A 55,380-nucleotide genomic window follows, 5' to 3' on the forward strand; every position below is an offset into this window, starting at 1 on the left:
GCACGTGGCGCCGTCCACCGCGATGCGGATGGTGGACCGGCTGATCGCGGCGGGACTCGCGGACCGCAGTGCGAACCCCGCCAACCGCCGCGAGACGCTCCTGCAACTGACCGACGAGGGGCGCCGCACCGTCGAGAACGTGACCGCGCGACGCCGCCAGGACATCGCGGGGATCGTGGAGCGCCTCGACCCGGAGCAGCGCGCTTCGCTGATCGGCGCGCTGGACGCGTTCAACGAGGCCGGCGGCGAGCCCTCGGCGCCCGGCGACCCGGACCCGACCTTGCACCCGCTGGGCTGGGCCGATCTGCCGACGGGCTCCGCGGGCTGAACCTACGCGGGCTGGACCTGTGCCGGCTGCCCTTGTGCGGAGGCGACCTGTGCGGACGCGGCCTGTTCGGGCGCCGGCCGGTGCAGCGCCCGCAGCGCCCCTTGGTGGCTGAGCCAGCCCACCGGCTCGTCCTTCTCCGTGTGCATCACCGGGAGTCCGGTCCCGGGCGCCGCGAGGAGTGTGTGCAGCGCCGTCGAGAGCGGCTGATCCGTGGTGACGCGGGGTGTGCGCAGGGCGAGTTCCCCCACGGTGGTCGGCGCCCCGTCCTGCTGCTCCGCCAGTGTCTCGGCCACCGCCTGTGCCGTGACGACGCCGGCGTAGCTGCCGGAGTCGTCGCGCACGGGCAGTGCGCCGTGGCCCGAGCGGCTCAACAGCTGTGCCGCGGAGCCCAGTTGGAGTGACGAGTGCAGGGGAGCGGGGAGCGGTTCCAGGACGGCGGCGACCCGCTGGTCGCCGAGCGGGGCTCCCGGCGCGGGGCCGTCCAGGTCGATGCCGCGACGGCGCAGCTTGAGCGTGTAGATGGTGTCGCGTGTGAGCAGGCGGCTGGTGGCGGTCGCGAGGACGATCGCCAGCATCAGCGGCAGGATGATCGAGTACTCGCCGGTCAGCTCGAAGAGGATCACCACGGCGGTGATCGGTGCGCGGGACGAGCCCGCGAAGGCGGCGCCCATGCCCACCAGCGCGTACGCGCCGACGGCCCCAGCGGTTCCCGGCATCAGGCCATGCGCGACCGCGCCGAACGCGGCGCCCAGCATCGCCCCGATGAACAGGCTCGGCGCGAACACCCCGCCCGAGCCGCCGATGCCGATGGTCAGGCTCGTGGCGATCATCTTGCCGACGAGCAGAAGCAGCAGGAAGCCGATCGCGTACCCGCCCTCCGTGGCCTTCTCCAGGACCGGGTAGCCGACCCCGTACATCTCGGGAAGTGCGAGCAGGACCAGGCCGAGCGCGAGTCCGCCGACCGCGGGGCGCAGCCACTCGGGGCCGCGCCACAGCCAGTCGCAGGCGTCCTCGATCGCGTACAGGACGCGCGAGAAGCCGACGCCGACAGCGCCCGCCACGATGCCGAGGACGGCGAACAGGGCGTACTGGCCGAGGTGTTGGACCGGGAAGTCGGGCAGGCTCAGGAACGCCACGTCGCCGAACGCGGCCCGGCCGATCACGCTCGCGGTGACGCTGGCCAGGACGGTCGCGCCGAACGCCTCGACGGTGAAGGTCCGCAGGATCAGCTCCATCGCGAAGAACACACCGGCCAGCGGGGCGTTGAACGTCGCCGCGATGCCGCCCGCCGCTCCGCACGCGACGAGCAGCTTCAGCCGCTCCTCGGAGAGTCCCGTGACGCGGCCGAGCGTGGAGCCGAGGGCCGAGCCGATCTGCACGATCGGTCCCTCGCGCCCCACCGAGCCGCCCGAGCCGATGGTCAGCGCCGAGGCCAGCGTCTTCACCACGGCCACCTTCGGGCTGATCCGGCCGCCGCGCTTGGCGACCGCGAGCATCACCTCCGGCACGCCGTGCCCGCGCGCCTCCTTGGCGAAGCGGTTGACCAGCGGGCCGTAGAGGAGGCCGCCGACGACGGGCGTGACGAGGACGAAGAAGGGGCCGAGCCAAGGTGCGTGCGGGTTGGCGCTGCCGGGGGCCGCCGCGTAGTCGCCGTGCCCGGAGAACAGCCGCGTGAACGTCTGGATGCACCAGCGGAAGACGATCGAGCCGAGTCCCGCTCCCGCGCCGACGAGCACCGCGAGGAGCATCGTCGAACCCCGGCCGCCGAGCATCAAGCGCCTGGCCCGCAGGCCGCCTCCTGTGCCGCTCACTCTGTTTCCCACCTCACGTTTGCATAATGCAAAATACCGACCTTTGCATTATGCAAAACATGTCAAGGGGGTCTGCCACGGGGTCTTACGGAGTCGTGACGCATCGGCCCGTTGCCGTGGTGAGCGGGGTCGGGGGATCTAGCGTGGCGGCATGCGAGTTCTGGTCACCGGCGGTGCCGGGTTCATCGGGTCCCATGTCGTCGAGGCGCTGGCCGCGCGCGGGCACGAGCCCGTCGTGTTCGACGTACGGGAGGACCCCGGCGCCGACGTGCGCGACCCCGACGCGGTCGCCCGCGCCCTGGCAGGTGTCGATGCCGTGTGCCACCAAGCGGCGAAGGTGGGTCTTGGCGACGGGGTCGCCGACGCCGCCGACTATGTCTCGCGCAATGACCTCGGCACGGCGGTGCTGCTCGCCGCCATGGCCGAGGCCGGTGTGCCGCGGCTCGTGCTCGCCGGGTCGATGGTCGTCTACGGGGAGGGTCGCTACGCCTGCGCGCGGCACGGGGCCGTACGGCCAGGGCCGCGGGACGCCGCCGACCTGGACGCGGGGCGGTTCGAGCCCAGGTGCCCCGACTGCGGCGCCGAGTTGGCGCCCGGCCTCGTGGGCGAGGATGCCCCCGTCGACCCGCGCAACGTGTACGCCGCGACCAAGCTCGCGCAGGAACACCTGGCCGCCGCCTGGGCGCGGTCGAGCGGCGGGACGGCACTCTCGCTGCGCTACCACAACGTGTACGGGCCCCGGATGCCCCGCGACACCCCGTACGCCGGTGTCGCCTCCTTCTTCCGTTCCGCGCTCGCCCGCGGCGAGGCCCCCCGCGTCTTCGAGGACGGCCGCCAGCGCCGCGACTTCGTGCACGTACGGGACGTGGCCGAGGCCAACGCGGTGGCCCTGGAGGCCGACGCCGAGCCGGGCGCGCTGCGCGCCTACAACACGGGCAGCGGCACGCCGCACACCGTCGGCGAGATGGCGTCGGCGCTCGCGGCGGCGTACGGCGGGCCCGAACCCGTCGTGACGACGGAGTACCGGCTCGGCGACGTCCGGCACATCACCGCGGACTCGGCGCGGCTCCGCACCGAGCTCGGATGGAAGCCGGAGGTGCGATTCGCGGACGGGGTACGGGAGTTCGCGCGGGCCGCGATGGCCGGGTGACCTGCGGTCAGCGGGCCAGCAGGTGCTCGCGGCCGAACATCGTGGCCGCGGCGCGCGCCGACGGGGTGCCGGCGTCGAGATTCGCGCCCGCTTCGACGAGCACCGCTACTACCTCCTCCTCGCCCTTGAACAGGGCGCCCGCGACCGGTGATTGGTCGCGTGCGTTGCGCAGATCCGGGTCGGCGCCGAGCTGGAGCAGTGCGCGGACCGTGTCGGCGTGACCGTGGTAGGCGGCCAGCATCAGCGGGCTGTTGGACTGCGCGTCGGTGACGTCCACGGGCAGCCCGTGCCGCACGAACTCGACGAGCTCGGCGGAGCGGCCCTCGCGCGCCAGATCCATGGCGAGGGCGAGGACCCGCTCCGTCTGCTCGGGCGTCAGCGCGCTGCCGCTCGGAGAGCTGCCGCTCATGCTCAGAGCTCGCCCGCGGCCAGGGCCTCGATCGCCTTGCGGACGCCCTCGCCGTAGGCCGGGTCGGCCTGCGTGCAGTTGGCGATGTGCCGTTCGACGGTCGCCTGCGACGCGCCGTCGATCGCGCGCGCCGTGTTCGCGAACAGGACCTGCTGCTGCTCGGCGCTCATCAGCCGGAACAGGTTGCCGGGCTGCTCGAAGTAGTTGTCGTCGTCCTCGCGGAAATCGAACCGGTCGGCGACGGCGCCCACGGCCTGGCTCGGCTCGCGGTAGGCGGGCTGCTCCCGCCAGCGGCCGTACGAGTTGGGCTCGATGCCGGGCGTGGCCCCCTGGTTGCCGTCGACGCGCATGGCGCCGTCGCGGTGGTAGGAGTTCACCGGGTTCTTCGGCGCGTTGACCGGGATCTGGTGGTGGTTCACACCGAGCCGGTAGCGCTGCGCGTCGCCATAGGAGAAGAGGCGGCCCTGCAGCATCTTGTCGGGCGAGTAGCTGATGCCCGGGACCACGTTGGCCGGGGTGAAGGCGGCCTGCTCCACGTCCGCGAAGTAGTTGTCGGGGTTGTGGTTGAGCTCCCACTCGCCGACCTCGATCAGCGGGTAGTCCTTCTTCGACCAGACCTTGGTGAGGTCGAAGGGGTGGAAGCGGTAGTTCTCCGCGTCGGCCTCCGGCATGACCTGGATGAACAGCTTCCACTTCGGGAAGTCGCCGTTCTCGATCGAGTCGAAGAGGTCGCGCTGGTGGGACTCGCGGTCCTTGCCGACCAGGGCCTCGGCCTCGGCGTCGGTGAGGTTCTTGATGCCCTGCTGGGTGCGGTGGTGGAACTTCACCCAGAACCGCTCGCCCTCGGCGTTGATGAGGCTGTATGTGTGCGAGCCGAAGCCGTGCATGTGCCGGTACGAGGCGGGGATGCCGCGCTCCGACATCACGATGGTGACCTGGTGCAGCGCCTCGGGGAGGTTGGTCCAGAAGTCCCAGTTGTTCTCGGGGTCGCGCAGGTTCGTGCGCGGGTCGCGCTTCACCGCGTGGTTCAGGTCCGGGAACTTCAGCGGGTCACGGAAGAAGAACACCGGGGTGTTGTTGCCGACCAGGTCCCAGTTGCCCTCGTCCGTGTAGAACTTCAGGGCGAAACCGCGGATGTCGCGCTCGGCGTCGGCCGCGCCGCGCTCGCCGGCGACGGTGGAGAACCGGGCGAACATGTCGGTCTGCTTGCCGACCTCGGAGAAGATCTTCGCGGTCGTGTACCGCGTGATGTCGTGGGTGACCGTGAAGGTGCCGAACGCGCCGGAGCCCTTGGCGTGCATACGGCGCTCGGGGATGACCTCGCGGTCGAAGTGGGCGAGCTTCTCCAGGAACCACACGTCCTGCAGGAGCATCGGGCCGCGGGGCCCGGAGGTCACGGAGTTCTGGTTGTCCGGAACCGGCGCTCCGGCGACCGTGGTCAGCGGCTTCTGGTTGTTCTCGGGCAAGGCTGGCTCCTTCTGCGCGCCACCCGGGCCTGCTCGTGGGAGCGACCCAGAGGAATGCGGATCGGACGGGATCGTAGTCCAGATCCTAACTTGGAATCAGTCCAAGTCAAGCAGAGGTCCAGGTTTCGGTGCTGGGTAGCGTCACCTCGAAACGGCAGCCGCCGGGGATGTTGCGGACCGTGGCCCGGCCTTCGTGCGCCTCCACGATGCCGCGCACGATCGCGAGGCCCAGGCCCGCGCCCGCCGGGGGCGTACGGGCGTGGGTGCCGCGCCAGCCGGTGTCGAAGACGCGCGGCAGGTCCTCCTCGGGGATACCGCCGCAGGCGTCCGAGACCGACACCACCACGCCCTCCGGCGAACGGTGCGCGGCGACGGCGACCGTGCCGTCCGCCGGGGTGCGCCGGATCGCGTTGACGAGGAGATTGCCCAGGACCCGGCTCATCTCCTTTCCGTCGACCTCCACCGGCACCGGCTCCACCTGCTCGCCGACGAGCAGCACCCCGTGCTCACGGGCGAGCGGGTCCGCGCCCGCCAGCGCGTCGCTGACCAGGTCGTACAGGGACATCCTGGCGGGGGCGAGCGGCAGCGCGCCCGCGTGGATGCGGGACAGCTCGAAGAGGTCGCCCACCATGTCGTTGAGCCGCTCGACGTCCGTGCGCATCTGGCGCAGATAGCGGTCCGGGTCGGCGGCGACGCCGTCCTCAAGGGCCTCCGCCATGGCGCGCAGCCCCGCGAGCGGGGTGCGCAGATCATGCGAGATCCAGGCGACCAGCTCGCGCCGCGAGGTCTCCAGGGCGCGCTCGCGCTCCCGGGAGGCGGCGAGCTTGGCGCTGGTCGCCGCCAGCTCCCGGCTGAGCTCCTCCAGTTCGGCGGTGGCCGGCGCGTCGGGCGCGGCGAAGTCGCCGCCGTCGCCGAACGAGCGCGCGGCGACGGCCAGTTCACGGCTGCGGGCCACGACCCAGCGGCCGAGGACGAGCGCCGTGGCGAGCGACACGGCCGCCGCCATCGCGACCACCAGCGTCACCACGGTCAGATCGTGCGCCGACAGGAACATCGCCCACGCCACGGCGAGTGTGCCCGCCAGCATCGCCACCACGCCGACGGTGGAGACCACGGCGAGCGACGCGGTGAGCGAGCGCCGCCGCAGCAGCCGCAGCGCACCCGCCCCGGCCAGGCCCGTGGCGGCGGCGCCCGCGAAGGCGTACAGGGCGATGAGGAGGGTGTCGTGCATGGTCACTCACACCACCTGGCCGGCCGGCTCGAAGCGGTAGCCCACGCCCCACACCGTCTGGATCAGGCGCGGGCGCGCCGGATCGTCCTCGACCTTGCCGCGCAGCCGGCGGATGTGGACCGTGACCGTCGACAGGTCGCCGAACTCCCAGCCCCACACCTCGCGCATCAGGTCCTCCCGGCTGTACGCGCGCCCCGGATGGCGCAGGAAGAAGGCCAGGAGGTCGAACTCGCGCAGTGTCAGGGCGAGTTCGGCGCCCTCCCGCGTGACCCGGCGCGCCGCCGGGTCGACCGTGAGGCCCGCCGCGACCAGCGGGCGCTGCCGGTCGGTGGCGGGGCGGGCGCGGCGCAGCACCGACTCCACGCGCAGCACCAGCTCGCGCGGGCTGAACGGCTTCGTCACGTAGTCGTCCGCGCCGACCTCCAGGCCGAGGATCCGGTCGTCCTCGTCGCCGCGCGCGGTCAGCATGATGACCGGGACGGGGCCGCGTTCACGCATTCGGCGGCACACCTCCAGGCCGTCCATGCCGGGCAGCATCAGGTCGAGCACCACCAGGTCGGGCCGGTGCGCGGCGGCGCGCGCGAGGGCCGTGGGGCCGTCGTCCGCGCGGTCCACCCGGTAGCCGGCGCGGTCCAGGTATCCCGCCACCACCTCGGCGACGGTGGGGTCGTCGTCGACGACGAGGACGCGGCCCGCGCCGTCGTCGGGTGCCGGCCCCGTGGGCTCGTATGGCTGCTGCATGTCACCAGCCTCGCACCGCGCCGGGCTTCCGAGGCGTCCCGGCCGGGCCCGAGGAGCCGACGTCCGTGTTTCGTAAGGATCTAGCACCCGAAATGTCGGAATCGGGCTCGTAGGGTGAGACCCGTGACAAGCCCACCCACCACCGTCGACGTGGTCCTTCCCTGCCTCAACGAGGCCGAGGCCCTGCCCTGGGTCCTCGACCGGATCCCGCCGCACTGGCGCGCCCTCGTCGTCGACAACGGCTCCACTGACGGCTCCGCCGGGATCGCCCGCTCCCTGGGCGCCCAGGTCGTGCGCGAAGAGCGGCGCGGATTCGGCGCCGCCTGCCACGCGGGCCTTACGGCGTCCGACGCCGACATCGTGTGCTTCTGCGACTGCGACGCCTCCCTCGACCCCGGCCTGCTCGTCCCCTTCGTACGCGAAGTGGCCGACGGCGAGGCCGACCTGGTGCTCGGACGGCGTCGCCCGACGGCGCGCGGTGCCTGGCCCGCACACGCCCGCGCGGGCAACCTCGCGCTCGCCCGCATGCTGCGCCGCAGGACCGGCCTGCGCCTGCACGACCTCGGGCCGCTGCGCGCCGCACGCCGCGAGGCGCTGCTCGGACTCGGCCTCACCGACCGGCGCAGCGGCTACCCGCTGCAGATGGTGGTGCGCGCCGCCGACGCCGGCTGGCGAATCTCCGAGCACGACGTGCCGTACCTGCCGCGCACCGGCGCCTCCAAGGTGACCGGCACCTGGCGCGGCACCTGGCACGCGGTGCGCGACATGAGCCGGGTGCTGGGCGAGACGCCCGAACGGGAAGACCGGGAAGGGAGCGTCAGGTGAGCGCCCCTCACGACCTCCTGGTCATCGCCAAGGAGCCGCGCCCCGGCCGGGTCAAGACCCGCCTCACCCCGCCGTTCACCCCCGAGGAGGCGGCGGACCTCGCCGAGGCCGCGCTCGCCGACACCCTGGACGCGGTCGCCCAGGCACCGGCCGCCCGCCGCGTCCTCGTCCTCGACGGGGAACCCGGGCCCTGGCTGCCGCCCGGCTTCGAGGTCGTGCCGCAGTGCGCGGGCGGCCTCGATGAACGCCTCGCGGCCGCCTTCGCCGGGTGCGCCGGGCCCGCGCTGCTCATCGGCATGGACACTCCGCAGGTCGACCCCGACCTGCTCACCGTCGACTTCGCCGACTGCGACGCCTGGTTCGGCCCGGCGCTCGACGGCGGCTTCTGGGCCCTCGGCCTGGCCGACCCCGACCCGGGTCTGCTGCGCGGTGTGCCGATGTCCACGGCGTACACCGGTGCCGCACAGCGCGCCCGGCTCGTCGAGGCGGGCCTCAGGGTGCGCGACCTGCCGCCGCTGCGCGACGTGGACACCGCGGACGACGCCGCGGCCGTGGCCGCGCAGGCGCCGCACGGCCGGTTCGCCGCGCGCCTGGCGCGATGTACGACGGGGGTGCACCAGTGAGAGCGCGCATAGGATCCGCCGTGAGCGCGCCCGCCGCCCCCTGGGCGGGCGCCGATCCGTACTCCGCCGCCCTGCGCTCCGGGCGCGGACCCCTCTTCCTGCGCCGCACCGACGGCTGGCTGCTGCCACTGGAGGTCGAACGCTGGTGCGCGCGGGCCGACGCCGTCGACCGGCAGGTGCTCGACCGCTGCGAGGGCGCCGTGCTCGACGTCGGCTGCGGGCCCGGACGGCTCGTCGCGGAACTCGCCGCGCGGGGCCGTACGGCCCTCGGCGTCGACGTCAGCGACGCCGCCGTCGCCCACAGCCGGGGCCTCGGCGGCCAGGCGCTGTGCCGCTCGGTGTTCGACCCGCTGCCCGGCGAGGGCCGTTGGAACACCGTGCTCCTGATGGACGGCAATGTCGGCATCGGCGGCGAACCGCACACCCTGCTCACCCGCGTCGCCCAACTCCTCGCCTCCGGCGGCCTGTTGGTGGCCGAGACGGCACCCGTCGACGTGGACGAGCGCGCCAGCGTGCAGGTCACCGACTCACCGGGACAGGCGCAGCAGCCGGGACAGTCCGGGGGCCACCCCTTCCCCTGGGCCCGGCTCGGTACCCCGGCCCTGCTCCGGTACGCGGCCGGGGCCGGTCTGCGCCCCGTCGATCAGTGGTCCGTGGGCGGCCGCTGCTTCGCCGCGCTGCGTACCCGCACCGCGAACAGCAGCGCGGACCCCGTGAACAGTGCGGCCGTGACCAGCAACCAGTGACCGAGGTACACATCGGCGGAGCGGCCGGTCGCCGACCGGTACCGCTCGTCGACCGCCCCGCTGACCAGCGGGAACCAGATGAGCAGCAGCAGCCCCGACAGGGCGGCGGGAACCCGCACGTACCCCACGCGCTCCCGCCGCCCGGCCGCCGCGAACCCGCGAACGAGCAGCCGGTCCACCCCCGCGTACAGCGGCACCAGCACGAGATCGTGCACCAGGGCGGCCCCCACGAACCACAACGCGACCCCGAACCAGTCGTCGGCCAGCAGCCGCACGCCCGCATATCCGGCGAGCGCGAACGAGCAGAGCAGCAACAGGAGTTGAAGCGGGCTGCCCAACGGGACGCGTCTGCCCGAAGGGATGCGACGCAAGAGTGACATCACGGTCACACCTTTCCGAAGGTGAGCCGGGCGACCCACTTGGTGTTGAGTACGCCCGGCGCGGCAGGCACGATCACGCGCGCCGGGTGGCCGTGGTCGGGGGAGAGTGCCTCCCCGTTGACGTACAGGGCGAGCAGCGAGCGAGGATCGGCGACCTGGTTGGCGCGCAGCGCGGCGTGCCGGAAGGCGCCGCGCCGTTGCAGGGACTCGACGAGCACATCCGGCGGCTCGGACTCGTGGCCCACGAGCGCCGCCAGGTCGCGCAGTCGCACGCCCCGCCACCACTGGTCGGACGTCGACCAGCCCTCGACGCAGGCGATGGGCAACGCCGAGCTGTGCAGCGGGAGTTGGGTCAGTTCGGTGCGGCTGAGGCGCACCGTGCGGCCCGAGCGACCGACCACGACGAGACGCCACGCGTCCTCGGCCGTCTCCGCGCGGTCGATGCCCGCGTAGGCGGCGGTCTTGTTGATCTGGAATCCGTTCGGGCCCTCGGCCGGGTCGGCGCCGCCGTGCGGGGCGAGCAGCGCGGTGCGGCGCGCGAGGCCGTCGAAGCTCTGCCCCGCCGTCGTCCCGAACAACAGCAGCGAGCCACCCCCGACGAACCACAGCGCACCACGCCGCGACACCGTCGGCGGATCCGGGCGCGGTGCCACCAACTCACCCTCCTCGCGCGCGCGACGCACATTGCGCACCGCCGCCGGAACCTTCAGCACGGCGTGCGCCACGAACGCGGCGAAGAACACCCACGCCCCGTAGAAGTGCAGCGGATAGAACGAGCCGGGGAAGAGGTAGTCGAGCTGCACGTTCAGCACACCCGTGACGAACTCGAACAGGGCGCCGCCGACCAGGAGCAACAGCGAGACACGTTCAAGCGCGTGTGTCAGCGAGCGGGCCGGCGGCAGCGCGAACAGCTTCGGCACCACCGACCACAGCTTCGCCAGCAGCACGGGGATCAGCGTGATGCCGAGCGTGATGTGCACGCCCTGCGTGAGCCGGTACAGCCAGTGCGGATCCGTCGGCCAGTCGAAGAGGTAGAAGCCGAGGATCCCCTTGTCCGGTGTCTTGTCGTTGAGAGAGGACAGACCAGGGTTGTACGCCGCGTACGAGAGGAGGCCCGTCACGAACAGCACGGTGATGCCGACGATCAGCACCAGACCCAGCACGGAGGTGAGCCAGGGGCCGCGCAGCGGGCTGCGCCAGAAGGAGGGCGAGGCGGGGGTGTCACGCATGTGTCGACCGTAGGACGCGAGCCGGGTGAATCGGGGTGCGCGACTCATGACGAAACGCTGACATCAGGGCCGGTCGGCGCAGTGCGGGACGCCTCTCAGCCTAGCGTTCCCGTGTGACCACCCGCACCGACCGATCCTCCGCACGACGCGACCTGTACGCCGCCGCGGCCGCGCTCCTCCTCGTACTGACCGCCGCGCTCGTCGGCCGCCACATCGAGGACACCTACGGCACCCTGCACGTCGGCGCGCCCCCGCTGTACGGAAAGTCGCTCCCGCACATCGGCCCCGGCACGCCCGCCGCCCTCGCGGTGGCCGCCGCCGTCGTCGCGTACGGACCCGTGCTCGCGGCCCGGCTCCGCTGGCGCGCCCTGCTCGCGTCCGCATGGGCCACGGCCACCGCCTGGATCCTCTCCCTCGCCCTGATCGACGGCTGGCACCGCGGCATCGCGAAACGACTCACCACCAAGTACGAGTACCTACAGGTCATCGACCGCTTCCACGACATCCCGGCGGCGCTGCGCGAGTACACGCGGCACATCCTCATCGACGCGCCCGACCACTGGCCCGCCCACACGGCAGGACATCCGCCCGCCGCCCCGCTCACCTTCGTCCTCCTCGACCGCGTCGGGCTCGGCGGAGGCGGCTGGGCGGGGCTGTGGTGCATCACCGTCGGTGCGACGGCGTGCGTGGCCGTGCTCGTCGCCGTGCGGGCGCTCGCCGGAGAGGAACTGGCGCGCCGCGCCGCCCCGTTCCTGGTCGTCGTGCCGGGCGCGGTGTGGATGGGCGCCTCGGCGGACGCCTACTTCGCCGCCGTCGCCGCGTGGGCGGTCGCGCTGCTCGCGCTCGCGGTCAGCGAACGTTCGCTCTGGTGGGCGGCCGGGTCAGGGCTGCTGTTCGGGCTGACCTGCTACCTCTCGTACGGGCTCACGCTGTTCGCCGTCATCGGGCTGGCCGTGCTGTTCCTCGGGCGGGGGAGGGTGCGGGAGCGGCCGGTGGTGCTCGCGGGGCTGTTCTGCGCCGGGTTCGTCGTCGTGCCGGCCGCGTTCACGCTCGCCGGATTCAACTGGTGGGAGGCGTATCACCTGTTGACCACCCGCTACTACCAGGGCGCAGGCGGGATCCGGCCGTACGGCTACTGGGTGTGGGCCAATCTCGCGTGCACGGTCCTTGTCGTCGGCGTCGCGACGGTGGCGGGGCTGCGGCGGGCGGTCGGGCTTCTGGTCAGGCCGGACGACAGGGAAGGCGGTGGGGCGCGGCTCGCCCTCCTTGCCGGAGCCGCACTCCTCGCCCTGCTCGCCGCCGACCTGTCCGGCATGAGCAAGGCGGAGACCGAACGCATCTGGCTGCCCTTCGCGATGTGGCTCGTCCCCGCCTGCGCGTTCCTCCCCCGGGCGAGGCCGTGGCTCGCCTCACAGGTGGGGCTCGCCCTGCTCGTGAACCATCTGGTGCTCACCGGGTGGTGACGCGGCGCGCGGGCTGCCAGGAACGTGCGGTCAGCCGCCGCGGCCGCTCTTCTCGTGGCGCTCTTCCTGGGCGTGGAACGCGTACAGGACGTCCAGCACCTCCGCGTCCGAGACCTGCGGGAACCGCTCGTAACCCTCGCTCACGGCGTGGAAGTCAGGCGGCTGTTCGAGGCAGATCACGTCGCCTGTGTGTCCGCGCAGGTCCGCCACGGTCTGGGGGCTGCCGACGGGCGCCGCGAGGGCGAGGCGGGCCGCGCCCCGGCGGCGGAGCGACAGGAGAGCCGCCGTGGCGGTGAGTCCGGTGGCGAGCCCGTCGTCGACCAGGATCACCGTCCGGTCCTCGACCGGCGGCGCGGGGCGGCCGGTGCGGTACAGATGGGTGCGGCGGTGCAGTTCGGCGCGGGCCTCCGCGACATCGGGGCCGAGCTTGTCCTCGCTCAGGCCCAGGAGTTCGAGGGCCGCCCGGTCGAACAGTGGCGGCTCCTCGCCGACGACGGCGCCGATCGCGGTCTCGCGCCGGCCCGGCACACCGATCTTGCGGGCGACCACGACGTCGAGGGGCGCGTGCAGCGCGTGCGCGACGGGCGCCGCCACGGGGACGCCGCCGCGTGGCAGCGCGAACACGACCGGGTCGACGAGATCGCTGGAGTCGGCCCACTCCAGCATCCGCAGAGCGAGCTCTTCACCGGCGTGCGTACGGTCACGGAAGGGCACGGGGCCTCCTCTGCGGTCGTCGGTTGTCTCCGTGGGGCAGGGGGCCGGCTCAGGACCGGTGGCCGAGCAACTCCCGTACACCCTCTCCGTTGAGCGTCAGGGCGTCGGGCGAACCCGCGTCGATCGTCATCGACAGCTCCGTCGGCCAGCGCGAGGCGAGCGTGCCCAGCGGAACCGGTGTGCAGCGCGAGATGAACGGAAGCAGTTCCGACATGCGCAGTTCGGACGTGAACAACGGCACCAACTGCTCGCCGCCTGGCTGCTCGATGACCGGCAGGGACAGCGCGGCGGAGGCCGAGTCCTGTTCCTCGCCCACCTCGTCGGGCACGGGTACGAGGACCTCGCACTCGGCGAGTGCGTCGAGCGCGCCCTGGTCCTCCGTGTTCAGGGTGAGGGCGCTGAGCGCCTGCTGCGCGGGGGAGTGGCCGTTCTGTGGGATGGAGTTCTCGTGCATGGTCGATATCCCCTCTGGAGTACGGGCGGACGGCGCCCCGCGTACCCAGGGGGTGTCGGTCCATGCAGCAGAGATTCGGGGGACGGCGACCGGCTCAGGCCGCCGCCCGTCTCGCCCAGGCCCGGCCCCACCGCCCCAACATGTGCGGGCACAGCGGCCGGCCGTGCAACAGCTCCACACCCTCCGTGGCGCCCGTGGCGACGAAGAAGCGGCGGCCCATGGACGACTGCAGCGTGGTGGTCCAGCGAAAGCCGTCACCGACGGCGATCGCGCCGCGCAGCAACTCGTGGCCGATGCCCTCCCGGCGCCACGACTCGTCCACCCAGATCGCATGGATCCGCCCCACCGCGCAGTCCTCGCACAGCCGGAACCGGACCTCGGCGATCTGCCGGCCGGCCTGGGTGCGGGCGGTGATCCGCCACTGACCGTCGGCGCCGGGGCGCTGTTCGGCGAGCATCACCACGGTCCCGTCACCGGTCGTGATCAGCCCGCCCGTCCTCCTACGCATGCGGGCCTCCTGCGGGCGTGCTGTGTCGGAGTTGTGCCCGCGCATCCTTTCACGCGGTGGGGCAGTGACGACAGGGGTGCGCGGGAGTGGTCCTGAGGCCGGCTGTGCGCCGGTCCGGCCTCCGCGCTCCCCGGGGTTCTGCATAGACTGAAATAGTGCATTCCGCAGATAACGGAAGATTTCGCAAGGCTCTCCTGGGGTGCGGCGAGAGCGTCCCGGCCGACCGGGCGGCCACGCTGTGCAAGGAAATCCTCGGCTTGGACGCTGTGACGGCGGTGACCGCGGCCGAGCTCGTCGAGCGGGCCGCGGACGCCGCCCCCGACCTGGTGATCAGCGTGACGGAGCTGCCGGACGGCAGCGCGATCGACGCGGTGCGGGAGCTGCGTGGCGGCGGCGACACCGTGCCCGTCGTGCTCCTCACCCGGCACACGGAGTCCAACCGGCGCGTGGCCGCGTTCGCGGCAGGCGCGGACGACTACATCGTCGTGCCCGCCGATGCCACCGAGATCCAGATGCGCATCAGGGCGCTGGTCCGGCGCTGCGTCTGGGAACGCGAGGCCGCCGTGCCACAGGCGGAGCCGCGGTCAAAGGGGCCCGGGCCCGGTGAAGTACGCGTCGGTGACATCGCGCTGGTCGCGGAGACCCGCACCGTCACCCGCGACGGAACCGCCGTGGAGATGACCCCCACCGAGTACGGGCTGCTCGAATTCCTCATGGCCCACCCCCGGCAGGTGCTGTCCCGGCAGCAGATCCTCGGCGCGGTGTGGGGCCCGCACCACCAGGGCAGGGACGCCGTCGACACCTACATCCGCTATCTGCGCCGCAAGCTCGACCCACTGGGCCCGCCCGCGATCCACACCAAGCGCGGCTACGGCTACGTGTTCGACCCCGAGCGCGAGGCCTGACCGGCGCTGTCGTCCGCCGCCGCGGCCGGCCCGTCGACCCCCGTGCTCATGCGCTCGAGGAGTGCGACGAACCGGTCGTCGAGATCCCGCACCCCGATGCCGAACTCCTTGGCCAGCGACGAACGTGTCAGCACATAGCCGTAGTTGACCGACTGAAGGAAGGCGTGCAGCGCCACGGGGTCCACGTCCCCCGCCACGTATCCGCTGTCGATGTCGGTGCGCAGCCGCTCCTGGGTCCGCTCGCGGAACGGCATCGTCTTCAGCTTGGTGTCGCCGTCCAGCATCAGCATCATCAGCAGCCGGACCGAGGACGCCATCCGCACACAGCCGCGCACCGAGCGGGCCACCCGGTCACCGAAACGCCGCGGCCCCTCCTCGACGAGGAGCCGCGCCCGCCGCTCGGCCGCCGTGCGCTGCAAGGCCGCTCGCAGCAGGTCACGGCGGGAGCCGAAGTAGTGGTAGACGAGGCCGCGGTTGACTCCGGCCCGGTCGGCGACCTCGCGCAGATTCAGGCCCGCCAGCACGCCGTCGCGCTCGATCAGTTCGAGGGCGGCGTGCTCCAGGAGCTTGCTCGTGGCCTCGCTGTCCATGGCTGCCTTCTTGACGGCCTTCTTGCGGGGCGCTGCCGCGCCCGTCGTGCCGTCGCCACTGTCCGCCAAGTCCGCCTCCCGTGACCGCCTCGCCACTCCATTGAGCTGCGCACACCGTACGCGACGCGGGGTCGGCGGCACCCTCCCGGCGAACTCCCACAGAACTCCCGACGATCGCGCGCCGTATCCGAGCCGCATTCCCGGCGGCGCCGTATGTCATGGCAGGGATGCCACTCCCACGTAGAGATCCGGAGGAACCGTCATGTACGTCTACCGTGCGAACGTGCCGCGCGAGCAGCGCGCCACGACCGGTGGGCAGGCGCTGCCCGAATACGCGGAACGCTCCCGCCCGTTGCTGACTTGGAACCAGTCCGTCGAACTCGCCGCCGCCCAGGCCCGTGAGCGGGTGCGGCAGGCGCTCCACGCGTACGCCGTCGACGCACACACCGTCGACGCGGCCGTCCTCGTGGCGAGCGAACTCGTCGCCAATGCCTGCGAACACGCGCGCGGGCCCTACCAGTTGCGTCTCACCGTGAGCCGCACCCTGTGTGTCGAGGTCCTCGACCGCGGCCCCGGCCTGCCCGCCGCCGTCCTGTGCCGCGCCCCCGTCGCGCCGGACTCGGTCGAGCGAGGGCGCGGACTGCTGCTCGTGGACCGGGTCACCGGCGGGGCGTGGGGCAGCCGCACGGTCGCGGGCGGACACTGCGTGTGGGCCGGGATTACGGCGAGTTGAATGTGCGTATGGGGTCCTGACCATGCACAAACCATTGACGTAACGCTAAACGCTGCTTAGATTCGCGCCACCGTCGGCCCGACCGTCCGGCGGTCCACATGACGTGATTTGGGAGCGCCGTGCGATTCAGATTCCCGATGAGACTTCCCGGGCGCCGGGGGCACCGACTGCTGTTCGCCGCCGCGGCCTGCCTGCTGCCCGCTGCCGTCCTCGCCCCGCTCGGCTCCGCTGCCGCCGAGCGCAAGGAACCCGCCACCTCCGACAGCGCCGCGTCCTGCTTCTGGACGGGCCCCTTCACCTCCGACCAGGACAAGTTCAACTTCGCCTACCTCGACGCGGGCGCCCTGTACTGGTCGAGCCACTACACGCTCCCCGAGGGCGCGAAGCTGACCCTCGACGGTGCCTACGCGCACGCCCGCTACCAGTCCGTCAACTCCTACGAACCGGTCGCGGCCACCCCGCTGACGGCTCTCAACGACCAGCAGATCCAACCCGATCCGGGCTCCCGGAACCCGTTCCTGGCAGGCGCCGAGCGCACCTTCCCCAAGCGCTCCTGGACCGTCCAGGTCGACCCGAACACGCCGCCGAAGGATCCGGCGGACCAGCAGCCCAACACCCTGTACGCGGGCAAGCCGGGCAGCAACGCCCAGTCGCTCGTCTACCGCGTGTACGTGCCCGACCGCGGCCGCGACGCGAGCGGGGGCGTCGGCCTGCCCGAGCCGGTGCTCACCCTGGCCGACGGCACGAAGGTGACCGGTTCGAAGGTCTGCGACGCTCTGGAACCCGGCGAGCAGGGCGGCCCCCGCGTCCAGCCCATCGACGAATACAACGCGCTGCGTGAACAGCCCGGAAAACCGGTCGGCTTCCCGGCCTCCGAGCCGGTGCGCTGGCATGCCTCGTACACCACGCAATGGCTGCGCGACTGCACGTACCACGACCAGTGCACCCCGGCCCCGCCCCGCTCCGTCGGGCAGTACTCCAACCTCGACAACGCCTACGTCTCCGCCCGCCTCAGCCGCGACCTCGGCCCGGTCGCGGTCCTGCACGGCAGGATCCCGACCACCCCGGCCACGCACGACGGCGACAAGCGGATGGGCTCCGGGCAGCTGCGGTACTGGTCGATGTGCGCGTACGAGGCGTGGAGCACCCGCGTCGAGGGGAAGCAGAGCTGTCTGTACGACGAGCAGCTGCACCCCGACAAGCACGGCTACTACACGGTCGTCGTGAGCAGGCCCGAGGACCGGCCGCGCAATGCCACGGCCGCGTGCGGAGTCGACTGGATCGCCTGGCCCGAGAAGGGCGACGGGGCCGGTCACGTGAACGACGGCTATGTGCTGATGCGCAACATGCTTCCGGCCAAGGGCTTCACCCACGTCCCGCAGAACACGAGGACCGGTGACGACGAGAAGCGGGTGATGGGCCCGTATCTGCCCGACGGCAGCCACACCGGCAAGGCCGCCTTCGAGAAGCGGGGGTGCTCGGCGGCCTGACCGGCCTGGTCTTGTCGGGGCGCTCTCCGATGTCCTCCGGGGCTCGTCGCCACGCGATTCCCGGAGGACACCCGCAATCCGCCCCGACGTCTCCCACAGTGGTCCCGGATTGCCCCGTTTTGATGGATATTGCTGGTCGCAGAGCTTCGGCTCCTGCCCGCGACCCGCACCCCGTCGAACCCGGAGGGACCATGCCCGAGGCCGCGCCGCGACTCAGCGTCGTCGTACCGTTCCAGAACGTGGACACCTATCTCGAGGAGTGTCTGCGCTCGATCTCGCTCCAGACCTTCACGGACTTCGAGGTCGTCCTCGTCGACGACGGGTCCACCGACGGTTCCGGCGAGCTCGCCGCCCGGCACTGCGCCGCCGACCCGCGCTTCCGCCTCGTCCGGCAGGAGGCGCACGGCCCCGGCCACGCCCGGAACACCGGCCTGCGGGCCATCCACCCGGACGCCGAGTTCCTCGCCTTCGTGGACGGCGACGACGTCATCCCGGACTACGCGTACGAACTGCTGATCGGCACGCTCACCAAGAGCGGCTCCGACTTCGTCTCCGGCAACGTCCGCATGATGAACTCCCGCACCTCCTGGCCCTCCACCCTGCACCACAAGCACCTGGGCCGGGACCGGCGGCGCACCCACATCACCCGGCAGCACGGCCTGATCTTCGACCGCACCGTGTGGAACAAGGTGTTCCGCCGCTCTTTCTGGGACCGCACCGGAATCACGTACCCCGAGGGCATCCTGTACGAGGACGTGTGGGTCAACCTCGTCGCCCACTACAGCGCCGAGCGCGTCGATGTCGTCGGTACGCCCGTCTACCACTGGCGGCGCAGGGACCGGGGCGCCGCCCCGTCGATCACGCAGACGAACCACGCCCTGGGCAACGTCCGCGACCGCATCACCGCCGTCGGCTCGGTGAGCCGCTATCTCGCCGAGCGGGCGCGGGAGACCGAGGAGTACGTCGAGCACAAGCGGCGCTACGACCGGTCCTGCCTTGAGTCCGACCTCATGATCCACCTCAACGTGCTGTCGGACGCCGACGACGAGACCCGCGCCTACTTCATGCGGCACGCGGCCACGTTCGTCGACGAAGCGGCCGAGGGCATCGTCGAGGAGCTGGGCGCCGTCGACCGCGTGAAGTGGAGCCTTGTGTGCGCGGGCAAGCTGGACGAACTGCTGTCCGTTCTCGAATTCGAGCGCGGTAACCGCGGCTCGCTGCCCGTCCGCCGCCGGCTCCGACGCCACCTCGCGTACCCGCACCTGGACGACCGCGGCACCGGCGTGCCCAAGAGCGCCTACCGCTTGGGCCCCGAGTTCACCCTGCGGGGCTCGCTGGTCAGCGCGGAGTGGGAGGGCGGCAAGCTGCGGATCGCCGGCCGCGCCTACATCCGCAACCTCGATGTCAGCAGGCGGCGCCACTCACTCAAGGCGGTCGCGCTGCGGCAGAAGAAGCAGGGCCGGTTCCTCGCGCTGCCCGCGCGCACCACCTACGCGCCGGAGGCCACCGAGCACTCGGGTCAGCAGCGCTACTCCTATGACTGGTCCGGATTCGAGGCCACCATCGACCCGGAGCGCCTCAAGCACAAGGGCCGGTGGGTGGAGGGCACTTGGGACGTCGCGGTCGGCGCGTTCAGCCGCGGTCTGTTCCGGTACAAGTCGCTCATCGCCGGTGACACGGGCAGCGCCTCCCACCCGCGGGACTTCTACGTCGACAAGAACATCCGCGTCGTCCCGCTCTTCGTCGACGGCGCGCTCAAGCTCCGCGTGGAGATCGTCCGTGCCCGTATCACCGGACACCGCGTCAGCGGCGAGCACCTGGAGCTGCGCGGTGTGCTCCTCGGGCCCGAGGCGCCGCCGGCCGCCACGCTGCGGGTCCGCGCGCTCACGGGCGCCGCCGAGTACGACGCGCCGGTCGACTTCAAGGACGGCGGCGAGGGCTGGTGCACGTTCCGCACACGGATCCCGCTGCGCGCACTGGCACCTGCGGTCGGCGCGGACACCCCCGAGGTACGGCGCGTGGGCAGCAACGGCTGGAAGACCTCGCTGCACATACCCGGCCGCAAGCGGCCGCTGTACCCGGTCGTCGCCCCCGACACCGCCGACGGCACCCACCCGCTGCCCGACCGGGTGGCGGCGGACCGCGAGGTCGTCGTCCTGCGCAACGCCCCCGGCTACCTGGTGCTCTTCGTCCGCGACGAACTGCCGGTCGCCGACCGCTGCGCCTGGACCGACGACGGCCGCCTGACCGTCGAGGGCGCCTACCCCGGCCAGGAGCACCTGTCGTCCGAGGAGCGGGCGGACCTGCGCCTCGTCGTGCGATCCCGTGCCAAGGGCGAGGAGAGGGACTTCCCCGTGGAGTGTGTGGCCGGTCGCTTCCGGTTCGCGCTCGACCCCTCGCGCGTCGAAGGGCTGAACGGCGCGGTGCCGCTCGCGGCCGGCCGCTGGGACTTCGCGTTCCGCGTGCCGGGCCGCGCCCGCGACCTCGTACTCAAGGCCCGCCGCGACCTCGTCGCCGGACTGCCCAGCGAACGGACCCTGGCGGGGCGCCACTTCGAGGTGCAGGCCCAGCAGCACGACCGGTTCACGCTGCGCTCCCACTCCGGCATCCCGGCCGCCGCGCGCGGACCGTACGCACAGCGCCGGTTGCGCACCCGGCACTACCCGCACTGCCGCAAGCGCCCGGTGCGCTCCGCCGTCCTCTTCGACAGCTTCCGCGGCACACAGATCGCCGACAGCCCGCGCGCCGTCTTCGACGAACTGGTGCGTCGGGGAACGGACTTGGAGCTGCTCTGGGTCGTCCGCGACGACCAGATCGAGGTTCCGGAGCACGCCCGCGCCGTCCGCATGTGGTCGCCCGAGTGGTACGAGGCCCTGGCCCGCTCCCGGTACCTCGTCTACAACAACCACCTCCCGGCCTGGTTCCGGCGCCGCGAGGGCCAGACCGTCGTCCAGACCTGGCACGGCACCCCGCTGAAGAAGATCGGCCACGACATCGAGTCGGTGCACTTCTCCGACCAGGGCTACCTGGACCGCCTGGCCACCGAGGTCGGGCAGTGGGACATGCTCGTCTCGCCGAACTCCTTCAGCACCCCCATCCTGCGCCGCGCCTTCGGCTTCGAGGGCGAGATGCTGGAGACCGGCTATCCCCGCAACGACGTGCACCACCACACGGAGGAGGAGCAGGCCCGGCGCGCCGCGCTTGTCCGCGAGCGGATCGGCCTGCCTGAGGGCAAGAAGGTCGTCCTGTACGCGCCGACCTGGCGCGACGACCAGTACCACGCGGCGGGCAAGTACACGCTCGACTTCCGCATCGACCTCGACGACGCGCGGGCCCGACTCGGGGACGACCACGCCCTGTTGGTGCGCCGCCACCCCAACGTCGTGGACCCGGTGCCGGGCGCGGGCGACGGATTCGTCTTCGACGTGTCCACGTACAACGACATGGCCGACCTCATGCTCGTCACGGACGTCCTGGTCACCGACTACTCGTCCCTGATGTTCGACTTCGCCAACACCGGCCGGCCGATGCTCTTCTTCACGTACGACCTCGACCACTACCGCGACACGCTGCGCGGCTTCTACTTCGACTTCGAGACGTCCGCGCCGGGCCCGCTGCTGCACACCTCACGCCAACTCGTCGACGCCGTAAGGGACATCGACTCCCTGAGCCGCACGTATGCCCTCAAGTACCGCCACTTCGCGGATCGGTACTGCGACCTGGAGGACGGCTCGGCCTCGGCCCGTGTCGTCGACCGGATGCTCGGCGTGCCGAAACTCCCCGCCCTGCCTTCCCGTGGCCGCTTCCGCCGCGCGGCCTGACCCCCCAACGAGCAGAGGAACGACTCGCGCATGTCCCGCACTTCCACGGCCCACGGCCGCCGCATGTTCACCGGCACCGACACGGCCGGACCGGTCCCCGTCGACTACCGCTTCTTCCACGCGCGGGGCGGCAACCGTCGCCTGGTCGTCGTCTTCGCCAACTTCGACGCCCCCGACGAGTACGGCTGGTCCACCGGCGTCCTGGACACCCTCCGTGCCAACGTCCTGTGGATCCGCGACAGCTTCGACGGCCACAACAGCTACTACCTGTGCAAGGAAGGGGACTTCGGCATCGAGGACGCCGTCGCCGCGACCATCGACCGCTTCGTCGACGCACTCGACCTGACCCGCGAGGACTGCGTCCTGCTGGGTACGTCGAAGGGCGGCAGCGCGGCCCTGCACTTCGGCCTCAAGTACGGCTACCGCAACATCGTGTCGGTCGTCCCGCAGTTCAGGATCGGCTCCTACGTCGAGCGACTCCACCCGCGCACGGCCGCCTACATGCTGGGCCGGGACGCGAGCGACGCCGAGGTGCGCGCCCTCGACGAGGCGCTGCCGTCGCTGGTCCGGGAGAGCGAGCACCGCGACGCCAACATCTACCTGCTCTCCGCGGTGGGCGACCCCCAGTACAGGACGGAGATCGAGCCGCACCTGACCCTGTTCGCCGACTACGACAACTTCAACTTCATCCTGACCGACTCCCCGCACGCCCCCGCCCACGACCGCGTGGCACGGCGCAACGTCCCGGTCGTCATGGCCCTGGTCAACCTCCTGATCGACGGCATCGCGCCCCGCATCGGCTTCGCGCGCAACGGCTACGAGGACCCCGACACGAACCGTCCCGCCCTCGACGGCCACCTCAGGGCCACGGCCGCGCCCGGCACCTGGGTCGACGCCCCGCGCGTCACGGCGCCCGAGGCGGGCCACGAACCGGTGCGCTTCGCGGGGGGTCGCGGTCGGCGCCGCGCAGGTCCAACTCTGGGAGAACGCCCGCTTCCTGGGCAGGGCGCGGGTCGCGGAGGACGGGGCCTGGTCCTGGACGCCCCGCACCCCGATGGCCCGCGGCGAACACGTCGTCAAGGTCCTGGCCCTGAACGCGCACGGCGCCGACTCGGAGCGCACGGTGGTGCGCTGCCGAGTCAGAAGTGATCGGGAAGTGGCAGCGGCCGCTTGAGCCGGTGACCAAGGCGCCGGTCGATCCACGCGAACAGCCAGGCCAGCACGCCCGCGACGACGAGCACCCCGGCGATGTTCCGCAGCGCGAGACCGTACCCGCGCGCGTGCACGTCGAGGAACGGATACGGGTACCAGTCCGTGACCGCACCGTGCACCAGCGTGTACGCGATCCACAGCGCGGGCCACACGAACGCCCACCCCACGCTCACGCCGTCGATCCGCCCGCGCGGCCCGAACAGCAGCCAGCCGACGAGTGTCATCGGCGGCGCGACGTAGTGCAGCCCCACGGTGATCCACAGCGAGACACCCTCGAGGTGGATCTGCGGCGCGAGGACGATCGCGAACACCAGACCGGTGATCGTGATGCCGAGGAGCGTGTCGAGCCGCAACACCCGCCACACGGGGCCGTCCCGGCCGGAGCGAAGCGCCAGGGACACGGAGCAGGCCAGGACGAGGATGTTGCTCTGGATGGTGAAGTAGCTGAGCATGCGCACCAGTCGGGTCAGCGCGTCGGCCTCGTCCCCTGTCGTGTCCCCGGCCCCGGCGGCGGACCCACCGCTGAACACGAGCACGAGCTGCGTGACGAGCGCCGCCGCGACAACGACGGCCAACACGCCGTGCCACAGCCGGGAGAGGCCGGGGGTTCGTTCAACGGCTGCGCTGGGCGCGGGTCCTGTGATGGTGATGACGGACTCCTCGATCTGCGACGTTGTGCGTGTTTCATCGAGTATGACCGATATGGGGATGGCGGTGAGAGTGGGGTGCGCGGTGTGGCTGTTCGGACGGCGCCGGCGTGCGCAGGACGTCGAACTCGTTGCCCTCCGGGTCTGCCATGACCACCCACACCTTCCGCGTCGAGCGGGGACGGCTCGACGTGTAGGCGGGGACGAGCTCGAGGGCGCGCGCATGCGGGCAACGCCCGTAAGAGCGATCCTGGACGTGGCAGTAGAGGCCCACGAGGAGGTTGCCATGTCCGCTCTGGACAAGATCAAGCAGATGCTCAAGGGGCACGAATCCCAGGCCGGCAAGGGTATCGACATGGCGGGTGATGCCGTGGACAAGAAGACCCAGGGCAAGTACAGCTCCCAGGTCGACTCCGCCCAGGAGCAGGCCAGGAAGCATCTCGGAATGGACCAGGACAAGGGACAGGACGGTTCGCAGAAGTAGGCAGAAGCAGCCGGACTGCTCCGTCGCGGCCGGGGAAGGTGACAGTGGTGCGGGAGGGCCGGACGACACGGCCCTCGCACTGAGTTGACCGTGCCACGAGGAGGCCGACCGATGTACCGGATGACCGTCATCTACGATCACCCCGCCGACCCCGAGAAGTTCCTGAAGCACTACCGGGAGGTGCACGCGCCGCTGGCCTCGCACACGCCGGGGCTGCGGTCCTTCCAGTGGAGCGTGTCCGAGATGCCCGACGGCTCGCGGCCGCCGCACTTCCTTGTGGCCGTGCTCGACTGGGACTCCAAGGAGGACGCGCTCGCCGCGCTGGCCACTCCGGCCGGTCAGGCGGGCGCCGAGGACATCGCCAACTTCGTCGCGCCGGGCGGGGTCAGCATGAGCTTCTCGGAGGTCATCACGTATCCGCTCTGAAGCGGGCCGCCCGGGCGCGAAGGTCAGTGACCGGCGAGCAGCTTCACGGAGACCACGCCCAGGCCGATCGCGGCGTTCAGGGCCGATGTCACCACGGCGTGCAGTGCGCCGGCGCCGGCCCGGCGCCCGCCGACGAATCCCCACAGGGCCAGCGTGGCGACCTCACTGCCGGCGGCGATCCACAGCGCGGTGGTGAGATCCACGGCTCCCAGGGCGGACACGCCGATCAGCAGGAGCGGTCCGATGGCACTGGTCAGCAGCGGGCTGCTGGTGAACAGCTCGTGCCGGATCTCGTGCAGGGTGGGGCGGCTGCCGTGCACGACCGGGTGCGCCTGCATGTCCGCGACCAGGGTCGCAAGCCACAGACCGAGCGCGGTGGCCGTCACCGCCACCGTGGCCCCCATGTGGGTGCTGTGCCCGCCCTGCGCGAGGCCCACCAGCACGGCGAGCAGGGTCAACGAAGCGTAGATGCGTTCCTTCAGGCGCTCACCGAGCACGGCGGCACGGTCGTACCCGGCAGCCTCCGGAGGTGTGCTTTCGCTCATGATCGAACCCTATAGGGGGGACTACGAGGGTCACCGCAGCGTGGTGACGAACCTGCCCAGCCGCTCCATGCCCTCGCGCAGTTCATCGGCCGACGCCGCGTACGACAGCCGTACGTGGGTGTCCGCCGTGTCCGTGCCGAAGTCGCGGCCAGGGGTGAGGGCCACGTGCGCCTCCCGCAGGGCCCGTTCGCAGAACTGCCAGGAGGTGAGACCGGTGCCGCCGACGTCGAAGTAGACGTAGAAGGCACCGTCGGGCGGGACAGGGACGGGCAGGCCGATCCGGCGCAGGCCGTCGAGGACGAGCGCGCGCCGCTCGCCGAACTCGGCGCGGCGCTCCTCGCAGACCGCCAGCGACGCCGGGGTGAAGCACTCCAGGGCGGCCTGCTGGGCGGGGGCCGACGCGCACAGGAAGTAGTTCTGGGCCAGCCGCTCCATCGCGGGGACCAGCTCCTTCGGCGCGATGCACCAGCCGAGCCGCCAGCCGGTCATGCCGAAGTACTTCGAGAAGCTGTTGATGACGATCGCGTCGGGGTCGACCGACAGCGCACTGCGCGGCGGCCGGCCGTGCTCGTCGTGGTCGCTGAGGTCGAGGTAGATCTCGTCGACGAGCCGCCACGCGCCGCGCTCGCGGGCGAACCGGCAGATCGCGTCCAGTTCGTCGACCGGCACGGAGGTACCGGTCGGGTTCGACGGTGTGGCTACCATGACGCCCGACGTCCGGTCCGTCCAGTGCTCCCGCACCGCTGCCGCGTCCAGCTGGAAGCGGGTCTCCGCGGTGGTGGGTACGAGGGTGACGTCCGCGCCGAAGCTCTCGACGATCTGCCGGTTGCACGGGTACGAGGGGTCCCCGATGAGCACCTCGTCGCCGGCGTCGACGAGGGCCGCGGTGGCCAGCACCAGCGCGGCCGAGGCGCCGGCGGTCACGACGACGCGGGACGGGTCGACCTCGACGTGGTGCCGTTCCCGGTAGAAGCGGGCGATCGCCTCTCTGAGCGCGGGAAGCCCCAGCGCCGCCGTGTAGGCCAGCGGCCGCCCGTCCATGGCCTCGCGCATCGCCTCCCGCACCGCGGGCGGTGCCCCGAAGTCGGGTTCCCCGAGGCTGAGTTTGACGACGTGGTGGCCCTCGGCCTCCAGCGCCGCCGCCTGCTTGCTGAACTCCATCGCGTAGAACGGGGCGACGTTCCGCGCTCGTTGCGAGATCTTCATGCCTCGACCTCCGTCTCGATCGCCGCCTGGCATGGCGTGATCATATTTCAGCGGCCGAGTGTGCTGACCACGTGCCCCCTCACCGCCTCCAGCAGCGGCGCGCCCGCCTCCGCGGCCAGGTGACCGCACTCCAGCACTTCGAGTCGTGCCCGGGGGATCCCGGCCGCGAGCTCGCGGGCGTGGGGGAGTGGTGTCGCCACGTCCTGCGCACCGCCCACCACGAGGGTGGGCGCGGTGATGTCCGCGAGGCGGTGGCGCAGGTCGTAGGCGGCGAGGGCGTCGCAGCAGGCCGCGTAGCCCTCCGGGTCCGTCGCCGCGAGGGTGTCGAGCAGGCGGCGGCCGGTGTCCGTGACGGCGAGGGTCTCGTCGCCGAACCAGCGGCCCGGAGAGGTCGCGAGGAGCGGAGCCGTGCCCTGGTCGCGGACGAGGCGGGCCCGTTCGTGCCAGGGCCCGGGCGGGCCGAAGTGCGCCGAGGAGCAGACCAGGGCAAGGGACGCGACGCGGTCCGGGTGGTGCACGGCGAGGTGGGCTCCGACGGCTCCGCCCAGTGAGATGCCCGCGTAGTGGAATCGGTCCAGGCCGAGGTGGTCCGCCAGGGAGAGGACCAGGGCCGCCAGGTCGGCGACCGTGGTGCCGCCCGCCTCCGCCTCCGGCAGGAGGCCGGTGGGGGAGCCGCCGTGGCCCGGCAGGTCGTAGGAGATCGTGCGGAAGTCCCTTGCCAGGAAGGCGACTTGGTCGGCCCAGACCGCCGTGGACGTGCCCAGGGACGGGCCGAGGACGAGCGGCGGCCCGTCGGCCGGACCGCTCACCTCGTGGTGCGGCAACGCGGCGGCGCCGGTCGTCATCGCCCCGGGCTCCCGGCGGCGAGGTCCGACGGGTGCTGGGCGAGTGGTGTCACCTCGATGGACATGAAGGGGAACAGCGGCAGGCCCCACAGGATGCGGTGCAGCGTTTCGTTGTCGGCGACGTCGAAGACACTGAGGTTGGAGTACTGGCCGACACACCGCCAGATGTGCGCCCACTCACCGGACTTCTGCAGCTCCTGGCAGTAGGCCTTCTCGCGGGCCACCAGGTCGGAGCGCTCGTCCGGCGCGAGGTCGCGCGGGATGTCGACGTCCATGCGTACAGCGAACAGCATCGTGCATCACGCCTTGTCGAGAACGAAGTCGTACGTCACCTCGCGCCCGTCGCCCGCGGCGACCGGCGTCGGATCGAGGATCAGCTCGGGCTTGACGGCGGAGGCGATGTCGTCGGACACGTGCTCGCCGCCGTTGAAGTACAGCTGGGTGGTGATGAGGTGGTGGCCGGGGGCCGACACCTTCAGGTGCAGGTGGGCCGGGCGCCAGGCGTGCCAGCCCGCGGCCGAGATGAGCTTGCCGCAGGAGCCGTCGGTCGGGATCTGGTACGGGGCCGGCTGCACCGTGTGGATCTTGAAGTTGCCCTGGGCGTCGGCGACGACCGTGCCGCGCAGGTTCCACTCCGGCAGGCCGGGCGCGTACTGGGAGTAGAAGCCGTCGTCGTCGGCGTGCCACATCTCGATGGTGGCGCCCGCCAGCGGCGTGCCGTCAACGGTGCGCACCTGGCCCTGGAACAGGAGGGGTGTGCCGCCCTCGTCCTCACGCATCGGAAGCGTTGCCTCGGCGGGCAGCTCCGGCGCGTCGGGAACGTAGTAGGGGCCCTCGATGGTGCCCTTGGTGCCCTCCCGCTCCTCGTTCGCGACCTCCTCGACGACGTGCTCGACCCACACGTCGAGGAACAGCGGCCACTCGCCGTCCTCGCCGACCTGGATCAGCCACGACTTCAGCGCGTCGTACTCGGCGTAGGTGACCTTGTGGCGGCGGATGATGTCGTGGGTGGCGCCCAGGAGTTCGGAGACGAGCGTGTTCACGCGCCCCGTGTCGGCGACCGGGTCACCGGCGCGCTGCTTGCTGCGGAACTGCTCGGTGGCCGCGTTCCCTGACGCGGAGGCCGTGGCCTGCTCGGTGGCGGTGTCCGTCATGGTGTGTCCCGTCCTTGATTCGGTGGAGGTGCGTCGGGTGTGTCAGACGTCCAGGCGGTAGCGGGCCAGCTTCTCGGGGTCGATGGCGATCCCGAGACCCGCGCCCTCGCGGACGCGCAGCGTGCCGTCCGCGATCGTGAGCGGCTCGGTGAGCAGGTCGTCGGACATGTCGAGGAAGTTGGAGAGCTCGCCCGCGTGCAGCGAGGAGGTGCGGTGGGCAGCGCCGAACGCGACCGAGCACAACGTGCCGATCTGCCCGTCGATCTGATTGCCCATCACCACCTCGACGCCGAGGCCCTCGCACTGGTGCAGCACGCGCTGGGAGGCGGTGAAGCCGGTGCGGGCGGTCTTGATGCTGATGGCCGTCGCGGAGCCGCCGAGCAGTTCGCGGGTGACCTCGGCGGCCCGGGTCGCGCTCTCGTCGGCGATGAAGGGCACCTGGCTCTGCGCGACGAGCCACCGCCGGCCCAACACGTCGTCGGCGGGGCAGAGTTCCTCGGCGAACGTCAGGTCCAGGTCGGCCATCTCGCGCAGGGCGCGGGCCGCGTCGGACGCCGACCAGCCGCGGTTGCCGTCGACGTAGAGCTCGACGTCAGGGCCGAGCGCGGTGCGCAGCGCCCGGCAGGCGGCGACGTCCTCGGTGTACGGATTGCGGCCGACCTTCACCTTGAAGGTGGTGATGCCGTACGTGTCCCGGACCCGCTCGGCCTCCGCGACCATCGCGGCGGCCGGAGCGAAGCCGACCATGTGGCTGACGCGCATCCGGTCGCCGAAGCCGCCGAGCAGCCCGGACACCGGCAGTCCCGCGCACTGGCCGAGCAGGTCCCACAGGGCCATGTCGACGGCCGCCTTGGCGGCCGGGTTGCCCACGGTCCGGTCGAGGCGGGCGTGCACCATCTCCCGTTCCAGGACGGTGAGTCCGAGGATCTGCGGCGCGAAGATCTTCTCGATCACCGCGACGACGGAGTCCTGCGTCTCGCCGTACGTGTAGGGGCGGGGCGGCGCCTCGGCCGTTCCCACCAGGCCCTCGTCGGTGTGCACGCGGACCAGTACGTGGTCGGCGGTGTGCACCTCGCCGCTCGCGAACCGCAGCGGCTTGACGTAGGGAATGGCAAAGGGAATGGCCTCCACCTTGACGATCTTCATGACATTCCATCGATCTTCATAGGGATCCCTCGGTCTCTCTCGCAAACAAGTCGTGCCGCTCCAGTACGTCCAGTAGCTGCCGGATCAGCGGCGAGTCGTCGTCGTGGCGCCAGGTCAGCGCCAGCGGCACGGTCAGCGCGTCCTCGATCTCCCGGCACACCACGCCCTCGCGGGGTGCGGAGCGGATCGAGTCGGGCAGCACCGCCACCCCCAGGCCGGCGGCGACCAGGGCGAGCGCGGCCGAGGTCTCGGTGACCTCGTACGCGCGGTGCGGATAGAAGCCCGAGGCCAGACAGGAGCGGACGACGGCGTCGTTGACGACGGAGCCGAGCGTCGCGCCGTACATGACGAAGTCCTCGTGGCGCAGCTGCTCGACGCGGATGGCCTGGGCGTCGGCGAGCCAGTGGCCCTCCGGGACCGCCGCGATGAGCGGCTCGTCGGCGATCAGCCGGTGCGCGATGCCCTCCTGGCGGATCGGCGGGCGCAGCACGCCGACGTCGAGGCGCCGCTCGATGAGGCCGAGTTCCTGGGCGGGTGTCAGCATCTCCGTGTGCACCTCCATCCGTACGTGCGGCATCTCGTGTTTCACAAGGCGTGCCAGGGTGGGCAGTTGGCGGTACGAGGCGGATCCGGTCAGGCCGACCCGGAGCACGCCCTCGACGCCGGTGGCGAACCGCCCCACGCGGGCCACCGCCTCGTCGACGGACGTGAGGATGCGCTCCACATCGGTGCGGAACACCTCGCCGGCGCCGGTCAGGGACACCTGCCGGGTGGTGCGGGTGAACAGCTCCACGCCCAGTTCCGTCTCCAGGCGGCGGATCGCCTGGGAGAGCGGCGGCTGAGCCATGTGCAGCGCCTGCGCGGCCTTGCCGAAGTGACGTGTCTCGGCGACGGCCGCGAAGTAGCGCAGGTGCCTCAATTCCATCCGACTGCCCCTTTGTTGCGGTTCGGTGGGGCCCTCGTTGCGCTTCAGCGTAGGGAGCGGACCCCATACCCCACAAATATCTTGTTGCAGGCTATTGAGATGTCCGCGATATCAATACCCCCTGGGTCAACCCTGGGGGAATGTCCGGGATCGGGGGTCCACTCCAAGCGCGGCATCCCCTCACGCAGTGAACTGGCCGCGCGTTTCAGGGAGTCGACCGACAGCGGTGACCAGGCCTGAGGGTGCGCGCTCCGACCTCACTCGTACATCACGTACGACGGGCGTGGGCGCAGGCCGAGGACCTGGTCGGGGGTCATCAGGCGGGTGCCGCCCTCGGTGTCCTCCTCGAAGAACAGCTTGAAACCGGTGCTGAGCCTGTCGGGTATCCGGTCGACCAGGCGGTCCCAGGTGTGGCGTTTGAGCTGTGGGCTCCCTATGCCGTCGGCGCTCTTGATCACGGCGACCCCGTCGGGGAAGTCGAGCTTCTTTTCGTCGTGGACGACCGACTCGGCGACCTGGTGGTACACGAACGGCTTCTCCGGCAGGTCGTGGCGGTCCACGAGCGAGGCGAGATGGGCGGCGATCCGGGTGAGTTCGGCGCCGCTGGTGTGTCCGTACGTGTCGCCGGGGATCTGGCCGGGATCCATCTCCCACTCGGGGTCGAGGGCGATGCCCACGTCCGGCCGGACGAGCCACTTCTCCAGGGCCTTCACCTCGTCGAGGGCGTCCGCGCGGCCGGGCTGGATGTTGAGGAGCAACAGTGCCTTGTGTCGGCGCGCGGCCTCGTGGAAGGTGCGGATCGTTGCGTCGGGTGTGCGCGTACGGTACGTGCCGTCGGGGCCCGCGCCGGGGTTGGCGACGGTGGCCAGCAGCTCCAGGACGGGCAGTACACGGCGCCCGTCGGCGTACGCGCGCCCACGCCGATCGAGCTCCTTGACGCGGTCGTCGAGGTCACCCGTGCCGAGCCGGCCGAGCGCGCTCGCGCCCGGCAGCCCGCAGTAGCCGACGAGCCGGTGTTCGGGGAACAACCGGCGACCGCCGCGCGGCAGTTCGGGGCGGCGGCGGGTGGGGCGGGGTGAGGGGGAGCGCGAGGCCTCGGAGGGTTCGCGCGCGGCCCGCTCGGTGCCGGAGGGCCGGTCGTCGGCCCCGGACCTGCCGCATCCGCCGATGAGCGCGCCCGCTGACGTGAGCCCCGCGGCGAGCAGCGCGCGCCGCCGCGAACCGCCCGCCCCGGGGTCCGTGCTGTCGCCTCGGCCGGTGCCATGACCGACTGTCCGCATCTGGCCTCCCCACGCAGTGATCACCTTCGGTGGGGTGCCTTGCCGAGGTGTGCGGGGTGAAACGTGTGCGGGGGACGGGGGCGGTGCTGATCAGCCACGCGGCTCCGGGGGGTGGGGCCGCTCCGTCTCCTCGCGCGGGCGCAGCGCGTCCACCACGAGGTCGAGCAGCGGGCGGACGCGGTCCGCGCGGTCGCCGGCCGTCGTGGACAGGAACACGCCGAGCAGCATGGTGATCACGTCGTCGGCGGGCACGTCGCCGCGCAGGGTGCCCGTGCGCGCCCCGGCGTCGAGGAACGCGCCGACCGAGGCGGTCAGACGCTCCCGGGTGTTCGCGGTGACGCCGCGCCCGGAGGCCGGGGCGAGGGTGAGGCTACCGGCCATCGCGCGCTTGGCCGTGACGAGCTCCGCGTACCGGTCCATCCACGCCCGCAGGGCCTCGTGCGGCGGCAGCTCGCCGAGCAGGGGCTCGACGGCGGAGGTCACGGCGTCCAGCTCGGCGGAGTAGACGGCCTCGACGAGGGCCTCGCGGGTGGGGAAGTGCCGGTAGAGGGTGCCGATGCCGACGCCCGCCTCGCGGGCGACCGCCTCCAGGGCCACCGTCGTGTCGTCCCGGGTGAAGGCGGTGCGGGCGGCGGCGAGGAGTCTCTCCCGGTTGCGGCGCGCGTCCGCGCGGGCGGGGCGGTCGGTCCTGGCCCCGCTGGGCGACGGATTCGGGCCGGGTGGGGACGCGGACGAATCGGATGCGGACGCAGGCGACCCGGGTGGGGACGCAGGCGACCCGGATGGGGACGCAGGCAAAGCGGAGGCTCCTCCGGTTGTGCTACCTTCGGCGTAACGGAGGTTCCTCCGTTTCATCCATCTTCGCACGAGGCGGGATTCCCATGACCTCTTCCGCGTCTTCTTCTGCTTCTTCTCCCTCCGCGTTCACCGCGAACGGCACCCCGCGCCCCGGTGGCCCCGGACGGCTTCTCGGCCGGGACGTCTCGCGTGTCGGGTTCGGCGCGATGCAGCTGCCCCGCCTGGACCCCGACCGCGCCGCGGCCGTCGCGCTGCTGCGCCGCGCCGTCGAGCTGGGTGTCGACCACATCGACACCGCCCAGTTCTACGGAGACGGCTTCTCCAACGAGATCATCCGGGAGGCGCTGCGCCCCGAGGACGGCGTCCTCGTCGTCAGCAAGGTCGGTGCCACCCCCGACTCCAGTGGCCCTGTGCCGCTGCGGCTCGCCCAACGGCCCGAGGAGCTGCGGGCCGGCGTCGAGGACAACCTCAAGAGCCTCGGCGTCGACCAGGTCCCGCTGGTCAACCTGCGCCGCGCCGAGACAGGTCCCGGACTGCGGGCCGAGGGCGACCAGGTCGTCGACATCGACGACCAGCTCGCCGTCATGACCGCCCTGCGCGACGAGGGCAAGATCGGCGCCATCGGGCTCAGCAACGTGGGCCTCGACGAACTGCGCCGCGGCCTGCCCGCCGGGATCGCCTGCGTGCAGAACGCGTACAGCCTCGTGGCCCGCGACGACGAGGAGCTGCTGCGGCTCTGCCTCGCCGAGGGCATCGCCTGGGTGCCCTACTTCCCGCTGGGCAGCGCCTTCCCCGGCATGCCCAAGGTCACCGACGAACCCGCCGTCACCGCGGCCGCCGAGGCCCTGGGCGCGGCACCGGCCCAGGTCGGCCTCGCCTGGCTGCTGCACCACGCCCCGAACGTCCTCCTGATCCCGGGCACCGCCAGCCCCGACCACCTGGCGGCGAACGTCGCGGCGGGCGCGCTCGCCCTCGACGCGGAGACGCTGGCGCGCCTTGACGCGGTGCCGACGCGCTCCGGTGACATCGAGATCGAGGGCGTCGAGGGCGAGGCACGTTAGCGGGCCCGAACGCCGACGAACGCCGCCGCATGGGCGAGGGGCTCCAGGGCACCTCGCCCATGCGGCCCGCACGGCCGGAGGCAGCCGCCGATCCGGAGTGGACCTTCCGTGCCGCCGTGGCACCCCGTGCTCCTGCCGTGCGAAGGTCTGCCCCGCGGGTCAGTCTGGAGAGTGACGTCACGCAGGCGGACAGCGGAGCCGACGAGGGAGCGCACACATGGCGGGCCATCTACTGGTCGGAGTCGACGGGTCGGAATCGAGCCTGGAGGCGGTCGTGGTCGCCGCGCGCGAGGCGCGGAGCCGCGGGCTCGGCGTGCGCATCCTGAACGCGTTCACCTGGCCGATGGTGAAGTTTCCGCACGGCTCGGCGTCCGAGACCACAGCCGAGCCGGCCCTGCGCCGCCGGGCAGAGGAGATCGTGGCGGCGGCGGTCGAACGGGCCCGCGCCGAAGAGCCGGACCTCGGCTCGGTCCAGGGCGAGGTCGTCACCGGCGAAGCGCTCACCGTCCTGGCCGCCCGTTCGCGGGACGCGGACCTGGTCGTCGTCGGCAGTCGCGGCCTGGGCGCCTTCTCCGGTCTCATGATCGGATCGGTCGCCGTGCACCTCGCCGCGCACGCGGATTGCCCTGTCCTCGTCGTACGCGGCCGGGCGAAGCCGGACGGCCCTGTGGCGGTCGCCGTCGACGGCTCGGACGCCGCGAAGGCGGCGGTCGAGGAGGCCTACGACGATGCCGCGCGACGCGGGACCGGCCTGCTGGCCGTGCACGTGTGGAACACCTGGAGCGGCACGGGGCCAGCGGGCCCCGGCGGCCCCGCGCCGCTCTGGTTCGACACGGACAAGCTGCGCGAGGACAGCGAGGCGACGCTGTCCGGGGCGCTGGCCGCGGGCCGGGGCCGTCACCCCGAGGTCGAGGTCGAGGCGCGCTCGGTGCACGGCCGGGTGCGTCCGAGCCTGATCGAGACGTCGCAGGAAGCGAGCCTCATCGTGATCGGTGCGCGTGGCCGGGGCGGCTTCCAGGGGCTGCTGCTCGGCTCGGTCAGCCAGGCGCTGCTGCATCACGCGGAGTGCCCGGTGCTCGTCACGCGCCGCTGACGGGGCGTGGCGTCGGCGAGCGCCGCGGCGTTCCTCGCGGTGGCCGTGGCTCCGCCGCCCAACCCGGCGTTACGCCCTCGGGGCTCCGCCCCGGACCCCGCGCCTCAAGCGCCGGCGGGGCTGGAAAGATTGGGGCTCCGCCCCGGACCCCGCTGCTCAATCGCCGCAGGGGCTTGATTGTTGATCAAGGGTCTGGACAGCCCGGCACCCACCCTCGTAGCTTAACGAATGTTCAATGCGGGGTGGGCGAGGCCGAGCCGTGCCGGGCGGAGCGGTCGTCGGTCGCTCCGTCGCAGCGTACGCAGTCCGCGACCCACTCCGGGAGCCCGCAATGACCGACGCCGTGCTCAGCGAATTCCGTGCCGACGGGATCACCGTCATCACACTCAACCGCCCCGAAGCCCGCAACGCGGTCAACCGTGTCGTAGCGGAAGGCGTGGCCGCCGCGCTCGATGAACTCGACCGCAGGGACGACCAGGTGGTCGGTGTGATCACCGGCGCGGGCGGCAGCTTCTGCTCCGGAATGGACCTCAAGGCGTTCCTCAAGGGCGAGACCCCGACGATCGAGGGGCGCGGCCTCGCCGGTATCACCGAGGCACCGCCGCGCAAGCCGGTCATCGCCGCCGTCGAGGGATACGCCCTGGCCGGCGGCTGCGAGATCGCGCTCGCCTGCGACATGGTCGTGGCGGCGGGCGACGCCAAGTTCGGGATACCCGAGGTCAAGCGGGGGCTCGTCGCCGCGGCGGGCGGACTGCTTCGGCTGCCGCGGCGCATCCCGTACTCCGTCGCCCTGGAGATCGCCCTGACCGGCGACTTCCTCGACGCCGAACGCGCCCACACGTACGGCCTCGTCAACCGGGTCACCGAACCCGGCGCCGCCCTCGACGGCGCGCTCGCGCTCGCCCGCTCCATCGCCGCCAACGGGCCCCTCGCGGTCCGCGCCACCAAGGAGATCGTCGCGAACGCGCCCAACTGGCCCGCCGACGAGGAGTGGCAGCGCATGCGGGAGATCGCGGGCCCGGTGATGACCTCCGACGACGCGCGGGAAGGCGCGAGCGCCTTCGCCGAGAAGCGCGCCCCGCGCTGGACCGGCCGGTGAGCGCGGGGCCGCTCGCCGGGATACGGATCGTGGAGCTGGGCGGCATCGGGCCCGCCCCGTTCTGCGGGATGCTGCTCGCCGACCTCGGAGCCGAGGTCATCCGGGTCGACCGCCCCGCCGACGCCGGCAAGGACAGCCCCCACCCCGTCATCCTGCGCGGCCGAAGCTCCGTCGCCGTCAACCTCAAGGACGCCCAAGGGGCCGCCGTCGTACGGCAGTTGATCGCGCGCTCCGACGCCGTCATCGAGGGGTTCAGGCCCGGCGTCGCCGAACGGCTCGGCCTCGGACCGGACGTCCTGCTCGCCGCGAACCCGAAGCTCGTGTACGGGCGGATGACCGGCTGGGGACAGGACGGGCCCCTCGCCCAGGAGCCCGGGCACGACATCAACTACATCGCCGTGGCAGGGGCGTTGCACACCATGGGACCCGCCGACGGGGACCCCGTGCCGCCGCTCAACCTGGTGGGCGACTTCGGCGGGGGCGGCATGCTGCTCGCACTCGGCCTCGTCAGCGCGCTGCTGCACGCCCGGACGAGCGGCGTGGGACAGGTCGTCGACGCCGCCATGACCGACGGCACCGCGCTGCTGCTCGCCATGACGTACGGGTTCCTGGCCAAGGGCGGCTGGCAGGACCGGCGCGGCGTGAACATGCTCGACGGTGGCGCCCCCTTCTACGCCGTGTACCGCTGCGCCGACGACCGGCACGTCGCCGTCGGCGCCATCGAGCCGCAGTTCTACGCGGCGCTGCTGCGCGTCCTCGGCCTCGAAGGTGACGAGCGGTTCGCGGGCCAGCACGACCGCGACAACTGGGCAGTAATGAAAGACGAGTTGGCGCGCCTCTTCGCCACGCACACCCGCGACGAGTGGGCCCGCGCCTTCGACGGGCAGGGCGCCTGCGTGTCCCCGGTCCTGTCCCTGAACGAGGCGCCCGAACACCCCCACAACAGCGCCCGCTCGACCTACCGGCGCGGCGCGCACGGCGGCCACGAACCCTCGCCCGCCCCGCGCTTCACCACCACACCAGCCGCCGAGCCCGCCCCCGCCCCGTGCGTCGGCGCCGACACCGCACAGGTCCTCACTACGCTGGCCGGGCTCGACCCCGACGACATCGACACACTCCGCCAGAAGGGAATCGTCGGTTGACGACGCGCTACGTACCTCCGGGCATGCCCCAGAGTCTCAGCTACCCCGAAGCCGCCGTCGGCGACCTGCTCGCCGGGACCGCCCACCGCCACCCCGGCCGCACCGCCCTGCGCGACGGCGAACTCACCTTCACCTACCGCGAGATGTACGACACCGCGCTACGGATCGCCGCAGGGTTGCGGGCACGGGGCGTCGGCAAGGGTGACGCCGTCGCGCTGCATCAGCCCAACTCGGCCTGGTTCACCGTCTCGTACTACGCCATCCTGCTGGCCGGAGCGGTCGTCGTCCCCCTCAACCCGGCGCTGCCACCGGCGGCGCTGCGGGACCAGCTCGACGAGGCGCGCGCCGTCGCCGCGCTCACCCACCCGGCGACCGTGCCCGCTCTGACGAAGGCCGCCGCGCCGGGCGTCCGCCTGACGGTCCTCGTCCCGGCCACGGCCACCGCACCCGCCGCCGACGACGGAGCCGAACCCGGCGGCGTACCCCTGGAGGAGCTGCTGTCGGGTGACCCGGGGGAGCGGGTGGCCGTGCGCGGGGACGATCTGGCGCACCTGGCCTTCACCGGTGGTACGACAGGGCGCTCCAAGGCGGTCCGCGTGCTGCACCGCAACGTACTGGCCAACGCACTGCAAATGGCCTGCTGGCGCGGCGCCGCCGTGCCAGCTACCGACGACGAGGGGCGGGTGGCGCTCGACTCCGTGCCCGCGGCGCGCACCTCGCACACGATGGACCTGGGCACGTCGACCGCGGTGGCACTCGCCCCGCTCTTCCACGCCATGGGCCTGGTCGGCCAGTCCGTGAGCGTCGCCGTGGCGAGCACGGTCGTGATGGCGGGCCGCTTCGAACCCCGTCGCTTCGCGGGGCTCATCGAAGAGCACGGCGTCACGTCCGTCCCCGGCTCGCCCGCCCTCTTCCACGCTCTGCTCGCGCTGCCGGGCGTCGAGGACCTCGACCTGTCCTCGGTGCGCAGCGTCAACTCCGGTGCCGCGCCCGTCGACACGGACACCATGCGCCGTCTCGGCGCGCTCTTCCCCCACGCGACGATCGTCGAGGGGTATGGGCTCACCGAGGCCACCATGGCGCTCGCCGCGCACCCGCTGGTCGACGACAACCCGGTGCCCGAGGGCAGCGTCGGCGCGCCCGTCTTCGACACCGAGGTCGAGATCAGGGAGCTCGGCTGCGGGCCCGCCCTGCCGGTCGGCGAGACCGGCGAGGTGTGGGCGCGCGGCCCGCAGGTCACCGACGGCTACCAGGGCCACCCCGACCTGACGGCCGAGCAGTTCCAGGACGGCTGGCTGCGCACCGGCGACCTGGGGCGCGTCGACGAGGACGGCTGGCTGTACCTGGTCGGGCGGGCCAAGGACATGCTGATCTACAAGGGGTACAACGTCTATCCGACGCCGCTGGAGGACTTGCTCCACCGGCACCCCGCCGTCGCGGGCGCCGGCGTCATCGGCGCGCCGCGTGCCGGGGTCGGCGAGATCCCCGTCGCGTACGTCGTGCCGCGCGTCGGGCATCCGGCGGGGCCCGAACTGGCCGAGAAACTCATGGCGTTCGTGGCCGAGCACGTCGCCCCGTACCAGCGGCTGCGGGAGATCCACTTCTTGGAGGCACTGCCGGTCTCGGCAGCCGGGAAGATCCTCAAGACGGACCTGCGGCAGCGGTACGCGGCCGCCGACGGAACGGGAGTGAACCAGGCGTGAGCGGTCGCATGGTCGACGAGGCGACGGCCCGGAGCGCGTCCCAGGGGGCAGAGAACGCGCCCCCTGTCGCGCTCGGTGAGCTCGGGAAGGGCCGGCACATCCAGGTCGAGGCGGCCGACGACGGTGTCTTCCACGGGCACTGCCACTCCGGTCGCGCGGCCGCCCGGGGTTACGGCGGCGCCGTCCTCGCCCAGGCCCTGGACGCCGCGCACCGCACCGTGGCGGACGACCGGGTGGTGCACTCGCTGCACGCCTACTTCCTGCGTGCCCTGTCGCCGGAGCGGCCTGTGCGCTACGAGCCCGAGGTCGTACGCGACGGCCGCAGCTACTCGATGCGACAGGTCACCGCGTTCCAGGACGGCAAGGAGTCGCTCACCATGAGCGTCTCGTTCAAACAGGCGCAGCCCGGCGGCAGTTGGCGACAGCCCTGCATGCCCGATGTGCCGGGACCCGAGGGCCTGGGAAATGGCTGGGCCCACCGGCCGCAGGACCATCCGCTGAGCACCTCCGTCGAGTACCGCGAGGTACCGATCGAGCGGGACCCGGACGCCGGACGCATCGACCGCTACGCCTGGATGCGCACGGTCGGCGCCATGCCGGACGAGCCGGGCCCGCACGCCGGCGTCCTCGCCTACATCTGCGACGCCCCGCTCGCCCCCACCGCCCTGGTCGCCTACGGCGAACCACGTCCGCGCGGTATCTCGCTGGCCTCGCTCGACCACGCCATGTGGTTCCACCGCCCGGCACGCGTCGACGAGTGGCTGCTGTTCGCGTGCCACAGCGTCGTGGCCGGCGACGGGCGGACCCTGGCCCACGGCGAATTCTGGAGCAGGGAAGGCGAGTTGGTGGCCTCCGTCACCCAGGAGGCGCTGCTCCACGTGCCCGCTCCCCGGTGACGCGCGGACTCGCGCAAGGGTTGTCAGGGCGCGGCACGCCGACGTAACTTAACGATCGTTCTACACAGGCAGAAGGGGCCGCTGTGCGCCGTACGCTGTTCAACGAGGACCACGAGGCGTTCCGCCGGATGCTGCGGGACTTCATCGCCAAGGAAGTCACCCCCGTCCACCAGGAGTGGGAGGAACAGGGGCACCCGCCGCGCGACTTCTACCGCAGGCTCGGCGAGCTGGGCGTGCTCGGCATCCAGGTGCCCGAGGAGTTCGGCGGCGCGGGCGAGGACAGCCTGAAGTTCGCGGCGGTGGCCGTCGAGGAGACGACCCGCGCCGGTGTCACCTTCGGCAACTACTCGGTGCACTCGAACCTGATCCTGCCGTACCTGCTGCGGTATGCCACGCAGGAGCAGAAGGAGCGCTGGCTGCCCGGCTTCGCCTCCGGCGACCTCATGACGGCGATCGCCATGACCGAGCCCGGCACCGGATCCGACCTCGCCAACATCCAGACGAAGGCCGAACTCTCCGACGACGGCACGCACTACGTCCTCAACGGCGCCAAGACGTTCATCACCGGCGGCGCCCTCGCCGACCTCGTCCTCGTCGTCGCACGCACCACGCCCTACGATCCCGAGGACCGCCGCGGGGGGCTCTCGATCCTCGTCGTGGAGTCCGCGAGTGAGGGCTTCTCCGTCGGCCGCAAGCTCCAGAAGATCGGCCTCAAGGCCTCCGACACCGCCGAACTCGCCTTCGTGGACGTGCATGTGCCGGCCGAGAACCTGCTCGGCGAGGAGGGCAAGGGCTTCTCCTATCTCTCCCACAACCTCGCCCAGGAACGCCTGATGATCGCCCTGGGCGGCTCGGGCACGGCAGCGGCGGCGCTGCGCTTCGCCACCGACTACGTGAAGGAGCGCACGGTCTTCGGCAAGCCGGTCGCCCACTTCCAGAACACCAAGTTCGTGCTCGCCGAGTGCGCCACCGAGGTCGAGGCCGCGCAGCTGATGGCCGACCGGGCCCTCGAACTGCACGACGAGGGCGAGCTGTCCGTCGCCGACGCCGCGAAGGCGAAGCTGTTCTGCACCGAGGTCGCGGGCCGCGTCATCGACAAGTGCCTCCAGCTGCACGGCGGATACGGCTACGTCACCGAGTACCCGATCGCCCGCCTGTACGCCGACACCCGCGTCTCGCGCATCTACGGCGGCACGAACGAGGTCATGAAGACCATCATCGCCAAGTCGCTCGGCCTCTGACCCCTCCCCACCGCCACGACGAACAAGGGACCTGCCATGCAGCTCGACGCCCAGTCCTCCGCCCTGATCACCGGCGGCGCCTCAGGCCTCGGCCGCGCCACCGCCGAGCGGCTCGCCGCCACGGGCGCCAAGGTCGTCATCTTCGACCTGCCGACCTCCGACGGCGGACGCGTGGCCAAGGAGCTCGGCGCCACCTTCGTCGCCGGTGATGTCACCAGCGAGGCCGATGCCACCGCCGCCGTCGAGGCCGCCGTCGCACTCGCCCCGCTGCGCGTCGCCGTCAACTGCGCGGGCATCGGATCCGCCGGGCGCACCGTCGGCAAGGAGGGCCCGTACGTCCTCGACACCTTCCGCAAGGTCGTCGAGATCAACCTGATCGGCACCTTCAACGTCATCCGCCTCGCCGCTCAGGCCATGACGGGCAACGAGCCGGTCGATGCCGAGCGCGGTGTCATCGTCAACACCGCCTCCGTGGCCGCGTTCGACGGGCAGATCGGCCAGTGCGCGTACTCGGCGTCCAAGGGCGGCATCGTCGGCATGACGTTGCCGATCGCCCGCGACCTCGCGCGCATGAACATCCGCGTGATGACCATCGCGCCCGGCCTGTTCGAGACCCCGCTGCTCGGCCGGCTTCCGCAGGAGGCCAAGGACTCGCTCGGCGCCCAGGTGCCGCACCCGGCCCGGCTCGGGCAGCCGGCCGAGTACGCGCACATGGTGGACTCGATCGTCACCAACCCGATGCTCAACGGCGAGACCATCCGCCTCGACGGCGCGATCCGCATGGCCCCGAAGTAGACCGCACGTCAACCCCCGTACCTCACCAAGGAGTTCCCGCATGCGTGACGCAGTCATCGTCGATGCCATCCGGACCCCCGTCGGCAAGGGCAAGCCGGGCGGCGCGCTCTCCGACATCCACCCCGTCGACCTCTCCGCCCACGTCCTGAAGGCGCTCGCCGAGCGCAACGGCCTCGACCCGGCCACCGTCGACGACGTGATCTGGGGCTGTGTGTCCCAGGTCGGCGAGCAGGCGGGCGGCGTCGGCAGGTTCGCGGTGCTCGCCGCCGGCTGGCCCGAATCCGTGCCGGGACTGACCATCGACCGCCAGTGCGGCTCCTCCCAGCAGTCCGTCCACCAGGCCGCCGCCGGGGTCATCGCCGGGCAGTACGACATCGCCATCGCGGGCGGCGTCGAGTCCATGTCCCGCGTCCCGATGGGCTCCACGCGCGCGGGCGGCCAGGCCGGCAAACCGTTCGGCCCGCTTGTCGGCGAGCGCTACGACCACGTCGTCTTCAACCAGGGCGTCGGCGCCGAGATGATCGCCGAGGAGTTCGGGCTGACCCGCGCCGAACTCGACCAGCACGCCGCCGACTCGCACGAGAAGGCCGCCCGTGCCATCGACGAGGGCCGCTTCAAGAACCAGATCACTCCGGTCACCCTCGCCGACGGCACGCTCTTCGACACCGACGAGGGCGTACGGCGCGGCACCACGGTCGAGAAGCTGGCCGGGCTGAAGACACCGTTCAAGGAGGACGGTGTCATCTCGGCGGGCAACGCCTCGCAGATCTCCGACGGCGCCGCCGCCCTTCTTGTCACCACCTCCGAGGTGGCCGCGCGCAACGGCTGGAGGCCACTGGCCCGCTTCCACACGGGCACCGTCACCGGCGTCGACCCGATCACCATGCTCAAGGGCCCGATCCCGGCCACCGCCAAGGTCCTTCAGCGCTCGGGCCTCTCGCTCGACGAGATCGGCACGTACGAGATCAACGAGGCCTTCGCCTCCGTCTCCCTCGGCTGGCAGCGTCAGTTGGGCGCCGACTACGCGCGCCTGAACCCCAACGGCGGCGCCATGGCCCTCGGCCACCCGCTCGGCGGCTCAGGCGCCCGCCTGATGACCACGCTGGTGCACCACATGAAGGACAACGGCATCCGCTACGGCCTGCAGGCGATGTGCGAGGGCGGCGGCATGGCGAACGCGACGGTTCTGGAACTGCTGTGACGGGGGAGGAGTCACCCCATGACCGACGACCACACAGCCCCCGCGTCCGAGCCCGCCACCGCCCGTCCGCCGCTCCCGCCCTTCACGCGCGAGACGGCCGTGCAGAAGGTGCGGCTTGCGGAGGACGGCTGGAACACCCGCGACCCGCAGCGTGTCGCGCTCGCCTACACGCCTGACAGCCAGTGGCGCAATCGCGCCGAGTTCCCCGCTGGGCGGGCCGAGATCGTCGCCTTCCTCACCCGCAAGTGGAACCAGGAGCTCGACTACCGGCTGATCAAGGAGCTGTGGGCGTTCGACGGCCACCGCATCGCGGTCCGCTTCGCGTACGAGTGCCACGACGACGCGGGCAACTGGAAGCGCGCGTACGGCAATGAGAACTGGGAGTTCGACGAGAACGGTCTGATGCGCAGGCGCCACGCCTCCATCAACGACCTGCCGATCGCCGAGACGGAGCGTAAATTCCACTGGCCGCTCGGCCGCCGCCCCGACGGCCATCCGGGCCTCAGCGAGCTGGGTCTGTAGCGACGCTGCGGCTGCGCCCACGGAACTCGGCGATCACGGACTCCCCACGCGTCACCCGCACGTCGTACAGGCCGCTGCGGCCGAAGCGGGTGACCTCGCGGGCGGTGGCCACCAGCACGTCGCCCTCGTACGCGGGCGCGACGAAGGTGACGTCGGCTCCGGAGGCCACGGTGACGGGGCCTTCGCTGTTGCAGGCGCAGGCGAAGGCCGTGTCGGCGAAGAGGAAGACGTAGCCGCCGTGCGCGATGCCGTGGCCGTTGACCATGGAAGGTGACACCTTCATCCGGAGTTCGGCGTGCCCCGCCCCGTGCTCCAGGAGTTCGATGCCGAGGAGCTGCGAGGCCAGGTCCGCGGCGAACATGCGCTCAGCGGGGCCCGGTTCGGCGGATTCCGTCACTCCGGCATCATCCTCTCCGGCCGGCCCTGCCGACCGACCATTCGGTGTGCGTGGTGGGGTCAAGCAATCAGGGCGGGACGAGGGGTGTCAAGGGTGCGCCTGCTCAACGCCGAGCGCGACGCGCAGATCACGGCCCGGTACGACGAGGACCGCGACAGGTTCCGGCCGGGGCGGACGTGGCAGGCTGGCCCACGTAAGTGAGTCATGTACCCCGAAGTCGAGGAGCGCGGCGTGGAATGGCGTGAGTTTGCCCTGAACATGGCGTCCATGGCACGTGAACTCCTGGCCCAGGAGTCCGTGGACGCGACGCTGAACAAGATCACCGCATGGGCCGTGGACCAGCTCGAGGACTGCGACGCGGCAGGCATCCTCGTCCTGCGCAAGGGCCAGGTCGACACGCTGGTCGCCACCGATCCCCTCGTCGTCGAGAGCGACCGGCTCCAGGGCCGCCTTCGCGAGGGACCGTGCTTCGACGCGGCCCGCACCGGGCATCCCGTGTTCCGCATCAAGGACCTCTCCACCGAGACGACGCGCTGGCGCTCGTACGCCCCGCGCGCCCACGAACTCGGCATCGGCAGCATGATGGGCTTCCTGCTCTACACCGAGGACGAGGGCGACCTCGGCGCCCTCAACCTCTACTCCGCCAAGCCCGGAGCGTTCACGGAGGCCAGCGAGACCGCCGGCTGGCTCCTCGCCTCGCACGCCGCCGTGGCCTTCTCCAGCGCCCGTGAACACGCCTCCCTGCACCGCGCCGTCGAGACCCGCCACATCATCGGCGAGGCCATGGGCATCCTGATGGCCGGCCACGACCTGACCGAAGCCCAGGCGTTCGCCACGCTGCGCCGCTACTCGCAGGAGAAGAACATAAAACTCCGTGACGTGGCCCGTCAGGTGAGCGAACGGGGCGGCCTGTGACCTTCCAGGACGCGCCCCGCCGGCCGCGCGCTCAGTGCTGGATCGCCTTGACCTCCAGGAACTCCTCAAGGCCCAGGCTTCCGTACTCGCGGCCGATGCCGGACTGCTTGTAGCCGCCGAAGGGGGCGTTCGGGTTGAACTGGCCGTCGTTGACCTGGACCTGGCCCGAGCGGATCCGGCGCGCGAAGGCGCGGGCGCGGTCCGGGTCCGCCGACCAGACGCCGCCGGCGAGGCCGTAGGGGGTGTCGTTGGCGATGCGGGCGGCGTCGTCCTCGTCCTCGTACGGTTCGATGGACAGGACCGGGCCGAAGATCTCCTCCTTGTGGATCACCATGTCGGTGGTGACGTCGGAGAACACGGTCGGCTTGACGTAGTAGCCGGCGTCCAGGCCGGGGAGCGGGTCGCTGCCCCCGGTCACCAGGCGGGCGCCTTCGGCGACGCCCCGGTCGATGTAGCCGCGGACACGCTCCAGTTGGGTCGCGGAGACGAGCGGGCCGAGCACGGTCTTCTCGTCGCCGGGAGCGCCGACCGGGATCGACTCGACGATCGTACGGGCCAGCTCCTCGGCCTCCGTGAGGCGTTCGCGCGGCACCAGGAGGCGGGTGAGGGCAGAGCACGTCTGACCGGAGTTGATCATCGCGGCCTGGACGGCCTGGGGGATCGCGGCCCCGAAGTCCGTGTCGGGAAGCAGCACGTTCGGGCTCTTGCCGCCGAGCTCCAGGGCCACCTTCTTGACCGTGTCGGCCGCGAGCTGCGCCACGCGCTTGCCCGCGCGGGTCGAGCCGGTGAAGGAGACGACGTCGATGTCCGGGTGCGCGGCGATGGCCTCGCCGACGACCGGGCCCGTGCCGCTGACCAGGTTGAAGACGCCCGGCGGCAGCCCCGCCGAGTCGATGATCTCGGCAAGGACCCAGGCGTTCAGCGGCGCGACCTCGCTGGGCTTGACGACGACGGTGTTGCCCGCCGCGAGCGCGTACGCGACCTTCGCGGCGATCTGGTGCAGCGGATAGTTCCACGGAGTGATCGCGCCGACGACACCGTACGGCTCGCGCACGATCGTCGTGCTGCCCTCCTCGCGCTCGAACGCGAACGTGCGGGCGACCGCCGCGGCCTGCGCGAAGCTGTTGACGGGCAGCGGCACCTGGATCGCCTTGGCGAAGGACAGCGGCGCGCCCATCTCCGAGGAGATCAGCGCGGCCAACTCGTCGGCGCGCGCCATCAGCCCGCCCGCGATCTCCTCCAGATACTTCGCCCGCTGCTCGACCGGCGTGGCCCACCAGCCGGGGAACGCCTCGCGGGCCGCCGCGACCGCCCGGTCCACGTCGGCGGGCACACCGTCCGGGACGGCGCCGATGACCTCTTCGGTGCTGGAGCTGATGACGTCGATGGTGCCGGTGCCGGCCGAGGCGGTCGGGCGGCCGCCGATGTAGAGCTTGCTGGTGTCGGGCATCTGCGGGTTCCCTCGGGGTGGTGAACGGTACGCGGACGGGGAGCGGGCGGGCCGGCTTCGGCCCGCCCGTATCGGTCGTGTGGTGGCTCAGTAGTCGGCGTCGGTGTAGCGGACCACGCCGCGCAGGTTCTTGCCGTCGCGCATGTCCTGGTAGCCCTGGTTGATCTCCTCCAGGCGGTAGGTGCGCGTGGTGAGTTCGTCGAGCTTGAGCTGCCCGGCGCGGTACTGCTCAAGCAGGCGCGGGACCTGGGTGCGCGGGCTGATGCCGCCGAAGATGGCGCCCTGGATCCGCTTCTGCATCAGCGCCAGGTCGAACAGGCCGACCTTGGCGTCGATCTGCGTCATGTCCGCGATGGCCGTCACGATCACCTGGCCGCCCTTGGCGGTCATGGCGAGCGCCGGAGCCAGCTGGTCGCCCTGGAGTTCGCCGACGGTCAGGATGACGGTGTGGGCCTGCGCGCCCCAGGTCAGCTCCGCGACGGGCCCCGCGGCCTCCTCCATCGAGGCGAAGGTGTGCGTGGCGCCGAACTCCCGTGCCTTGTCCCGTTTGAACTCGACCGGGTCCACCGCGATCACGAACCGCGCGCCGGCCGCCGCCGCGCCCTGCACCGCGTTGATGCCCACGCCGCCGACACCGACGATCACGACCGTGTCGCCCGGCCGCGTGTTGCCGATGGAGACGGCGGAGCCCCAGCCCGTGGAGACGCCGCAGCCCAGCAGGGCCGCCGTCTCCAGCGGCACATCCTTCTCGATCTTGATGACGGAGGACTGGCTGACGGTGACGTACGGGGCGAACGTGCCCAGCAGACACATCGGCGTGACCGGGGCGCCGCCCGCGGTGCGCGTGCGGTACGTGTTGTCGGCGATGGACTGCCCGGTGAGCAGATTGGCGCCCTGGTCGCACAGGTTCTGCAGGCCCTGCGAACAGGGGCGGCACACCCCGCAGGCCGGTATGAAGCCGAGGACCGCGTGGTCGCCCACCTCGACACCGGAGACACCGGCGCCGACCTTCGTCACGACGCCCGCGCCCTCGTGGCCGCCGAGGAGCGGATAGGTGGCGGCGAGGTTCGCACCGCCCCGGAAGTGTTCGTCGGAGTGGCACAAGCCCGAAGCGGCCAGGCGCAGTTGCACCTCGCCGGCGACCGGGTCGCCGACCTCGATCGGCTCGACCGTCCAGTCCTCGCCGGGCTTGTGGAGCAGGGCTCCCTTGGTCTGCATGCGCATCCTCCCCGCCTTCGGCACCATTGCCGCGCCCGACCATGCCCTCGTCACGGAACCGGACGGTCGGACGGGGCCGGACACACTTGCCTCAAGCTATGGCGGCACGCCCGACCGCCTCCATGACCAAAGCGGACAACGCCGGGACAGATTCGGACACGCAGCCGGGTTGTGGCCGTCGAGAGCCCCGTGCTGTCATGAACTCCCCTGACGGACGCGGGCGTTGGTAGCGCGACGGCGAAAAACGGAGGGCCGGTCATGACCGTGTCGGTGGACACGGCTGCCGCGCAGCCGCAGGTCATCGCCGAGGGCTTCATCGACTGGGACTTCCCGCGCGCCGCCTCGGGCGTCGTCCTGCTGCTCGACTTCGCCGCGGAACGCGGCCTGGGCGCCGCCGACTGCCTCGCGGGCTCGGGCATCGACGCGGGCGCGCTCGGCGACCCGCACCATCTCGTCGAGGCCTCGCAGGAGATCGCCGTCGTCCGCAATCTGCTGTACGGGCTCGGCGACCGCCCGGGGCTCGGCATCGAGGTCGGCGCCCGCTACCACGTCACCACGTTCGGCCTGTTCGGCTACGCGCTGCTCAGCGCGCCCACGATGCGCGAGGTGTTCCGGTGCGGGCTGCGCTACTCGGCGCTGACCTTCGGCTTCGCCCGGCACAGCGCCGTGGTGGACGCGGCGGGCGACGTCCTGCACCGCATGGACGGCGGCCGGATCCCCGCCGACGTCCGGCGCTTCCTCGTCGAACGGGACTGCGCCGCCAACATCGTCCTCGGCCGCCAGGTGTTCGCGGGCGGCCCGCCCGTCCCGCTGCGCCGCGTCGACCTCGCCTTCCCCGAGCCGCCGGGTGCCGGGCCGGCCACGGTGCTCGACGCGCCCGTCCGCTACGGCGCAGGGACGACGGCCCTCGTCTACGACAGCGACATCCTCGAAAGCCCGCTGCCGCACGGCAATCCGCACACCGCGCAGATCTGCCAGGAGCTGTGCGAACGTCTCGTGGCGCAGCGGGCGAGCGGCAGCGGCGCGGCCCGCACGGTGCGCAGGCACCTGCTGGCGGGCGGCGGCCCCGACCCCGGCATCGAGCACATCGCGCGCCGTATGAACGTCACCTCGCGCACCCTGCGCCGCAAGCTCGCCGCCGAGGGAACCACCTACCGGCGGCTGCTCGACGACGTACGCCTCACCCTCGTCCAGGACGGTCTGCGGCACGAGCGGCTGTCCGCCGCGGAGCTGGCGCACCGGCTCGGCTACTCGGAGCCGTCGAGCTTCATGCGGGCCTTCCGGCGCTGGACGGCCGCGGACTCCGGCCGGGCCGAAGGGAGTTGAGACCCGCGCGCCCGCCCTGAACGAACGATCAATTCATTGCGTCGCATGTCTTGCTGCCGCCTCGCGGGGTGACTTAGAAAGAGTCCACGGCCACCGGCGTTCACGTCCATGCGAAAGGCGTCCCGTGTATCCAGGTGCCCATGCCCTTCAGAGTCCGCAGCGGCCCGCCGTCATCATGGCGTCGACCGGCGAACAGCTGACCTACGGGGAGCTCGACGAACGCTCCATCCGGCTCGCCCATGTGTTCCGGGAGGCGGACCTGCGCCGCGGCGACGTGGTCGCCCTGCTCACCGACAACTCGATCCACGCGTACGAGGTCTACTGGGCGGCGGTCCGCTCCGGCCTCTACATCACCCTCGTCAACCACCACCTGTCCGCGTCCGAGATCGCGTACATCGTGGCCGACTCCGGCGCCGCGGCCCTGGTGGTCTCGGGCGCCCTGGCCGATCTCGCCCGGGACGTCGCCGCGCAGGTCCCCGCTTCGGCCCGCGTACGGCTCGCCTACGGGGGCGCCGTCGAAGGTTACGACGACTACGCGACCGCCCTCGCCGGAGCCTCCGCCGAACCGCCCGCCGACCAGCCGCGCGGCGCCGATCTGCTCTACTCCTCCGGAACCACGGGCCGCCCCAAGGGCATCCGCCCCGAACTCCCGGACCGCCAGGTCGGCGAACCCGGCGACACGCTCGTCGAACTCCTGCGCCTGTTCTACGGCTTCGACGAGGACGCGAGGTATTTGTCGCCCGCGCCCGTCTACCACGCGGCGCCGCTGCGCTACGGCGCCTCCGTGCACGCGCTCGGCGGCACCGTCGTCATGATGGAGCGCTTCGACCCCGAGGACGCGCTGCGCGCCATCGAGCGCTACGGCATCACGCACAGCCAGTGGGTGCCGACCCACTTCATCCGCCTCCTTCGCCTGCCCGAGAAGGTCCGCACCGCCTACGACCTCTCCAGCCACAAGGTCGTCGTGCACGCCGCTGCGCCCTGCCCGCCGGACGTCAAGCGCGCGATGATCGACTGGTGGGGGCCGAAGCTGTACGAGTACTACTCCGCGACCGAGGGCATCGGCATGACGCTGATCACCTCCGAGGAGTGGCTCACGAAACCGGGCTCGGTCGGCCGGCCCATCCTCGGACAGCCCCGGATCTGCGACGACGAGGGGCGCGTGCTGCCCGCGGGGGAGACCGGCACCGTCTACTTCGCACGGGAGGGCGACGGCAGCTTCGAGTATCTCGGCGACCCCGACAAGACCAAGGGCGCGCAGCACCCGGAGCACGCGGACTGGGTGACGCTCGGCGACGTGGGCCACCTCGACGAGGACGGCTACCTCTTCCTCACCGACCGCAGAACCTTCATGATCATCTCGGGTGGGGTGAACATCTACCCGCAGGAGATCGAGAACGTCCTCGCCCTCCACCCCGACCTCACCGATGTCGCGGTGATCGGCGTCCCCGACCCGGAGATGGGCGAGGCGGTCAAGGCGGTGGCGCAGCCCGCTCCGGGTGTGACACCCGGCCCCGACCTGGAGGAGCGCCTGATCGCGTACGTACGGGAACGGATCGCGCACTACAAGGCGCCGCGCAGCGTCGACTTCGTGGACGAATTGCCGCGCACGCCGACGGGCAAGCTGGTCAAGGGCAAGCTCAAGGCGCGGTACTCATGACCACGGGTGTGGAGCCCGCGGTCGGCGAGTGGCTGGCCGCGCACGTCTCCGGCCTCGTCCCACCACTCACCTTCGCCCTCGTCTCCGGCGGCCGCTCCAACCTCACCTACCGGGTCACCGACGCCACCGGCACCGTACGGGCGCTGCGCAGACCGCCGACCGGCGGCGTGCTCAGCACCGCGCACGACATGAGCCGCGAGTGGCGCTTCCAGACCGCCCTCGCGCCGACCCCGGTACCCGTGCCCGAGCCGCTCGCCTACTGCGCGGACACCTCGGTCACCGGCGCGGAGTTCTACGTCATGGACTTCGTCGAGGGCACGGTGGGCGCCGACCGGGACGCCGTACGGGACTGGCCGCGGTCCGCACGGCGCCGGGCGGGCACGAGCCTCGTCGAGGTCCTCGCCGACCTGCACCGGATCGATCCGCTCGCGGCCGGCCTCGGCGACATGGCCCGCCCCCGCGGCTACGTGGAACGTCAACTGCACCGCTGGCAACGGCAGGTGCACCGCTCCGGCGCCCCCGACCTGGAGCTCCTCGACGCGGTGCACGACGCGTTGCTCGCCCGGGTGCCGGAGCAGCGCTCGGGCATCGTGCACGGCGACTTCCGGCCCGGCAACCTGTCCTTCGGCCCCGACGGCACGGTGGTCGCCGTCTTCGACTGGGAACTGGCCACCCTGGGCGACCCGTTGGCGGACCTCGGCTGGCTCGTCTCCACATGGGAGCAGCCGGGCGACACGGTGCCGCCGACGACGGCGGGGCCGAGCACGGCGTCCGGCTTCTGCGACCGGGCCGAACTCGTCGACACCTACGCCAAGTTGTCGGGGCTCGATGTGTCGGACCTGCCGTACTACGTGGCGTTCTCCCGCTGGCGTTCGGCGTGCATCGGCTCCGGGGTGGCGGCCCGGTTCGCGGCCGGGGTGATGGGCGAGAACGAACTGCCGGTCGAGGAGCTGCGGCGGCAGGTGCTGCACCAGAGTGAGGCCGCGCACGACGCGGTGCGCGACCTCGACGACCGGTAGGTCAGCGTGCCCGTGCCGCGCTCACCGCACGTCGTCCGGCCTGCCGGGCCAGGACGGCAGGGTGTCCTCGTGGTCGGCGAGCACCGCGGGGAACTTCGCGGGCCGCTTCTCCAGGAACGACATGACACCCTCGGCGGCATCGGGCCCCTGGCCGAGTCGCTGCATGGCCGCCGAGTCGAGACGGTGTGCGTCCCAGGGGGAGGAAGCGCCGAGCATCGACCACATCAGGCGGCGCGAGTGCGCGACCGAGACGGCGGAGGTGTTCTCGGCGATCTCCGTGGCCAGCGCGTAGGCGGTGGTGAGGAGTTCGTCGTCGGGTACGACGCGTGAGACGAGGCGGCCGGCGAGCGCCTCCGCCGAGTCGAAGACGCGGCCCGTCGCCACCCACTCCATCGCCTGCGAGATCCCCACGACCCGCGGCAGGAACCAGCTCGACGCCGCCTCAGGCACCAGGCCCCGGCGGGCGAAGACGAAGCCGAAGCGGGCCGACTCGGCGGCGATCCGGATGTCGGCGGGCAACGTCATCGTCGAACCGACGCCCACTGCAGGTCCGTTGACCGCCACGACGACCGGCTTGACGCTGGCGGCAATGCGCAGCGCCACACACCCGCCGCCGTCGCGCGGCACACCGTCGATGGTGCCGAAGTCCGTGCGCCCGCCGGCCCGGCCGACGGCGTCATGGTCGAACGTGGCGGCTCCGCCCGCCAGGTCGGCGCCCGCGCAGAACCCGCGCCCCGAGCCGGTCAGGACCACGGCGCGCACGTCGTCGTCGGCGTCGGTCAGGTCGAAGGCGCTGATGAGTTCGGCGGCCATGGTGTGCGTGAAGGCGTTCAGGCGCTCGGGCCGGTGCAGGGTGATGGTGGCGATGTGGTCGGCGACCTGGAACCGGATCTCGGTGAAGTCGCGGCCCGCGTCGGCCTGTTGGGCGTCCGTCATGCGTGGATCCTCAATCTCTGTGCCGTAGGAGGTGCCGTAGGAGGTGCCGTAGCGGGTGGGAGTCAGATGTCCGTGAAGCGGGGCGCCCGTTTCCCGAAGCGGGCCGCCACCGCCTCGACCTGGTTCGGGCTGCCGATCAGCGCACCGATCTCCTTCTGTTCCTCGGCGAAGCCGGTCGCGAGGTCGGTGCGGCCCGCGAGGTCGAGGAGCCGCTTGGACGCGCGTACGGCGTGCGGGCTCTGCGCCGCGATCCGGCCCGCCGTCTCCAGCGCGGCGGCCACCGGATCGTCCGCCGTGTACGTGGCCAGGCCGATGCGCGCGGCCTCCTCGCCGCCCACGACCCGGGCGGTGAAGGTGAGTTCCTTCGCCACGTCGCGGCCCACGAGCTCGGGCAGCAGCTGGGTGCCCGTCATGTCCGGCACCAGGCCCCACGCCACCTCGAACACGCTGAGGCGGGCATCCGGCGCGACGATGCGGATGTCGGCGCCGAGCGCGACCTGGAGCCCGCCGCCGAGCGCGTTGCCGCGCAGCGCGGCGATCACCGGCACGGGCAGCTCGGCCCAGACGTACGCGGCGCGCTGCCCGGCCGCCTGCGCGGGCCCGTCCGACGGCGGCAGTTGGGCGAGTCCGGACAGTCGTCCTCCGTCGCGCATCGCCTCGAAGGAGGCGAAGTCGAGCCCGGCACAGAAGTCCGGCCCCGCACCGGACAGCACGGCGGCCCGGACGCCCTCCTCGGTCTTCAACCGCTCGCCCGTGCTGACGAGCGCCTCGAACATGGCCGGGTCCAGCGCGTTGCGCTTGTCGGGCCGGTTGAGCCGGACGTCGGCGACACCGTCGGTCACGGTGACGGTCACCCGCCGGGCCGCCTCGGCGGACTCGACGGTGGTCGTGCTGGTCATGCGCGTGCTCCCTCGGCTCTGTTCCCACTACGTGGCTTCTGTTCGCGTGACACAAACGCTGTTTCCGTAACACCTTTTGGGGCTCACCCCACCGCCTGTCCCGCGTACGCCGGGTTGGCGACGGCCAACTTGTCCAGGACGCCGCGTCGTACGGCATCGAGCACCATCGGGTCGTCGGGGTCCACGGCGCCGTCGCGGATCGCCTGGGCGAGATCACGGTCGTCGGCGCGGCCGAGCGCGGCCAGCCTCCCGGCGTGGGCTTCGGCCTGGGCGGGCGCGAGCAGGGCCTCGCGCCGCGCGACGGCGACGGCGCCCGCCGCCACCCTGGACAGGTAACGCAGCCGGGGATCGCCCGCCGCCGCCTCGGTGAGGAAGTCCTGGACGGAGCGCAGCAGCGCGTCGGCGCCCGGCCGGTCGTGCGGGGGAGCGGCGGCGGTGTCGGAGCGGGCGGCGAGGACGTCGGGTACGGCGGCGGGCGCGGTGACGCCGAGCGCGAGCAGCACGTCGTACTCCTGCTCGCAGACCTTGCGCCCCAACACGGCGTACTCGACGGCCTGTTCGGCGCCGGACAGGAAGCGCTCGGCCTGCATGCGGCACAACACGGCCCAGCGGAGCGTGCCGTACAGCTCCCACCAGTGCAGTTCGTCCTCGCTCGGGCGGGCCCCGGCGATCTCGGCGTACCCGGCGAGAAGCTCCTCGCGCGGGCCGAAGCCGCCCACCGGCTCGGCGGAGCCGAACCGCCAGGCCTTCACGCACAGCCAGCCCAGGTCCTCGACGGGATCGCCGAGGTGGGCGAGTTCCCAGTCGAGGACGGCGCGTACGCCCGTCTCGTCGATCATCAGGTTGCCGTTGCGGAAGTCGCCGTGCACGACGCGGGCCGGGCGGACGGTCGGCGGGCGGTGGTCGGCGAGCCACCGGAAGCCCAGTTCGAGAGCCGGGCGCGGGTCGTCGAACTGGGCGTAGAGGTCGGTCAGTTGGTGCAGTGGGTCGACCTCGGGCAGGCCCGGGACCGACTCGACCGGGATCGTGTGGACGCGCGCGAGGACTCGGCCGAGCTCGCGCGCCAGCTTCGGCCGCACGGCCGCGAACCGCTCGTCCCGCAGCAGGCGGCGCGGGATCGTCTCGCCGTCGACGCGCTCCATGAGCAGATAGGCGGGGCCGAGCCCCGTGCCGTGGTCGACGAGGCGGGGCACGGGCACCCCGGCCTCCGCCGCGGCGGCAAGCGCCGCGGCCTCGCGCGCCATCACCTCGGGGCTCGGCCTGGCCGGTGGGTCGCAGCGCAGGATGAGGGGGTGTGAGACGCCGTCGGCCGCCGTGGCGTCGAGGGAGAAGGTGTCCCGGCTGGCGCCACCGGACAGGCGCCGCCAGCCCTCCAAGGACACGGGTCCGCCCCACAACTCGGCGAGCCGGGCCCGCAGTTCCTCCTGCAACGGTTCACTCACGCGGGCAGCCCCGCCCACGGCGCCCTGCTCGCATCGGCGAGCAGCTTGCGCGCGACGACCATGCGGTGCACCTCGTCGGGACCGTCGTAGATGCGCGCGTAACGGGCACGCCGGTACATGGCCTCCAGTGGTGTGTCGGCCGTGACACCGAGCGCGCCGTGCACCTGGATGGCACGGTCGACGACGTTGTGCAGCACCTGCGCGCCCCAGAACTTCACCATGCTGATCTCCAGGCGGGCCTGCCCGTCCTGGTCGTAGCGGCGCGCCGCGTCCAGGGTCATCAGCCGGGCCGCCTGGATCTCGGCGGCCGACTCGGCTACGTAGCGCCGGATCTCGCCCTTCTCGGCAAGCAACGAGCCGTGCGCGTAACGGGTGTTGGCGCGCTCGACCATCAACTCGAAGGCCCGCTGGGCCTGTCCGAGCCAGCGCATGCAGTGGAAGATGCGACCGGGCCCGAGGCGGCGCTGCGCGATGGTGAACCCCTCGCCGCGCTCGCCGAGGAGATGGTCGGCGGGGACCCGCACATCGGTCAGGCGCAGCTCGCAGTGGTCACCCTCGGTGTCACCCATCGTCTCCAGGACGCGGGAGATCTCCAGGCCCGGGGTGCCGGCCGGGACGATGATCGCGGAGACGGCGCCGTGCGGATTCGCGGCGTCCTCGTCGGTGCGCGCGAAGACCGTGGTGAAGGCGGCCCGGCTGGCCCCGGTGGTGAACCACTTGTGGCCGTTGATCACCCACTCGTCGCCGTCGAGCACGGCGGTCGTCGCGATCCGGGTGGGGTCGGAGCCGGCCACCTCCGGTTCGGTGAGGCCGACGCTCGGGCTGATCTCGGCGTTGGCGAGCGGCTTGAGCCAACGCTCGCGCTGCGCCTTCGAGGCGTAGAGGTCGAGCATGATCGAGTCCTGCATGGTGTACGTGCCGACGGCCAGCTGCCCGTACTCGGAGCGCCCGATGATCTCGTTGAGGAGCGCGAAGTCGTACAACGGCAGGCCCCTGCCGCCGAGTTCGACCGGGTGGCCGAGGATCCACAGGTCCAGCTTCTTCGCCCGCTCCTGCAGGGCGGCGAGCGAGGCGCGGGCC

55 protein-coding genes (2 of these 55 cut by a window edge) are annotated in these 55,380 nt (G+C 72.0%); 27 read left to right on the forward strand and 28 right to left on the reverse strand.

What is annotated here, in order from left to right; all coding sequences use genetic code 11:
• Window positions 1-328: the 3' portion of a MarR family winged helix-turn-helix transcriptional regulator gene (locus ACIRHA_RS06705; RefSeq protein ID WP_403840665.1), read on the forward strand. The gene continues 212 nt to the left of window position 1, outside the view; 328 of the gene's 540 nt are visible here — the last part of the coding sequence; its start codon lies beyond the left edge, outside the window; it ends in the stop codon at window positions 326-328.
• A 2-nt stretch (window positions 329-330) separates the two neighbouring features.
• Here ACIRHA_RS06705 and ACIRHA_RS06710 read toward each other — a convergent pair whose 3' ends face one another.
• Window positions 331-2,076: a chloride channel protein gene (locus ACIRHA_RS06710; RefSeq protein ID WP_403842153.1), complete on the reverse strand. Its 1,746-nt coding sequence runs from the start codon at window positions 2,074-2,076 to the stop codon at window positions 331-333.
• A gap of 214 nt (window positions 2,077-2,290) precedes the next feature.
• Here ACIRHA_RS06710 and ACIRHA_RS06715 point away from each other — a divergent pair, with 214 nt between their 5' ends.
• Window positions 2,291-3,289 (forward strand): NAD-dependent epimerase/dehydratase family protein, encoded by a 999-nt coding sequence (locus ACIRHA_RS06715; protein ID WP_403840668.1) that lies wholly within the window; start codon window positions 2,291-2,293, stop codon window positions 3,287-3,289.
• 7 nt (window positions 3,290-3,296) lie between these two features.
• Here the strand turns inward: ACIRHA_RS06715 and ACIRHA_RS06720 are convergent, their stop codons facing one another.
• From ACIRHA_RS06720 to ACIRHA_RS06735, 4 genes are all read right to left on the reverse strand, one after another.
• On the reverse strand, window positions 3,297-3,698 hold the full coding sequence (locus tag ACIRHA_RS06720; protein WP_403840669.1) for an ankyrin repeat domain-containing protein: 402 nt from the start codon (window positions 3,696-3,698) through the stop codon (window positions 3,297-3,299).
• Between the two features lie 2 nt (window positions 3,699-3,700).
• Entirely contained in the window at window positions 3,701-5,164 is a 1,464-nt protein-coding gene (locus tag ACIRHA_RS06725) for a catalase (RefSeq protein ID WP_403840671.1), read from the reverse strand.
• Window positions 5,165-5,270: 106 nt separating this feature from the next.
• Window positions 5,271-6,395, reverse strand: a complete 1,125-nt coding sequence (locus ACIRHA_RS06730) for a sensor histidine kinase (protein WP_403842155.1) — start codon at window positions 6,393-6,395, stop codon at window positions 5,271-5,273.
• A 6-nt stretch (window positions 6,396-6,401) separates the two neighbouring features.
• On the reverse strand, window positions 6,402-7,136 hold the full coding sequence (locus ACIRHA_RS06735; protein ID WP_403840674.1) for a response regulator transcription factor: 735 nt from the start codon (window positions 7,134-7,136) through the stop codon (window positions 6,402-6,404).
• A 123-nt stretch (window positions 7,137-7,259) separates the two neighbouring features.
• On the opposite strand from ACIRHA_RS06735, the gene ACIRHA_RS06740 reads away from it, so the two are divergent.
• From ACIRHA_RS06740 to ACIRHA_RS06750, 3 genes are read left to right on the forward strand one after another with little or no spacing between them, the layout of a single operon-like run.
• Entirely contained in the window at window positions 7,260-7,961 is a 702-nt protein-coding gene (locus tag ACIRHA_RS06740) for a glycosyltransferase family 2 protein (RefSeq protein WP_403840676.1), read from the forward strand.
• Complete coding sequence (locus ACIRHA_RS06745) at window positions 7,958-8,584, forward strand: DUF2064 domain-containing protein (protein WP_403840678.1); 627 nt, start codon at window positions 7,958-7,960, stop codon at window positions 8,582-8,584. Before ACIRHA_RS06740 ends, ACIRHA_RS06745 begins: the two co-directional genes overlap by 4 nt.
• A complete protein-coding gene (locus tag ACIRHA_RS06750) occupies window positions 8,560-9,330 on the forward strand; it encodes a class I SAM-dependent methyltransferase (RefSeq protein ID WP_403840680.1) in 771 nt (256 codons plus the stop codon). Before ACIRHA_RS06745 ends, ACIRHA_RS06750 begins: the two co-directional genes overlap by 25 nt.
• Here the strand turns inward: ACIRHA_RS06750 and ACIRHA_RS06755 are convergent.
• Together ACIRHA_RS06755 and ACIRHA_RS06760 are read right to left on the reverse strand one after the other, a co-directional pair.
• Window positions 9,228-9,710, reverse strand: coding sequence for a hypothetical protein (locus ACIRHA_RS06755; RefSeq protein WP_403840682.1), 483 nt, complete (start codon window positions 9,708-9,710; stop codon window positions 9,228-9,230). The two genes, ACIRHA_RS06750 and ACIRHA_RS06755, sit on opposite strands and share 103 nt — an antisense overlap.
• 5 nt (window positions 9,711-9,715) lie before the next feature.
• Entirely contained in the window at window positions 9,716-10,939 is a 1,224-nt protein-coding gene (locus tag ACIRHA_RS06760; protein WP_403840685.1) for a molybdopterin-dependent oxidoreductase, read from the reverse strand.
• A gap of 113 nt (window positions 10,940-11,052) precedes the next feature.
• Between ACIRHA_RS06760 and ACIRHA_RS06765 the strand changes: the two genes are divergently transcribed.
• Window positions 11,053-12,402, forward strand: a complete 1,350-nt coding sequence (locus ACIRHA_RS06765; protein WP_403840687.1) for a hypothetical protein — start codon at window positions 11,053-11,055, stop codon at window positions 12,400-12,402.
• Window positions 12,403-12,432: 30 nt separating this feature from the next.
• On the opposite strand, the gene ACIRHA_RS06770 is transcribed toward ACIRHA_RS06765, so the two are convergent.
• From ACIRHA_RS06770 to ACIRHA_RS06780, 3 genes are all read right to left on the reverse strand, one after another.
• Window positions 12,433-13,116: a phosphoribosyltransferase gene (locus ACIRHA_RS06770; protein ID WP_403840690.1), complete on the reverse strand. Its 684-nt coding sequence runs from the start codon at window positions 13,114-13,116 to the stop codon at window positions 12,433-12,435.
• Window positions 13,117-13,165: 49 nt separating this feature from the next.
• Window positions 13,166-13,570 (reverse strand): SseB family protein, encoded by a 405-nt coding sequence (locus ACIRHA_RS06775; protein ID WP_403840692.1) that lies wholly within the window; start codon window positions 13,568-13,570, stop codon window positions 13,166-13,168.
• 94 nt (window positions 13,571-13,664) lie between these two features.
• Window positions 13,665-14,078, reverse strand: a complete 414-nt coding sequence (locus tag ACIRHA_RS06780; RefSeq protein ID WP_403840695.1) for a GNAT family N-acetyltransferase — start codon at window positions 14,076-14,078, stop codon at window positions 13,665-13,667.
• Window positions 14,079-14,335: 257 nt separating this feature from the next.
• Here ACIRHA_RS06780 and ACIRHA_RS06785 point away from each other — a divergent pair, with 257 nt between their 5' ends.
• Complete coding sequence (locus tag ACIRHA_RS06785) at window positions 14,336-14,983, forward strand: response regulator transcription factor (RefSeq protein ID WP_403840697.1); 648 nt, start codon at window positions 14,336-14,338, stop codon at window positions 14,981-14,983.
• Here the strand turns inward: ACIRHA_RS06785 and ACIRHA_RS06790 are convergent.
• Window positions 14,953-15,642: a TetR/AcrR family transcriptional regulator gene (locus ACIRHA_RS06790; protein ID WP_403840700.1), complete on the reverse strand. Its 690-nt coding sequence runs from the start codon at window positions 15,640-15,642 to the stop codon at window positions 14,953-14,955. The genes ACIRHA_RS06785 and ACIRHA_RS06790 overlap by 31 nt on opposite strands.
• 193 nt (window positions 15,643-15,835) lie before the next feature.
• On the opposite strand from ACIRHA_RS06790, the gene ACIRHA_RS06795 reads away from it, so the two are divergent.
• The 4 genes from ACIRHA_RS06795 to ACIRHA_RS06810 all read left to right on the forward strand — a co-directional run bounded on the left by ACIRHA_RS06795 (window position 15,836) and on the right by ACIRHA_RS06810 (window position 22,766).
• The gene (locus tag ACIRHA_RS06795) at window positions 15,836-16,306 is read left to right on the forward strand and encodes an ATP-binding protein (RefSeq protein WP_403840702.1); all 471 of its coding nucleotides are present in this window, start codon (window positions 15,836-15,838) and stop codon (window positions 16,304-16,306) included.
• Between the two features lie 137 nt (window positions 16,307-16,443).
• Window positions 16,444-17,796 carry a hypothetical protein gene (locus tag ACIRHA_RS06800; RefSeq protein WP_403840705.1) on the forward strand — a complete coding sequence of 451 codons (1,353 nt, stop codon included), beginning with the start codon at window positions 16,444-16,446 and terminating at the stop codon, window positions 17,794-17,796.
• A 191-nt stretch (window positions 17,797-17,987) separates the two neighbouring features.
• Window positions 17,988-21,617, forward strand: a complete 3,630-nt coding sequence (locus ACIRHA_RS06805; protein ID WP_403840708.1) for a CDP-glycerol glycerophosphotransferase family protein — start codon at window positions 17,988-17,990, stop codon at window positions 21,615-21,617.
• A 30-nt stretch (window positions 21,618-21,647) separates the two neighbouring features.
• The gene (locus ACIRHA_RS06810; protein ID WP_403840710.1) at window positions 21,648-22,766 is read left to right on the forward strand and encodes a hypothetical protein; all 1,119 of its coding nucleotides are present in this window, start codon (window positions 21,648-21,650) and stop codon (window positions 22,764-22,766) included.
• Here the strand turns inward: ACIRHA_RS06810 and ACIRHA_RS06815 are convergent.
• Window positions 22,757-23,407, reverse strand: a complete 651-nt coding sequence (locus ACIRHA_RS06815; RefSeq protein WP_403840712.1) for a Pr6Pr family membrane protein — start codon at window positions 23,405-23,407, stop codon at window positions 22,757-22,759. The two genes, ACIRHA_RS06810 and ACIRHA_RS06815, sit on opposite strands and share 10 nt — an antisense overlap.
• 355 nt (window positions 23,408-23,762) lie before the next feature.
• On the opposite strand from ACIRHA_RS06815, the gene ACIRHA_RS06820 reads away from it, so the two are divergent.
• Both ACIRHA_RS06820 and ACIRHA_RS06825 read left to right on the forward strand, forming a co-directional pair.
• A complete protein-coding gene (locus tag ACIRHA_RS06820; protein ID WP_403840714.1) occupies window positions 23,763-23,960 on the forward strand; it encodes an antitoxin in 198 nt (65 codons plus the stop codon).
• A 111-nt stretch (window positions 23,961-24,071) separates the two neighbouring features.
• Window positions 24,072-24,386: an EthD family reductase gene (locus ACIRHA_RS06825; RefSeq protein WP_403840716.1), complete on the forward strand. Its 315-nt coding sequence runs from the start codon at window positions 24,072-24,074 to the stop codon at window positions 24,384-24,386.
• A 23-nt stretch (window positions 24,387-24,409) separates the two neighbouring features.
• Here ACIRHA_RS06825 and ACIRHA_RS06830 read toward each other — a convergent pair whose 3' ends face one another.
• From ACIRHA_RS06830 to ACIRHA_RS06870, 9 genes are all read right to left on the reverse strand, one after another.
• Window positions 24,410-24,931: a hypothetical protein gene (locus ACIRHA_RS06830; protein WP_403840719.1), complete on the reverse strand. Its 522-nt coding sequence runs from the start codon at window positions 24,929-24,931 to the stop codon at window positions 24,410-24,412.
• A 30-nt stretch (window positions 24,932-24,961) separates the two neighbouring features.
• Window positions 24,962-26,137: a pyridoxal phosphate-dependent aminotransferase gene (locus tag ACIRHA_RS06835; protein WP_403840721.1), complete on the reverse strand. Its 1,176-nt coding sequence runs from the start codon at window positions 26,135-26,137 to the stop codon at window positions 24,962-24,964.
• Window positions 26,138-26,184: 47 nt separating this feature from the next.
• Window positions 26,185-26,982 carry an alpha/beta fold hydrolase gene (locus tag ACIRHA_RS06840; protein ID WP_403840723.1) on the reverse strand — a complete coding sequence of 266 codons (798 nt, stop codon included), beginning with the start codon at window positions 26,980-26,982 and terminating at the stop codon, window positions 26,185-26,187.
• The gene (catC, locus tag ACIRHA_RS06845) at window positions 26,979-27,275 is read right to left on the reverse strand and encodes a muconolactone Delta-isomerase (RefSeq protein ID WP_403840725.1); all 297 of its coding nucleotides are present in this window, start codon (window positions 27,273-27,275) and stop codon (window positions 26,979-26,981) included. Before catC ends, ACIRHA_RS06840 begins: the two co-directional genes overlap by 4 nt.
• 6 nt (window positions 27,276-27,281) lie before the next feature.
• Window positions 27,282-28,136: a catechol 1,2-dioxygenase gene (gene catA / locus ACIRHA_RS06850; protein ID WP_403840728.1), complete on the reverse strand. Its 855-nt coding sequence runs from the start codon at window positions 28,134-28,136 to the stop codon at window positions 27,282-27,284.
• A 42-nt stretch (window positions 28,137-28,178) separates the two neighbouring features.
• Window positions 28,179-29,282, reverse strand: coding sequence for a mandelate racemase/muconate lactonizing enzyme family protein (locus ACIRHA_RS06855; protein ID WP_403840730.1), 1,104 nt, complete (start codon window positions 29,280-29,282; stop codon window positions 28,179-28,181).
• Window positions 29,283-29,298: 16 nt separating this feature from the next.
• Complete coding sequence (locus ACIRHA_RS06860; protein WP_403840733.1) at window positions 29,299-30,207, reverse strand: LysR substrate-binding domain-containing protein; 909 nt, start codon at window positions 30,205-30,207, stop codon at window positions 29,299-29,301.
• A 257-nt stretch (window positions 30,208-30,464) separates the two neighbouring features.
• On the reverse strand, window positions 30,465-31,487 hold the full coding sequence (locus ACIRHA_RS06865) for a hypothetical protein (protein ID WP_403840735.1): 1,023 nt from the start codon (window positions 31,485-31,487) through the stop codon (window positions 30,465-30,467).
• Window positions 31,488-31,577: 90 nt separating this feature from the next.
• On the reverse strand, window positions 31,578-32,084 hold the full coding sequence (locus tag ACIRHA_RS06870) for a TetR/AcrR family transcriptional regulator (RefSeq protein ID WP_403840738.1): 507 nt from the start codon (window positions 32,082-32,084) through the stop codon (window positions 31,578-31,580).
• Window positions 32,085-32,368: 284 nt separating this feature from the next.
• Between ACIRHA_RS06870 and ACIRHA_RS06875 the strand changes: the two genes are divergently transcribed.
• From ACIRHA_RS06875 to ACIRHA_RS06920, 10 genes are all read left to right on the forward strand, one after another.
• The gene (locus tag ACIRHA_RS06875) at window positions 32,369-33,346 is read left to right on the forward strand and encodes an aldo/keto reductase (RefSeq protein ID WP_403840741.1); all 978 of its coding nucleotides are present in this window, start codon (window positions 32,369-32,371) and stop codon (window positions 33,344-33,346) included.
• A 217-nt stretch (window positions 33,347-33,563) separates the two neighbouring features.
• On the forward strand, window positions 33,564-34,439 hold the full coding sequence (locus ACIRHA_RS06880; protein ID WP_403840744.1) for a universal stress protein: 876 nt from the start codon (window positions 33,564-33,566) through the stop codon (window positions 34,437-34,439).
• 331 nt (window positions 34,440-34,770) lie between these two features.
• Complete coding sequence (locus ACIRHA_RS06885; protein WP_403840746.1) at window positions 34,771-35,538, forward strand: crotonase/enoyl-CoA hydratase family protein; 768 nt, start codon at window positions 34,771-34,773, stop codon at window positions 35,536-35,538.
• Window positions 35,535-36,680, forward strand: a complete 1,146-nt coding sequence (locus ACIRHA_RS06890) for a CaiB/BaiF CoA transferase family protein (protein ID WP_403840749.1) — start codon at window positions 35,535-35,537, stop codon at window positions 36,678-36,680. Before ACIRHA_RS06885 ends, ACIRHA_RS06890 begins: the two co-directional genes overlap by 4 nt.
• A gap of 23 nt (window positions 36,681-36,703) precedes the next feature.
• Window positions 36,704-38,383 carry a class I adenylate-forming enzyme family protein gene (locus ACIRHA_RS06895; RefSeq protein WP_403840752.1) on the forward strand — a complete coding sequence of 560 codons (1,680 nt, stop codon included), beginning with the start codon at window positions 36,704-36,706 and terminating at the stop codon, window positions 38,381-38,383.
• Window positions 38,380-39,279, forward strand: a complete 900-nt coding sequence (locus ACIRHA_RS06900) for an acyl-CoA thioesterase (protein WP_403840754.1) — start codon at window positions 38,380-38,382, stop codon at window positions 39,277-39,279. The genes ACIRHA_RS06895 and ACIRHA_RS06900 overlap by 4 nt, the downstream gene beginning before the upstream one ends.
• 83 nt (window positions 39,280-39,362) lie before the next feature.
• Window positions 39,363-40,520 carry an acyl-CoA dehydrogenase family protein gene (locus ACIRHA_RS06905; protein ID WP_403840757.1) on the forward strand — a complete coding sequence of 386 codons (1,158 nt, stop codon included), beginning with the start codon at window positions 39,363-39,365 and terminating at the stop codon, window positions 40,518-40,520.
• Window positions 40,521-40,556: 36 nt separating this feature from the next.
• Window positions 40,557-41,315: a 3-hydroxyacyl-CoA dehydrogenase gene (locus ACIRHA_RS06910; protein WP_403840759.1), complete on the forward strand. Its 759-nt coding sequence runs from the start codon at window positions 40,557-40,559 to the stop codon at window positions 41,313-41,315.
• Window positions 41,316-41,355: 40 nt separating this feature from the next.
• Window positions 41,356-42,516: a thiolase family protein gene (locus ACIRHA_RS06915; RefSeq protein ID WP_403840761.1), complete on the forward strand. Its 1,161-nt coding sequence runs from the start codon at window positions 41,356-41,358 to the stop codon at window positions 42,514-42,516.
• Between the two features lie 18 nt (window positions 42,517-42,534).
• The gene (locus ACIRHA_RS06920) at window positions 42,535-43,038 is read left to right on the forward strand and encodes a DUF1348 family protein (protein ID WP_403840763.1); all 504 of its coding nucleotides are present in this window, start codon (window positions 42,535-42,537) and stop codon (window positions 43,036-43,038) included.
• On the opposite strand, the gene paaI is transcribed toward ACIRHA_RS06920, so the two are convergent.
• Window positions 43,019-43,399, reverse strand: a complete 381-nt coding sequence (paaI, locus tag ACIRHA_RS06925; protein WP_403842157.1) for a hydroxyphenylacetyl-CoA thioesterase PaaI — start codon at window positions 43,397-43,399, stop codon at window positions 43,019-43,021. The two genes, ACIRHA_RS06920 and paaI, sit on opposite strands and share 20 nt — an antisense overlap.
• Window positions 43,400-43,693: 294 nt before the next feature.
• Here paaI and ACIRHA_RS06930 point away from each other — a divergent pair, with 294 nt between their 5' ends.
• Window positions 43,694-44,350 (forward strand): GAF and ANTAR domain-containing protein, encoded by a 657-nt coding sequence (locus tag ACIRHA_RS06930; RefSeq protein WP_403842160.1) that lies wholly within the window; start codon window positions 43,694-43,696, stop codon window positions 44,348-44,350.
• Window positions 44,351-44,381: 31 nt separating this feature from the next.
• On the opposite strand, the gene ACIRHA_RS06935 is transcribed toward ACIRHA_RS06930, so the two are convergent.
• Together ACIRHA_RS06935 and ACIRHA_RS06940 are read right to left on the reverse strand one after the other, a co-directional pair.
• The gene (locus tag ACIRHA_RS06935; protein ID WP_403840765.1) at window positions 44,382-45,800 is read right to left on the reverse strand and encodes an aldehyde dehydrogenase family protein; all 1,419 of its coding nucleotides are present in this window, start codon (window positions 45,798-45,800) and stop codon (window positions 44,382-44,384) included.
• 87 nt (window positions 45,801-45,887) lie between these two features.
• On the reverse strand, window positions 45,888-47,018 hold the full coding sequence (locus tag ACIRHA_RS06940; RefSeq protein WP_403840767.1) for an NDMA-dependent alcohol dehydrogenase: 1,131 nt from the start codon (window positions 47,016-47,018) through the stop codon (window positions 45,888-45,890).
• Window positions 47,019-47,276: 258 nt separating this feature from the next.
• Between ACIRHA_RS06940 and ACIRHA_RS06945 the strand changes: the two genes are divergently transcribed.
• From ACIRHA_RS06945 to ACIRHA_RS06955, 3 genes are all read left to right on the forward strand, one after another.
• The gene (locus tag ACIRHA_RS06945) at window positions 47,277-48,344 is read left to right on the forward strand and encodes an AraC family transcriptional regulator (RefSeq protein ID WP_403840770.1); all 1,068 of its coding nucleotides are present in this window, start codon (window positions 47,277-47,279) and stop codon (window positions 48,342-48,344) included.
• Window positions 48,345-48,468: 124 nt separating this feature from the next.
• Window positions 48,469-50,004, forward strand: coding sequence for an acyl-CoA synthetase (locus tag ACIRHA_RS06950; protein ID WP_403840773.1), 1,536 nt, complete (start codon window positions 48,469-48,471; stop codon window positions 50,002-50,004).
• Window positions 50,001-51,023, forward strand: coding sequence for a phosphotransferase family protein (locus ACIRHA_RS06955; protein WP_403840776.1), 1,023 nt, complete (start codon window positions 50,001-50,003; stop codon window positions 51,021-51,023). Before ACIRHA_RS06950 ends, ACIRHA_RS06955 begins: the two co-directional genes overlap by 4 nt.
• A gap of 21 nt (window positions 51,024-51,044) precedes the next feature.
• Here the strand turns inward: ACIRHA_RS06955 and ACIRHA_RS06960 are convergent, their stop codons facing one another.
• From ACIRHA_RS06960 to ACIRHA_RS06975, 4 genes are all read right to left on the reverse strand, one after another.
• The gene (locus ACIRHA_RS06960) at window positions 51,045-51,959 is read right to left on the reverse strand and encodes an enoyl-CoA hydratase-related protein (protein WP_403840778.1); all 915 of its coding nucleotides are present in this window, start codon (window positions 51,957-51,959) and stop codon (window positions 51,045-51,047) included.
• 62 nt (window positions 51,960-52,021) lie between these two features.
• Window positions 52,022-52,858 carry a crotonase/enoyl-CoA hydratase family protein gene (locus tag ACIRHA_RS06965; protein WP_403840781.1) on the reverse strand — a complete coding sequence of 279 codons (837 nt, stop codon included), beginning with the start codon at window positions 52,856-52,858 and terminating at the stop codon, window positions 52,022-52,024.
• Between the two features lie 83 nt (window positions 52,859-52,941).
• Window positions 52,942-54,300 carry a phosphotransferase family protein gene (locus ACIRHA_RS06970; RefSeq protein ID WP_403840783.1) on the reverse strand — a complete coding sequence of 453 codons (1,359 nt, stop codon included), beginning with the start codon at window positions 54,298-54,300 and terminating at the stop codon, window positions 52,942-52,944.
• On the reverse strand, window positions 54,297-55,380 hold the 3' portion of the coding sequence (locus ACIRHA_RS06975; protein ID WP_403840786.1) for an acyl-CoA dehydrogenase family protein. The gene runs 110 nt beyond the window's last position; 1,084 of the gene's 1,194 nt are visible here — the last part of the coding sequence; its start codon lies off the right edge, out of view — the gene reads right to left on this strand; it ends in the stop codon at window positions 54,297-54,299. Before ACIRHA_RS06975 ends, ACIRHA_RS06970 begins: the two co-directional genes overlap by 4 nt.

The sequence above is a fragment of the Streptomyces sp. NPDC102360 genome (assembly GCF_044766085.1).
In the GTDB taxonomy this organism is placed as follows: Bacteria; Actinomycetota; Actinomycetes; order Streptomycetales; family Streptomycetaceae; genus Streptomyces.

Bases quoted from the DNA above. Each gene is read 5' to 3' on its own strand.
- ACIRHA_RS06710 (WP_403842153.1), bottom strand. From the start codon at position 2,076: ATGCTCCTCGCGGTGCTCGTCGGCGCGGGAGCGGGACTCGGCTCGATC.
- ACIRHA_RS06715 (WP_403840668.1), top strand. From the start codon at position 2,291: ATGCGAGTTCTGGTCACCGGCGGTGCCGGGTTCATCGGGTCCCATGTC.
- ACIRHA_RS06720 (WP_403840669.1), bottom strand. From the start codon at position 3,698: ATGAGCGGCAGCTCTCCGAGCGGCAGCGCGCTGACGCCCGAGCAGACG.
- ACIRHA_RS06730 (WP_403842155.1), bottom strand. From the start codon at position 6,395: ATGCACGACACCCTCCTCATCGCCCTGTACGCCTTCGCGGGCGCCGCC.
- ACIRHA_RS06735 (WP_403840674.1), bottom strand. From the start codon at position 7,136: ATGCAGCAGCCATACGAGCCCACGGGGCCGGCACCCGACGACGGCGCG.
- ACIRHA_RS06750 (WP_403840680.1), top strand. From the start codon at position 8,560: ATGTACGACGGGGGTGCACCAGTGAGAGCGCGCATAGGATCCGCCGTG.
- ACIRHA_RS06755 (WP_403840682.1), bottom strand. From the start codon at position 9,710: ATGTCACTCTTGCGTCGCATCCCTTCGGGCAGACGCGTCCCGTTGGGC.
- ACIRHA_RS06760 (WP_403840685.1), bottom strand. From the start codon at position 10,939: ATGCGTGACACCCCCGCCTCGCCCTCCTTCTGGCGCAGCCCGCTGCGC.
- ACIRHA_RS06775 (WP_403840692.1), bottom strand. From the start codon at position 13,570: ATGCACGAGAACTCCATCCCACAGAACGGCCACTCCCCCGCGCAGCAG.
- ACIRHA_RS06780 (WP_403840695.1), bottom strand. From the start codon at position 14,078: ATGCGTAGGAGGACGGGCGGGCTGATCACGACCGGTGACGGGACCGTG.
- ACIRHA_RS06795 (WP_403840702.1), top strand. From the start codon at position 15,836: ATGTACGTCTACCGTGCGAACGTGCCGCGCGAGCAGCGCGCCACGACC.
- ACIRHA_RS06800 (WP_403840705.1), top strand. From the start codon at position 16,444: ATGAGACTTCCCGGGCGCCGGGGGCACCGACTGCTGTTCGCCGCCGCG.
- ACIRHA_RS06805 (WP_403840708.1), top strand. From the start codon at position 17,988: ATGCCCGAGGCCGCGCCGCGACTCAGCGTCGTCGTACCGTTCCAGAAC.
- ACIRHA_RS06810 (WP_403840710.1), top strand. From the start codon at position 21,648: ATGTCCCGCACTTCCACGGCCCACGGCCGCCGCATGTTCACCGGCACC.
- ACIRHA_RS06820 (WP_403840714.1), top strand. From the start codon at position 23,763: ATGTCCGCTCTGGACAAGATCAAGCAGATGCTCAAGGGGCACGAATCC.
- ACIRHA_RS06825 (WP_403840716.1), top strand. From the start codon at position 24,072: ATGTACCGGATGACCGTCATCTACGATCACCCCGCCGACCCCGAGAAG.
- ACIRHA_RS06830 (WP_403840719.1), bottom strand. From the start codon at position 24,931: ATGAGCGAAAGCACACCTCCGGAGGCTGCCGGGTACGACCGTGCCGCC.
- ACIRHA_RS06835 (WP_403840721.1), bottom strand. From the start codon at position 26,137: ATGAAGATCTCGCAACGAGCGCGGAACGTCGCCCCGTTCTACGCGATG.
- ACIRHA_RS06840 (WP_403840723.1), bottom strand. From the start codon at position 26,982: ATGACGACCGGCGCCGCCGCGTTGCCGCACCACGAGGTGAGCGGTCCG.
- catC (WP_403840725.1), bottom strand. From the start codon at position 27,275: ATGCTGTTCGCTGTACGCATGGACGTCGACATCCCGCGCGACCTCGCG.
- catA (WP_403840728.1), bottom strand. From the start codon at position 28,136: ATGACGGACACCGCCACCGAGCAGGCCACGGCCTCCGCGTCAGGGAAC.
- ACIRHA_RS06855 (WP_403840730.1), bottom strand. From the start codon at position 29,282: ATGAAGATCGTCAAGGTGGAGGCCATTCCCTTTGCCATTCCCTACGTC.
- ACIRHA_RS06860 (WP_403840733.1), bottom strand. From the start codon at position 30,207: ATGGAATTGAGGCACCTGCGCTACTTCGCGGCCGTCGCCGAGACACGT.
- ACIRHA_RS06865 (WP_403840735.1), bottom strand. From the start codon at position 31,487: ATGCGGACAGTCGGTCATGGCACCGGCCGAGGCGACAGCACGGACCCC.
- ACIRHA_RS06875 (WP_403840741.1), top strand. From the start codon at position 32,369: ATGACCTCTTCCGCGTCTTCTTCTGCTTCTTCTCCCTCCGCGTTCACC.
- ACIRHA_RS06880 (WP_403840744.1), top strand. From the start codon at position 33,564: ATGGCGGGCCATCTACTGGTCGGAGTCGACGGGTCGGAATCGAGCCTG.
- ACIRHA_RS06885 (WP_403840746.1), top strand. From the start codon at position 34,771: ATGACCGACGCCGTGCTCAGCGAATTCCGTGCCGACGGGATCACCGTC.
- ACIRHA_RS06895 (WP_403840752.1), top strand. From the start codon at position 36,704: ATGCCCCAGAGTCTCAGCTACCCCGAAGCCGCCGTCGGCGACCTGCTC.
- ACIRHA_RS06910 (WP_403840759.1), top strand. From the start codon at position 40,557: ATGCAGCTCGACGCCCAGTCCTCCGCCCTGATCACCGGCGGCGCCTCA.
- ACIRHA_RS06915 (WP_403840761.1), top strand. From the start codon at position 41,356: ATGCGTGACGCAGTCATCGTCGATGCCATCCGGACCCCCGTCGGCAAG.
- ACIRHA_RS06920 (WP_403840763.1), top strand. From the start codon at position 42,535: ATGACCGACGACCACACAGCCCCCGCGTCCGAGCCCGCCACCGCCCGT.
- paaI (WP_403842157.1), bottom strand. From the start codon at position 43,399: ATGTTCGCCGCGGACCTGGCCTCGCAGCTCCTCGGCATCGAACTCCTG.
- ACIRHA_RS06930 (WP_403842160.1), top strand. From the start codon at position 43,694: ATGGCGTCCATGGCACGTGAACTCCTGGCCCAGGAGTCCGTGGACGCG.
- ACIRHA_RS06935 (WP_403840765.1), bottom strand. From the start codon at position 45,800: ATGCCCGACACCAGCAAGCTCTACATCGGCGGCCGCCCGACCGCCTCG.
- ACIRHA_RS06940 (WP_403840767.1), bottom strand. From the start codon at position 47,018: ATGCAGACCAAGGGAGCCCTGCTCCACAAGCCCGGCGAGGACTGGACG.
- ACIRHA_RS06945 (WP_403840770.1), top strand. From the start codon at position 47,277: ATGACCGTGTCGGTGGACACGGCTGCCGCGCAGCCGCAGGTCATCGCC.
- ACIRHA_RS06955 (WP_403840776.1), top strand. From the start codon at position 50,001: ATGACCACGGGTGTGGAGCCCGCGGTCGGCGAGTGGCTGGCCGCGCAC.
- ACIRHA_RS06960 (WP_403840778.1), bottom strand. From the start codon at position 51,959: ATGACGGACGCCCAACAGGCCGACGCGGGCCGCGACTTCACCGAGATC.
- ACIRHA_RS06965 (WP_403840781.1), bottom strand. From the start codon at position 52,858: ATGACCAGCACGACCACCGTCGAGTCCGCCGAGGCGGCCCGGCGGGTG.